52 protein-coding genes and 3 tRNA genes are annotated in these 56,267 nt (G+C 74.7%); 18 read left to right on the forward strand and 37 right to left on the reverse strand.

Annotated elements, in window-relative coordinates; genetic code table 11:
* Positions 1 to 30: 30 nt before the first annotated feature.
* The 11 genes from DMH08_RS10805 to DMH08_RS10855 form a co-directional block, all read right to left on the reverse strand.
* Complete coding sequence (locus tag DMH08_RS10805) at positions 31 to 1,038, reverse strand: LacI family DNA-binding transcriptional regulator (protein WP_026400614.1); 1,008 nt, start codon at positions 1,036 to 1,038, stop codon at positions 31 to 33.
* Positions 1,039 to 1,049: 11 nt separating this feature from the next.
* The gene (locus tag DMH08_RS10810) at positions 1,050 to 2,441 is read right to left on the reverse strand and encodes a GH1 family beta-glucosidase (RefSeq protein ID WP_125613390.1); all 1,392 of its coding nucleotides are present in this window, start codon (positions 2,439 to 2,441) and stop codon (positions 1,050 to 1,052) included.
* Positions 2,441 to 4,777, reverse strand: coding sequence for an alpha-xylosidase (yicI, locus tag DMH08_RS10815; RefSeq protein ID WP_125613392.1), 2,337 nt, complete (start codon positions 4,775 to 4,777; stop codon positions 2,441 to 2,443). The genes DMH08_RS10810 and yicI overlap by 1 nt, the downstream gene beginning before the upstream one ends.
* 2 nt (positions 4,778 to 4,779) lie before the next feature.
* The gene (locus tag DMH08_RS10820) at positions 4,780 to 5,676 is read right to left on the reverse strand and encodes a carbohydrate ABC transporter permease (RefSeq protein WP_233617521.1); all 897 of its coding nucleotides are present in this window, start codon (positions 5,674 to 5,676) and stop codon (positions 4,780 to 4,782) included.
* On the reverse strand, positions 5,673 to 6,599 hold the full coding sequence (locus DMH08_RS10825) for a carbohydrate ABC transporter permease (RefSeq protein ID WP_026400618.1): 927 nt from the start codon (positions 6,597 to 6,599) through the stop codon (positions 5,673 to 5,675). The genes DMH08_RS10820 and DMH08_RS10825 overlap by 4 nt, the downstream gene beginning before the upstream one ends.
* A complete protein-coding gene (locus DMH08_RS10830) occupies positions 6,596 to 7,876 on the reverse strand; it encodes an ABC transporter substrate-binding protein (RefSeq protein WP_199747733.1) in 1,281 nt (426 codons plus the stop codon). The genes DMH08_RS10825 and DMH08_RS10830 overlap by 4 nt, the downstream gene beginning before the upstream one ends.
* Positions 7,877 to 8,116: 240 nt before the next feature.
* Positions 8,117 to 9,484: a protein kinase domain-containing protein gene (locus DMH08_RS10835; RefSeq protein ID WP_125613394.1), complete on the reverse strand. Its 1,368-nt coding sequence runs from the start codon at positions 9,482 to 9,484 to the stop codon at positions 8,117 to 8,119.
* Between the two features lie 57 nt (positions 9,485 to 9,541).
* Positions 9,542 to 10,339, reverse strand: coding sequence for a putative hydro-lyase (locus tag DMH08_RS10840; RefSeq protein ID WP_125613396.1), 798 nt, complete (start codon positions 10,337 to 10,339; stop codon positions 9,542 to 9,544).
* Positions 10,336 to 11,226, reverse strand: a complete 891-nt coding sequence (locus DMH08_RS10845) for a biotin-dependent carboxyltransferase family protein (protein ID WP_125613398.1) — start codon at positions 11,224 to 11,226, stop codon at positions 10,336 to 10,338. Before DMH08_RS10845 ends, DMH08_RS10840 begins: the two co-directional genes overlap by 4 nt.
* A complete protein-coding gene (locus DMH08_RS10850; protein ID WP_026400622.1) occupies positions 11,223 to 11,849 on the reverse strand; it encodes a 5-oxoprolinase subunit B family protein in 627 nt (208 codons plus the stop codon). The genes DMH08_RS10845 and DMH08_RS10850 overlap by 4 nt, the downstream gene beginning before the upstream one ends.
* A gap of 7 nt (positions 11,850 to 11,856) precedes the next feature.
* Positions 11,857 to 13,086: an NRAMP family divalent metal transporter gene (locus tag DMH08_RS10855; protein WP_026400623.1), complete on the reverse strand. Its 1,230-nt coding sequence runs from the start codon at positions 13,084 to 13,086 to the stop codon at positions 11,857 to 11,859.
* A gap of 95 nt (positions 13,087 to 13,181) precedes the next feature.
* On the opposite strand from DMH08_RS10855, the gene DMH08_RS10860 reads away from it, so the two are divergent.
* Complete coding sequence (locus tag DMH08_RS10860; RefSeq protein WP_026400624.1) at positions 13,182 to 13,865, forward strand: GntR family transcriptional regulator; 684 nt, start codon at positions 13,182 to 13,184, stop codon at positions 13,863 to 13,865.
* Between the two features lie 28 nt (positions 13,866 to 13,893).
* On the opposite strand, the gene DMH08_RS10865 is transcribed toward DMH08_RS10860, so the two are convergent.
* Positions 13,894 to 14,526 (reverse strand): GntR family transcriptional regulator, encoded by a 633-nt coding sequence (locus DMH08_RS10865; RefSeq protein ID WP_026400625.1) that lies wholly within the window; start codon positions 14,524 to 14,526, stop codon positions 13,894 to 13,896.
* Positions 14,527 to 14,696: 170 nt separating this feature from the next.
* Between DMH08_RS10865 and pdhA the strand changes: the two genes are divergently transcribed.
* The 5 genes from pdhA to DMH08_RS10890 all read left to right on the forward strand — a co-directional run bounded on the left by pdhA (position 14,697) and on the right by DMH08_RS10890 (position 20,029).
* Positions 14,697 to 15,851 carry a pyruvate dehydrogenase (acetyl-transferring) E1 component subunit alpha gene (gene pdhA, locus DMH08_RS10870; RefSeq protein WP_026400626.1) on the forward strand — a complete coding sequence of 385 codons (1,155 nt, stop codon included), beginning with the start codon at positions 14,697 to 14,699 and terminating at the stop codon, positions 15,849 to 15,851.
* An 11-nt stretch (positions 15,852 to 15,862) separates the two neighbouring features.
* Positions 15,863 to 16,882 (forward strand): alpha-ketoacid dehydrogenase subunit beta, encoded by a 1,020-nt coding sequence (locus tag DMH08_RS10875; protein WP_026400627.1) that lies wholly within the window; start codon positions 15,863 to 15,865, stop codon positions 16,880 to 16,882.
* Positions 16,879 to 18,174 (forward strand): dihydrolipoamide acetyltransferase family protein, encoded by a 1,296-nt coding sequence (locus DMH08_RS10880; RefSeq protein ID WP_125613400.1) that lies wholly within the window; start codon positions 16,879 to 16,881, stop codon positions 18,172 to 18,174. The genes DMH08_RS10875 and DMH08_RS10880 overlap by 4 nt, the downstream gene beginning before the upstream one ends.
* Positions 18,175 to 18,263: 89 nt before the next feature.
* A complete protein-coding gene (pnuC, locus tag DMH08_RS10885) occupies positions 18,264 to 18,917 on the forward strand; it encodes a nicotinamide riboside transporter PnuC (protein ID WP_026400629.1) in 654 nt (217 codons plus the stop codon).
* Positions 18,914 to 20,029, forward strand: a complete 1,116-nt coding sequence (locus DMH08_RS10890) for an AAA family ATPase (protein ID WP_125613402.1) — start codon at positions 18,914 to 18,916, stop codon at positions 20,027 to 20,029. Before pnuC ends, DMH08_RS10890 begins: the two co-directional genes overlap by 4 nt.
* Here the strand turns inward: DMH08_RS10890 and DMH08_RS40045 are convergent.
* The 3 genes from DMH08_RS40045 to DMH08_RS10900 all read right to left on the reverse strand — a co-directional run bounded on the left by DMH08_RS40045 (position 20,026) and on the right by DMH08_RS10900 (position 21,768).
* Positions 20,026 to 20,328, reverse strand: a complete 303-nt coding sequence (locus DMH08_RS40045) for a hypothetical protein (RefSeq protein ID WP_026400631.1) — start codon at positions 20,326 to 20,328, stop codon at positions 20,026 to 20,028. The two genes, DMH08_RS10890 and DMH08_RS40045, sit on opposite strands and share 4 nt — an antisense overlap.
* Complete coding sequence (locus DMH08_RS40050; RefSeq protein WP_158642291.1) at positions 20,325 to 20,621, reverse strand: hypothetical protein; 297 nt, start codon at positions 20,619 to 20,621, stop codon at positions 20,325 to 20,327. Before DMH08_RS40050 ends, DMH08_RS40045 begins: the two co-directional genes overlap by 4 nt.
* Before the next feature lie 88 nt (positions 20,622 to 20,709).
* Entirely contained in the window at positions 20,710 to 21,768 is a 1,059-nt protein-coding gene (locus DMH08_RS10900) for an ROK family transcriptional regulator (RefSeq protein WP_125613406.1), read from the reverse strand.
* Between the two features lie 107 nt (positions 21,769 to 21,875).
* On the opposite strand from DMH08_RS10900, the gene DMH08_RS10905 reads away from it, so the two are divergent.
* Together DMH08_RS10905 and DMH08_RS10910 are read left to right on the forward strand one after the other, a co-directional pair.
* Positions 21,876 to 23,126: a Gfo/Idh/MocA family protein gene (locus tag DMH08_RS10905; RefSeq protein WP_026400634.1), complete on the forward strand. Its 1,251-nt coding sequence runs from the start codon at positions 21,876 to 21,878 to the stop codon at positions 23,124 to 23,126.
* The gene (locus DMH08_RS10910; protein ID WP_125613407.1) at positions 23,123 to 24,403 is read left to right on the forward strand and encodes an ABC transporter substrate-binding protein; all 1,281 of its coding nucleotides are present in this window, start codon (positions 23,123 to 23,125) and stop codon (positions 24,401 to 24,403) included. The genes DMH08_RS10905 and DMH08_RS10910 overlap by 4 nt, the downstream gene beginning before the upstream one ends.
* Here DMH08_RS10910 and DMH08_RS10915 read toward each other — a convergent pair.
* Positions 24,384 to 25,334 (reverse strand): GlxA family transcriptional regulator, encoded by a 951-nt coding sequence (locus DMH08_RS10915; protein ID WP_125613409.1) that lies wholly within the window; start codon positions 25,332 to 25,334, stop codon positions 24,384 to 24,386. The genes DMH08_RS10910 and DMH08_RS10915 overlap by 20 nt on opposite strands.
* Before the next feature lie 122 nt (positions 25,335 to 25,456).
* Here DMH08_RS10915 and DMH08_RS40950 point away from each other — a divergent pair, with 122 nt between their 5' ends.
* Complete coding sequence (locus DMH08_RS40950) at positions 25,457 to 26,371, forward strand: NAD-dependent epimerase/dehydratase family protein (RefSeq protein ID WP_199747734.1); 915 nt, start codon at positions 25,457 to 25,459, stop codon at positions 26,369 to 26,371.
* Here DMH08_RS40950 and DMH08_RS10920 read toward each other — a convergent pair.
* The 4 genes from DMH08_RS10920 to DMH08_RS10930 all read right to left on the reverse strand — a co-directional run bounded on the left by DMH08_RS10920 (position 26,362) and on the right by DMH08_RS10930 (position 28,678).
* Entirely contained in the window at positions 26,362 to 28,320 is a 1,959-nt protein-coding gene (locus DMH08_RS10920) for a glycoside hydrolase family 3 protein (RefSeq protein WP_233617522.1), read from the reverse strand. The genes DMH08_RS40950 and DMH08_RS10920 overlap by 10 nt on opposite strands.
* Positions 28,321 to 28,427: 107 nt before the next feature.
* Positions 28,428 to 28,502: transfer RNA gene (locus tag DMH08_RS10925), tRNA-His, on the reverse strand.
* Positions 28,503 to 28,521: 19 nt separating this feature from the next.
* Positions 28,522 to 28,594 (reverse strand) — tRNA-Met (locus DMH08_RS40055).
* Position 28,595: 1 nt separating this feature from the next.
* A tRNA-Ser gene (locus DMH08_RS10930) sits at positions 28,596 to 28,678 on the reverse strand.
* Between the two features lie 349 nt (positions 28,679 to 29,027).
* Here DMH08_RS10930 and DMH08_RS10935 point away from each other — a divergent pair.
* On the forward strand, positions 29,028 to 29,345 hold the full coding sequence (locus DMH08_RS10935; RefSeq protein ID WP_125613411.1) for a hypothetical protein: 318 nt from the start codon (positions 29,028 to 29,030) through the stop codon (positions 29,343 to 29,345).
* A gap of 117 nt (positions 29,346 to 29,462) precedes the next feature.
* On the opposite strand, the gene DMH08_RS10940 is transcribed toward DMH08_RS10935, so the two are convergent.
* Entirely contained in the window at positions 29,463 to 30,290 is an 828-nt protein-coding gene (locus tag DMH08_RS10940) for an MBL fold metallo-hydrolase (RefSeq protein WP_125613413.1), read from the reverse strand.
* Positions 30,291 to 30,384: 94 nt separating this feature from the next.
* Between DMH08_RS10940 and DMH08_RS10945 the strand changes: the two genes are divergently transcribed.
* The 4 genes from DMH08_RS10945 (at position 30,385) to DMH08_RS10960 (ending at position 33,597) form a co-directional block, all read left to right on the forward strand.
* Positions 30,385 to 30,912 (forward strand): DinB family protein, encoded by a 528-nt coding sequence (locus tag DMH08_RS10945; protein ID WP_026400641.1) that lies wholly within the window; start codon positions 30,385 to 30,387, stop codon positions 30,910 to 30,912.
* A gap of 29 nt (positions 30,913 to 30,941) precedes the next feature.
* Entirely contained in the window at positions 30,942 to 32,291 is a 1,350-nt protein-coding gene (locus DMH08_RS10950) for an MFS transporter (protein WP_267898536.1), read from the forward strand.
* An 8-nt stretch (positions 32,292 to 32,299) separates the two neighbouring features.
* Positions 32,300 to 33,241, forward strand: a complete 942-nt coding sequence (locus tag DMH08_RS10955; RefSeq protein WP_125613415.1) for a phosphotransferase family protein — start codon at positions 32,300 to 32,302, stop codon at positions 33,239 to 33,241.
* Positions 33,242 to 33,309: 68 nt separating this feature from the next.
* On the forward strand, positions 33,310 to 33,597 hold the full coding sequence (locus tag DMH08_RS10960) for a TFIIB-type zinc ribbon-containing protein (protein WP_034516159.1): 288 nt from the start codon (positions 33,310 to 33,312) through the stop codon (positions 33,595 to 33,597).
* A gap of 143 nt (positions 33,598 to 33,740) precedes the next feature.
* On the opposite strand, the gene DMH08_RS10965 is transcribed toward DMH08_RS10960, so the two are convergent.
* The 3 genes from DMH08_RS10965 to DMH08_RS10975 are packed head-to-tail and all read right to left on the reverse strand — an operon-like array spanning position 33,741 to position 38,979.
* Positions 33,741 to 36,314 (reverse strand): polynucleotide kinase-phosphatase, encoded by a 2,574-nt coding sequence (locus tag DMH08_RS10965; RefSeq protein ID WP_125613417.1) that lies wholly within the window; start codon positions 36,312 to 36,314, stop codon positions 33,741 to 33,743.
* Positions 36,311 to 37,801, reverse strand: a complete 1,491-nt coding sequence (locus tag DMH08_RS10970) for a 3' terminal RNA ribose 2'-O-methyltransferase Hen1 (RefSeq protein ID WP_125613419.1) — start codon at positions 37,799 to 37,801, stop codon at positions 36,311 to 36,313. The genes DMH08_RS10965 and DMH08_RS10970 overlap by 4 nt, the downstream gene beginning before the upstream one ends.
* Positions 37,802 to 37,851: 50 nt before the next feature.
* Complete coding sequence (locus DMH08_RS10975) at positions 37,852 to 38,979, reverse strand: DUF3152 domain-containing protein (RefSeq protein ID WP_125613421.1); 1,128 nt, start codon at positions 38,977 to 38,979, stop codon at positions 37,852 to 37,854.
* A 174-nt stretch (positions 38,980 to 39,153) separates the two neighbouring features.
* On the opposite strand from DMH08_RS10975, the gene DMH08_RS10980 reads away from it, so the two are divergent.
* A complete protein-coding gene (locus DMH08_RS10980) occupies positions 39,154 to 39,984 on the forward strand; it encodes a TIGR02452 family protein (protein WP_125613423.1) in 831 nt (276 codons plus the stop codon).
* A 59-nt stretch (positions 39,985 to 40,043) separates the two neighbouring features.
* On the opposite strand, the gene DMH08_RS10985 is transcribed toward DMH08_RS10980, so the two are convergent.
* The 9 genes from DMH08_RS10985 to DMH08_RS11025 form a co-directional block, all read right to left on the reverse strand.
* Positions 40,044 to 40,970: an LLM class F420-dependent oxidoreductase gene (locus DMH08_RS10985; RefSeq protein WP_026400646.1), complete on the reverse strand. Its 927-nt coding sequence runs from the start codon at positions 40,968 to 40,970 to the stop codon at positions 40,044 to 40,046.
* Positions 40,971 to 41,012: 42 nt separating this feature from the next.
* Complete coding sequence (locus DMH08_RS10990; RefSeq protein ID WP_199747735.1) at positions 41,013 to 42,320, reverse strand: sensor histidine kinase; 1,308 nt, start codon at positions 42,318 to 42,320, stop codon at positions 41,013 to 41,015.
* A complete protein-coding gene (locus tag DMH08_RS10995; protein ID WP_125613425.1) occupies positions 42,320 to 43,024 on the reverse strand; it encodes a response regulator transcription factor in 705 nt (234 codons plus the stop codon). The genes DMH08_RS10990 and DMH08_RS10995 overlap by 1 nt, the downstream gene beginning before the upstream one ends.
* A 41-nt stretch (positions 43,025 to 43,065) precedes the next feature.
* Entirely contained in the window at positions 43,066 to 44,148 is a 1,083-nt protein-coding gene (locus DMH08_RS11000; protein WP_125613427.1) for a S1C family serine protease, read from the reverse strand.
* 18 nt (positions 44,149 to 44,166) lie between these two features.
* A complete protein-coding gene (locus DMH08_RS11005; RefSeq protein ID WP_026400649.1) occupies positions 44,167 to 45,114 on the reverse strand; it encodes a VWA domain-containing protein in 948 nt (315 codons plus the stop codon).
* On the reverse strand, positions 45,111 to 46,058 hold the full coding sequence (locus tag DMH08_RS11010; RefSeq protein ID WP_125613429.1) for a DUF58 domain-containing protein: 948 nt from the start codon (positions 46,056 to 46,058) through the stop codon (positions 45,111 to 45,113). Before DMH08_RS11010 ends, DMH08_RS11005 begins: the two co-directional genes overlap by 4 nt.
* Positions 46,055 to 47,170, reverse strand: coding sequence for an AAA family ATPase (locus tag DMH08_RS11015; protein ID WP_442778634.1), 1,116 nt, complete (start codon positions 47,168 to 47,170; stop codon positions 46,055 to 46,057). The genes DMH08_RS11010 and DMH08_RS11015 overlap by 4 nt, the downstream gene beginning before the upstream one ends.
* Positions 47,167 to 47,421, reverse strand: coding sequence for a hypothetical protein (locus DMH08_RS11020; protein WP_026400652.1), 255 nt, complete (start codon positions 47,419 to 47,421; stop codon positions 47,167 to 47,169). Before DMH08_RS11020 ends, DMH08_RS11015 begins: the two co-directional genes overlap by 4 nt.
* 75 nt (positions 47,422 to 47,496) lie before the next feature.
* The gene (locus DMH08_RS11025; protein ID WP_158642292.1) at positions 47,497 to 47,976 is read right to left on the reverse strand and encodes a DUF11 domain-containing protein; all 480 of its coding nucleotides are present in this window, start codon (positions 47,974 to 47,976) and stop codon (positions 47,497 to 47,499) included.
* A 252-nt stretch (positions 47,977 to 48,228) separates the two neighbouring features.
* Between DMH08_RS11025 and DMH08_RS11030 the strand changes: the two genes are divergently transcribed.
* Positions 48,229 to 49,230 (forward strand): glycoside hydrolase domain-containing protein, encoded by a 1,002-nt coding sequence (locus DMH08_RS11030; protein ID WP_125613433.1) that lies wholly within the window; start codon positions 48,229 to 48,231, stop codon positions 49,228 to 49,230.
* Positions 49,231 to 49,300: 70 nt separating this feature from the next.
* On the opposite strand, the gene DMH08_RS11035 is transcribed toward DMH08_RS11030, so the two are convergent.
* Genes DMH08_RS11035 through DMH08_RS11045 form a run of 3 tightly spaced genes read right to left on the reverse strand, consistent with a single transcriptional unit; the run spans position 49,301 to position 53,946 of the window.
* The gene (locus DMH08_RS11035) at positions 49,301 to 50,491 is read right to left on the reverse strand and encodes a GNAT family N-acetyltransferase (RefSeq protein ID WP_199747736.1); all 1,191 of its coding nucleotides are present in this window, start codon (positions 50,489 to 50,491) and stop codon (positions 49,301 to 49,303) included.
* A 43-nt stretch (positions 50,492 to 50,534) separates the two neighbouring features.
* Complete coding sequence (locus DMH08_RS11040; RefSeq protein WP_125613435.1) at positions 50,535 to 51,896, reverse strand: class I SAM-dependent RNA methyltransferase; 1,362 nt, start codon at positions 51,894 to 51,896, stop codon at positions 50,535 to 50,537.
* Entirely contained in the window at positions 51,889 to 53,946 is a 2,058-nt protein-coding gene (locus DMH08_RS11045; RefSeq protein ID WP_125613437.1) for an APC family permease, read from the reverse strand. Before DMH08_RS11045 ends, DMH08_RS11040 begins: the two co-directional genes overlap by 8 nt.
* Positions 53,947 to 54,212: 266 nt before the next feature.
* Here DMH08_RS11045 and DMH08_RS11050 point away from each other — a divergent pair, with 266 nt between their 5' ends.
* Both DMH08_RS11050 and DMH08_RS11055 read left to right on the forward strand, forming a co-directional pair.
* Entirely contained in the window at positions 54,213 to 54,878 is a 666-nt protein-coding gene (locus tag DMH08_RS11050) for a potassium channel family protein (protein WP_026400657.1), read from the forward strand.
* Complete coding sequence (locus tag DMH08_RS11055) at positions 54,878 to 55,537, forward strand: potassium channel family protein (RefSeq protein WP_026400658.1); 660 nt, start codon at positions 54,878 to 54,880, stop codon at positions 55,535 to 55,537. Before DMH08_RS11050 ends, DMH08_RS11055 begins: the two co-directional genes overlap by 1 nt.
* 2 nt (positions 55,538 to 55,539) lie before the next feature.
* On the opposite strand, the gene DMH08_RS11060 is transcribed toward DMH08_RS11055, so the two are convergent.
* Positions 55,540 to 56,259, reverse strand: coding sequence for a DUF3159 domain-containing protein (locus DMH08_RS11060; RefSeq protein ID WP_125613439.1), 720 nt, complete (start codon positions 56,257 to 56,259; stop codon positions 55,540 to 55,542).
* Positions 56,260 to 56,267: the final 8 nt, after the last annotated feature.

The raw sequence follows: 56,267 nt of genomic DNA on the forward strand, positions 1-56,267 counted from the left end.
GTGCGGGACGGGCGGTGCGGGACGGGCGGGTCAGCGGGCGGCGGTGCCGCTGCTGGCGCGCGGCGTCAGCGTCGGCGGCAGCAGCGTCGCCGCCGGGACCGGCTCGCCCTCCAGCTTGGCCATGAGCAGCTCGACGGCCCGGCCGCCCACCTCCTCGGCCGGAATCGCGACCGACGACAGCGGCGTCTCGGCGTGCTCGGCCACCTCGTCCGGGCAGATCGCGACGACCGACACGTCCTCGGGCACGCGGCGGCCCTCGGCGCGCAGCGCCCGGACGACCGTGTCGACGACCGGCTCGTTGTGCACGAGGATCCCGGTGAGGTCCGGGCGCTCCCGCAGCAGCCGTCCGACCAGGTCCTTCGCCGCGTCCGCGCTCGCCTCGCACGGGTGGACGCCGCCGGCCATGCCGTGCTCGCGGACCGCCTCGGCGAACCCGTCGGTGACCCGCCGCGCGAAGCCGGTCTCCCGCGCGTACACCTCCGGCGGGGAGCCGATCATCGCGACCTCGCGGTGCCCGAGCGCCGCCAGGTGCCGGGCGCAGGCCGCGCCCGCCGCGTGGAAGTCGAGGTCGATGCAGGTCAGGTCGTCGGCGTCGGCGGGGAACCCGATGAGCACGCTCGGCCGGTCGAGGGACCGCAGCAGCGGCACCCGCGGGTCGCGCATCTGCACGTCCATGACGATGAGCGCGTCGACGAGCGCGCTGTCGGCGACGCGGCGCAGCCCGTCCTCGCCCTCCTCCTGGGTGAGCAGCAGGACGTCGTGGTCGTGCCGGCGCGCGGCCGTGACGACCGACGTCGCGAACCGCATCACGACGGGCACCGCGACGCCGCTGCGCAGCGGCAGCATCAGCGCGACGACGTTGGAGCGGCTGCTGGCGAGGGCGCGGGCCCCGGCGTGCGGGCGGTAGCCGAGCTCCCGGATGCTGGCGCGGACGCGCCGCCGGGTCTCCTCCGAGATCGAGCGCTTGCCGCTCAGCACGTAGGAGACGGTGCTCGGCGACACGCCCGCGTGCCGCGCCACATCGGTGATCTTGACCACGGACCGTCCCGTCACTCCGCCGACCGGGAAGCGTCGATCGTAGCCCCGTGCGCCGCGATCGCGTCGCGGTACCAGAACGCGCTGTCCTTCCACGTGCGCTCGCCCGTCGGGTAGTCGACGCGGATGAGGCCGAAGCGCTTCGAGTAGCCGTAGGCCCATTCGAAGTTGTCGAGCAGCGACCAGGCGAAGTAGCCGCGGACGTCGGCGCCGCCGTCGATCGCGCGCCCGACGGCGGCGATGTGGTCCCGCAGGTAGGCGACGCGGCGCCCGTCCCGGACGCCGCCGTCCGCGGCGGCCTCGTCGTCGAACGCGGCGCCGTTCTCGGTCACCATCAGCGGCGTGCCCGGGTACTCGCGGTGCAGCCGCAGGAGGAGCTCCTCCATGCCGGTCGCGTCGATCGGCCAGCCCATCGCCGTGTACGGGCCGGGCTGCTCGGCGAACTCGACGTCCTCGCAGCCGACGAACGGCGTCGCCGCCCCCTGCCGGTGCCCGTCGGCGTGCTCGCGCGGCGACGTCCCGTCCCAGGTCCGGACGAGCGTCGGCGAGTAGTAGTTCACGCCGAGGACGTCCAGCGGCGCGGCGACGGCGTCCTCGTCGCCGTCGCGCACGAACGACCAGTCGGTCAGCCCGGCGGTGTCGTCCCGCAGGTCGGCGGGGTAGCCGCGGCCGAGCATCGGGTCGAGGAACACCCGGTTCGACACGGCGTCGACCCGCCGGACGGCCTCGTCCTCGCCGCGCAGGTGGTGCAGGTTCAGCGTGACGGAGTGCTGCGCGGACGGCGACACCGTCCCGCGCAGCGCCCGGTTCGCCAGCCCGTGCCCCAGGTTGAGGTGGTGCGCGGCTTTCAGCGCGTCCACGGGGTCGGTGCGGCCGGGGGCGTGCACGCCGGACGCGTAGCCGAGGAACGCCGAGCACCACGGCTCGTTCAGCGTCGTCCAGGTGTGGACGCGGTCGCCGAGGGCCCGCCCCATGTGCTCGGCGTAGTCGGCGAACCGGTGCGCGGTGTCGCGCGCGGGCCAGCCGCCGGCGTCCTCGAGCTCCTGCGGGAGGTCCCAGTGGTAGAGGGTCGCGACGGGCGCGATGCCGTGGTCGAGCAGCTCGTCCACCAGGCGCGAGTAGAAGTCGATGCCCTTCGGGTTCGGCGCTCCGCCGGGCAGCACGCGCGACCAGGAGATCGAGAACCGGTACGCGCCGACGCCGAGCCGGGCCATCGCCGCGACGTCCTCGCGCCACCGGTGGTAGTGGTCGGTGGCGACGTCGCCCGTGTCCCCGTTCAGGACCTTGCCCGGGGTGCGGCTGAACACGTCCCAGACGGACGGCGCGCGGCCGTCCTCGGCCGCCGCCCCCTCGATCTGGTAGGACGCCGTCGCCGTGCCCCAGAGGAAGCCTTCGGGAAATCCCATCAGTCCTGCCCTTCTTCCAGCGTGATGACGACTTCGTCCGCGGCCGCCTCGACGCGCACGCCCTGCGGGTGCGCGGCGGCCGTGCCGCCCTCGACGGCGGCGGCGCGGGCGTTGACGAGCAGGACGCTCCACGCGCCCGCGCCCGACGCGGCCACCCGGACGGCCGAGCCGTCGCGTTCGGTGGTGAACACCGCGTCCCCGACCCGCGTGACGACCCGCGCGCCGTCCCCGAGGCCTTCGCGGGGCTCGTACACCCGCAGCGTGACGCCGTCCGCGTGGTCGTAGTCCGGACGGTCGCCGACCGCGCCCTCGGGGACCACCGCGCCCGGACGCACCAGCAGCGGGAGGCTGTCGAACCCGTGCGTCTCCCGCACCCAGCGGCCGCCCGCGACCCGCTCGCCCGTCGCGAAGTGCGTCCACACGCCGTCCGGCACGTAGTACGCGACCGTCCCGTCCTGCGCGAACACGGGGGCGACGAGGAGGTCGTCGCCGAGCATGTACTGCCGTTCGAGGTGCGTGCAGGCGGGGTCGTCCGGGAACTCCAGGACCATCGCGCGCATCATCGGCAGGCCCTCCTCGTACGCCTGCCGCGCGGCCCCCGCCAGGTACGGCATCAGCCGCATCTTCAACTCCGTGAAGGCGCGCAGGACGTCGACGGACTCCTCGTCGAACAGCCACGGCACCCGGTAGGAGTGGCTGCCGTGCAGGCGGCTGTGCGACGACAGCATCCCGAACGCGATCCACCGCTTGAACAGCGCGGGGTCGGGCGTGCCCTCGAACCCGCCGATGTCATGGCTCCAGTACCCGAACCCGGTCATGCCGAGCGACAGGCCGCCGCGCAGGCTCTCCCCCATCGCCTCGAACGTCGACTCGCAGTCGCCGCCCCAGTGCACCGGGAACCGCTGCCCGCCCACGGTGGCCGACCGGGCGAACACCACCGCGTCGTCCTCGCCGCGCCTCTTCTGCAGCAGCTCGAACACGGTCTTGTTGTAGAGGTACGTGTAGTAGTTGTGCGCGCGCTCCGGGTCGGACCCGTCGTGGTACACGACGTCCGTGGGGATCCGCTCGCCGAAGTCGGTCTTGAAGCAGTCGACGCCCATCTCCAGCAGCGCGTCCAGCTTCGCCGCGTACCACTCGCGGGCCTCGGGGTTGGTGAAGTCGACGACCGCGAGGCCCGGCTGCCACTTGTCCCACTGCCACACGTCCCCGTCCGGGCGCGTCAGCAGGTAGCCGTTCGCGCGCCCCTCCTCGAACAGCGGCGACCGCTGCCCGATGTACGGGTTGATCCACACGCAGATCCGCAGGCCGCGCTCCTTCAGCCGCCGCAGCATCCCCGGCGGGTCAGGGAACACGCGCGGGTCCCACTCGAAGTCGCACCACCGGTACTCGCGCATCCAGAAGCAGTCGAAGTGGAACACGCTGAGCGGCAGGCCCCGCTCGGCCATCCCGTCGATGAACGACGTGACGGTCGCCTCGTCGTAGGACGTCGTGAACGACGTCGACAGCCACAGCCCGAACGACCAGTCGGGCAGCTTCGCCGGGCGGCCGGTCAGCGCCGTGTACTTGCGCAGGATGTCGCGCGGCGTCGGGCCGTAGATGACGAAGTACCGCATCGACTGGCCCTCGACGCTGAACGACGTCCGCGTCACGACCTCCGACGCCACCTCGAACGACACGCGTCCCGGATGGTCGACGAACACCCCGTAGCCCGCGTTCGTCAGGTAGAACGGCGCGTTCTTGTACGCCTGCTCGCTGGCCGTGCCGCCGTCGGCGTTCCACACGTCCACCGACTGCCCGTTGCGCGCCAGCGGGCCGAACCGCTCGCCGAGCCCGTACACGACGTGGTCGACGCCGAGGTCGAGCTGCTCGCGGACGTAGTGCCGGCGGCCCTCGGGCCAGCGGTCGTCGGTCTCGATGACGGCCGCGGCCTTCGGGGCGCTGCCGGTGAGCCGCCGCCCGTCCGCGAGGAAGTCGACGCCCCACGTCCCGTCCCGCCGGACCCGCACGGTGAGCGCGCCGGACGTCAGCGTCGCCGCGTCCCCGCCCTCCGGGGCCTCGACGACCACGTCGGGCGACGCGTCCGCCAGCGCGAACGCCGGCCCGCGGGCCCGCTCCCCCGCGAAGTGCGTGAGCGTCACGCCGATGACGTCCGGCATCGGCGACGTCGCCGTCACCGTCACCACCGGGCCCTTGAGCAGGTCGCCGCGGTGCCGGATCCGCTGGACGGGCGCGTGCACGGTGAGCGAGTCCGGCCCGGCGTCGACGTCGAGGACCTCCACCGGATGACTCGCGTGCACACCTTCGCGCATCATCCAGTAGCCGTCGCTGAACTTCATTGCTACTTCACTGCTCCTGCCGTGAGACCGCGCGACAGCGTGCGCTGGAAGACGAGGAAGAAGAGGACGGTCGGGAGCAGGCCGAGCAGCGAGGCTGCGCTGGACATCGTGGCGTCCATCATCCGCTGGCCCTGCAGGACGCCGAGCGCGACCGAGACCGTCTGGTTGTCATTGGAGATGAGGAAGACCATGGGGATCAGGAACTCGTTCCAGGTCCACACGAAGAAGAAGACCATCAGCACCATCAGCGTCGGCCGGACCACCGGGACCACGACCCGCCACAGGATCTGGAACCGTCCGGCGCCGTCGATGCGGGCCGCCTCCAGCAGCGGGCGCGGGAACGCCGACAGCACCGACGACAGCAGGTAGGTGCCGAACGCGCTCTGGATCACCGTGAACACGATGATCACCGCGATGCGGGTGTCGTAGAGGCCGAACTCCTTGGACAGGTAGTACAGCGGGTAGACCAGCGCCTCCTGCGGCAGCGTGTTCGCCAGCAGCAGCAGGACGAGCACCCACATGCGCCCCTTGATGCGGCCGATCCCGAGCGCGTACGCGTTCAGGACGGACAGCAGCACCGCGAGGACCGCGACCGAGCCGCTGATCACGGCGCTGTTGACCAGCACCTGCCCGAAGTCGGTCCGCTCCCAGAACGCGCGGACGCCGTCCAGGTCGACGCCCTCCGGCAGCGCGAGCGGGCCGTTGGCCGAGTACTCCTGCGGGGTCTTCAGCGCGTTGGCCAGCACGACCGCGAACGGGATCAGCATGATCCCCGCCATCGCGACCAGCGCGACCAGCACCGCGTAGGCGCCCGGGCCGCGGCGGCGGCGCCGGCGCCCGGACGCGTCCGGGCGGGCCCCGGCCGGCGTGCCGGCCCGCTTGGTGAGCGTCGCGGTCACCGGTCCTCCCCTTCCAGCTCGCGTCCCTGCGCGCGCAGGAAGACGACGGTCAGCGCGATGATCACGAGGGTCAGCACGGTCGCGATCGCCGAGCCGTAGCCCACGTCCTGCTTCTCGAAGAAGTTGACGTAGGAGTAGTAGGACGGCACGTTCGTCGACCCGCCCGGACCGCCCTTGGTGAGGACGAAGATCTGCGGGAACGCCTTCAGCGCGGCGATCGTCGTCCACAGCAGCACCACGAAGATCTCCGGGCGGATCTGCGGGACGGTGACGTGCCAGAAGCGGCGCGCCCACGACGCCCCGTCGATCTCCGCCGCCTCGTACAGCGACGGGTCGACCCGCTGCAGGCCCGACATGAAGATCACCAGCGGGAACCCGATCTGCGTCCACACCATGACGGCCAGGACGGACCAGAGCGCGGTGTCCGGGTCGCCGAGCCAGTTCTGCGCGAGGGAGCCGAGCCCGACCGCCTCCAGCAGCGCGTTGACCGCGCCGTCGTCGGGGGCGAGCAGCCAGCTCCACACCACGCCCGCGATGACGACCGGCAGCACCTGCGGCAGGTAGATGCAGGCGCGCAGGACGGCCGCGGTGCGGGACCCGAAGTGCCGGTCGATCAGGTCGGTCAGCGCGCCGGCGAGGACCAGCCCGATCACCGTCGGGACGATCGCCATCCCGAGGATCACGAGGACGTTGTTGCGGAACGAGGACCAGAACCGCTCGTCCCCCATCAGCTTCTCGTAGTTCTCCAGGCCCACCCACTCGGGGCTGCCGACGCCCGACCAGTCGGTGAAGCTCGTCCCGATGTTCATCAGGAACGGGACGCCGATGACGCCGGTGAACAGCAGCAGCCCGGGCAGCAGGTAGGGGAGGTAGGCGAGCCGGCCGCCGAGGCCGCCGGCCCGCCCGGACGTCCGCCCGCTCATTCCGGCAGGCCGTCCTCATAGGCGGTCTGCAGGGTGGAGAGGGCCTCCTTCGGGTCCTCGCCGTTCATGATCTGCTGCGTCTGCGCGACCAGGGCGTCGTAGAAGCCCGCCACCGGCCAGTCCGGGTAGTAGGCGAGCTTGCCGCCCTCGGCCAGCTCGTTGAAGTCCGCGATGAGCCGCTTCGACTTCTCGTCGGTGATCGCGCCCGGGTCGGCCGCGATCGGGATGCCGCCCGCGTTGCCGAGCTGGTTCTGGATGTGCTTCTGCAGCGTGATGTTGATGAAGTCGTAGGCGAGCTCCTTGTTCTCGGAGCTCTCCGGGACGACCCACAGGTTGCCGCTGGAGCCGAGCGTGAACTTCGCCTCGGGCCACACGAACGTGCCCCAGTCGAACTTCGACTCGGCGTTGACGCGGCCGAACCACCAGCTCCCGGAGAACATCATCGGGTACTCGCCCTTCATGAAGGCGACCCCGGCCTCCTCGGCCTTCTGCCCGACGGTGTTCTTGTCGACGTAGCCCTTGCCGACCCACTCCTTGAACGTGGTCGCGCCGTGCGTCCACGCCGGGTCGGTGAAGTCGACCGGGCCGGTATAGCGCTGCAGGCTGTCGATCCAGGTGCGGTCGGCCCGCGCCAGGGCGTGCTGGTAGACGAACTGGTGCGCCATGTACTCGGCGCCCGCGTTGGTCAGCGGCGTGACGCCCTTGGCGACGAACGCGTCGAGCGCCTCGGTGAACTCGGCCATCGTGGTCGGGACCTCGACGCCGTGCTCCTCGAACAGCTCCTTGTTGTAGTACACCATGACGTACTCGGCGTAGTTCGGGACGCCGAACCACTTCTCGCCGCCCATGACGCCCTTGTCGTCGTACTTGGCGGTGACGGCGACGTTCGGGTCGATCAGCTTGTCCCAGCCGCGCTCGGCCACCTCGGCCGTCATGTCGGTGAGGAGGCCCTGCTTGGACAGCGCCCCGGCCGTGGCGTTGCCCTTGTTGTACTCCATGATGTCGGGGGCGTCGTCGGAGTTCAGGACCATCGAGGCGGTCTTCTGGATCTGCTCGAAGCCCTTCTCCTCGAACTCGACCTTGACGCCCGGGTGGGTCTTCTCGAACTCCTTGATCGCCGCGTTCCACGCGACGCCCATGGCGCTGTCGGGGGACTCGTAGTGCCAGAGCCTGAGGACGTTCGGGTCGGACTCGGCGTCGCCGCCGCCGCAGCCCGCGAGCGCGAGGGCGCTCGCGGCCACCGCCGCGAGCAGGGCCGCGCCCCTGCCTGCCTTCATCATGGGGGTTCCTCCGGGGGTGGGACGGAGCCGGTGTCCGAGTGAGCGGACGTCCGGGGGTGGGGTGTGGGGGTGTACGCGTTCCAATCGAAGCGCTTCGACTCGGGCGTCGAAGCGCTTCGATTGCCGGGGATGCTAGCCCGAGGGCGCGCGCCGCACAATAGGTTGCCCCCACCCGATTTCCTGATCGCCTCCGTGACCTGCACAAACGATTTGGGAGCGCTCCCAACTCGGGCCGGCTCAGCGGCAGCGCGAGCCGTTCAGCACGAACCCCTCGGGCGTCCCGCCTCCCCCGGCGCCGCTCCCGAGGAAGCCGAACTCGACCGTGCCGCCCGCCGGGATCGACCGGTTCCAGTCCGCGGGCGTGACCGTCACCGCGGGGCCGTCCTGCACCGGCGTCCCGTTCCACAGCTGCGCGACGGACTGCCCGTCGGGCAGCTCGAAACCGAGCCGCCAGCCGTCGATCGGGCCGTCGCCGAGGTTGGTGATCCGCACCGTCGCCTGGAACCCCTCCGGCCACGTCCCGTCGACCCGGTACGCGACCTCGCACGCCGCGCCCTGCGCGACGGCCGGCGGCCCGCCGTCCGTCCCGGCCGGGGGCGCGCCGCCCGCCGGCGGGTCGTCCGGCGACAGCGCCGCCAGCAGCACCGCCACCAGCGCCACCGCACCCGCCACCGCGCCCGCGATGGCGAACGGCCGGCGGGCCGACGCGGGCCCGTCGGCAAGGCCGTCCGTGAGCCCGTCCGCGGGGGTGGCCGGGTCGGGGCCCGGGAGCGGGTCGTCGAGGACGCGGGTCCGGTCGTGCCGCCCCGGCCCGGGCGTCGGGGCCGGGGCCTCGGGCGGCACGCGGACGAGCCGGACGCCCGCGACCGCGGCGAGCGCGCGGGCCGCCTCCGCCGCGCCCGGCCGGGCGCCGGGGCGCGGATCGGCGCAGCGGCGGCACAGCGCGGCGAGGTCCGCGGGCACGTCGGCGGGCAGGTCCGCCGCCTCGGGCGGCCCGCCGGTGAGCGCCTGCCGGAGCACGACGCCGAGCGAGAACACGTCCGCGGCCGGGGACGGCGGCGCGCCCGCCGGCAGCTCGGGAGCGGTGTAGGCCGGGGTGCCGAGGACCGGCCCGCCCGCACCGTCCGGCCCGGTGAAGGCGATGCCGAAGTCGAGCACCTTCACCGCGACCGGCGTGAGGAAGACGTTCGCGGGCTTGATGTCGCGGTGCACGACCCCGGCCGCGTGGGCGGCGGCGAGGGCGTCCGCGATGACCGCGCACACCTCGGCCGCCTCCCGCCACGGCAGCGGTCCGCGCGCCAGCCGGTCGGCGAGGGTCTCCCCGTCGAGCAGCTCCATCACGACGTACGGGACGCCGCGGTGCTCGCCGTAGTCGTGCACGCCGGTGATGTTCGGGTGCACGAGCCCGGCGGCGGCCCGCGCCTCCCGCCGCAGCCGCCGGGTGAACTCGTCCGGCCACCCGTCGCGGGGCACCTTGACGGCGACCGGGCGGTCGAGGACCAGGTCGTGGGCGCGCCACACGGTGGCCATGCCGCCGCTGCCGAGGAGCCCCTCGATGCGGTAGCGCTCCCCCGGCAGGTCGCCCGGCCCCACGGTCTCCGGCATGCCCGCAGCCTATGCCAGCAGGGATCCCGCCTCGCGGAGGCGGGATCGCGGGGCGGGTCAGGGGACCAGGTAGTCGGTGTCGCGCGCGTCGGTGATCGCCATGTGCCCGGGGGCGTGGCCGATCGCGAACTTGGGCCGGGACGCCGTCACGGCGGCCTGCGGGGTGACGCCGCACGCCCAGAACACCGGGATCTCGTCCGCCCGCACCTCGACGGGGTCGCCGTAGTCGGGGCGGCCGAGGTCGGTGATGCCGAGCTCGGCGGGGTCGCCCACGTGCACGGGGGCGCCGTGGACGGACGGGTAGCGGGCGGTGACGCGGACGGCGTCGGCGACCCGCGCGGCGGGCACCGGGCGCATCGACACGACGAGCGGGCCGCCGAACTCGCCCGCGCGCCTGCACGTCCGGTCCGTCCGGTACATCGGGACGTTCACGCCCTGCTCGACGTGCCGGATCGGGACGCCCGCGTCGCCGAGCGCCGCCTCGAACGTGAAGCTGCAGCCGATCAGGAAGGACACGAGGTCGTCGCGCCAGTACTCGGTGGCGTCGGTGACCTCGGCGACCGGCTCGCCGTCCTCGTACACGAGGTAGCCGGGCAGGTCGGTGCGCAGGTCGCCGGGGAAGATCGGCGCGGAGACCGCGCCGGGGTCGGTGACCTCGAGCAGCGGGCACGGCTTCGGGTTGCGCTGCGCGAACAGCAGCAGGTCGTACGCCTGGTCGCGGGGGACGGCGATGAGGTTCGCCTGCGTCCGTCCCGCGCACCAGCCGGCGGTGGGGACGCGCAGCCCGGCGCGGAACAGCGCGCGGGCCTGGCCGGGGGTCAGGGCCTTCGGGTCGAGGGGGGCGGTCCGGGTCATGGCGACTCCTGCCTGAGGTCCGGTGCGGGGACGGGACGGAACCGGAGCCGCTGCCCGGGGCGGGCCTGGGCGGCGCGCCCCACGTCGGCGGCGGCGACGACGGCGATGACCGGGTAGCCGCCGGTCAGCGGGTGGTCGGCGAGGAACAGCACGGGACGCCCGGACGGCGGGACCTGCAGCGCCCCGGTCACCGTCCCCTCGCTGGGTAGCTCGCCGCGATCCGCGTGCTTCAAACGCGGTCCGTCCAGCCGCATCCCGACGCGGTCGGTCTCGCTGGTGACCTCGAACGCGCCGCCGAACAGCGCGTCGAGGGCGCCGGGGGCGAACCAGTCGTCCCGCGGCCCCGGGACGGCGCGCAGCTCGACGGTCCCCGCGGGCGGCGGCGGAACGGGCAGGACGTCCAGCAGCGGCGGGGCGTCCGGGGGCGGGCCGACGGGCAGGACGGCGCCGGGTGCGAGCGGCGCCGGGCCGAGGCCCGACAGCGTGTCGGTGGCGCGGGAGCCGAGGACGGGCGGGACGGCGACGCCGCCGCGGACCGCGAGGTAGCTGCGCAGCCCGGTCGGCGGCACGCCGAGCCGCAGCTCCGCGCCGTCCGGGACGTGCAGGACGGCGTTCGGCGGGGCGGGGCGGCCGTCCAGGACGAGCGGGGCGGGGGCGCCGGTGACGGCCGCGAACACGCCGCCGCGGCTGCGGACCCGCAGGCCGCCGAGGGTGACCTCGATCGCCGCGGCGCCCTCGGGGTTGCCGAGCGCGCGGTTCGCGAGCCGCAGGGACGCGGGGTCGGCGGCCCCGGACGTCCCGACGCCGAGCGCCGCGTGGCCGCGGCGGCCGAGGTCCTGCACGGTGGCGAGCGGGCCGGTCGCGAGGACGTCCAGGAGCCGCTTCACCGCGCCGCCCCGCTCTCCGGGGCCGCCTCGACGAACCGCACCCGCACGCCCGGCCGCAGCAGGGCGGGCGGGTCGCGGTCGAGGTCCCACAGCGGCACCCGGGTGGACCCGATGAGCTGCCAGCCGCCGGGCGACTCGGCGGGGTAGACGCCGCTGAACCGCCCGGCGAGGCCGACCGCGCCCGCCGGGACGCGCACCCGCGGGACCGCCCGGCGCGGGACGTCCAGCCGGGGGTCGCCGCCGTCGAGGTAGCCGAAGCCGGGCGCGAACCCGGTGAAGGCGACCCGCCAGGGCGCGGCGGCGTGCGCGGCCGCGACCTCGCGGGGCGTCAGCCCGGTCAGCCGGGCGACCTCGGGCAGGTCGGGGCCGTCGTAGGTCACGGGGATCTCCACGGTGCCGGCGGTCCCGGCCGCCGCGCCGGGCCGCGCGGTGCGCACGGCGCCGGCGACGGCGGCCGGGTCCGCGCCGCGGTCGAGCAGGAGGGTGAGGGTGCGGGCCGCCGGGACGATGTCGGCGACGCCGGGCGGCGGGGCCGCGGCCAGGGCCGCGTACAGGCCCAGCATCTCCGGCAGGCCGGGGAGTTCGACCAGGAGGGCGGCGTCGCCGCTCGGCAGGATCCGCACCCGCGCCTCACGCCCAGAGTTCGTCGAGGCCGGACAGCGAGTTCCAGCCGAGGTACAGGGACAGCAGCCAGGCGGCGATGCCCAGCGCGAGCAGCCACTTCGGGAACCGGTACCCGCCGAGCAGGTCGCGGCGGCGCGCCGCCACCCACAGCAGGACGGCGAGCCCGAACGGCAGGATCAGCCCGTTGAGGGCGCCCGCGAGCACCAGCAGCTTGGCGGGGGCCGTCCCGATCGCCAGGTAGATCACCGTGGAGACCGCGATGAACCCGACGACGAACCAGTTGCGGTACTTCTCGACGACGGACCAGAACGACACCAGGAACGACACCGACGTGTACGACGCGCCGATCACCGAGGTGATCGCGGCGGACCACATGATCAGGCCGAACACGCGCAGCCCCGCCTCCCCGGCGGCGTGCTCGAACGCCGACGGCGCCGGGTTGGCCTCCGCGAGCTTCGCGCCGCCCGCGACGACGCCGAGCACCGCGAGGAACAGCAGGACCCGCATCAGGCCGGTGACCAGGATGCCGGTGACCGCGCTGCGGTTGATGCGGGAGACGTGCTCCGGCCCGGTGATCCCGGACTCGATCATCCGGTGCGCGCCCGCGTAGGTGATGTATCCGCCGACGGTCCCGCCGATCAGCGTGGTGATGATGAGGAAGTCGACCTCCTCGGGGGCGGCGGCCTGCACGAGGGCGTCCCCGAGGGGCGGGTCGGACACGATCGCGACGTACAGCGTCATGAGGATCATCACGCCGCCGAGCACCACGACGATCCGGTCCATCGCGATCCCCGCGCGCTTGCTCAGGAAGATCGCGACGGCGACGAGCGCCGAGAGCGCCCCGCCGATCTTGACGTCCAGGCCGAACAGCGCGTTCAGGCCGAGCGCCGTCCCGGCGACGTTGCCGATGTTGAACACGAGGCCGCCGAAGACGTCCAGTGCCGCCAGGGCGTAGCCGCCGCCGGGCACGACGCGGTTGCCGAGGTCCTGGGCGCGCCTGCCCGAGACCCCGACGACGCGCCACACGTTGAGCTGGATCGCGATGTCCACCAGCACGGACACGAGGATGGCGAAGGCCATCGCGGCGCCGAGCTGGGCGGTGAACACCGTGGTCTGGGTGATGAATCCGGGGCCGATGGCGCTGGTGGCCATCAGGAACATGGCGCCGATGAGTGCGCCGCGCCGGGATCGGTCCGGCGGGGCGGGGGTGGCGTCCACGCTGGTGGAGTCGGTCATGATCGGGCCCTTCGGGGGTACGGCTTTCCGCAAGCGTAAGGATTGTTCAACAATCCAGCAATCCCCTTGTGGACCCATTCCGCTAAGCTGATCCCGTGACGTGGCTCGATGACATCGCGGCGGCCCGCCACGGGCTGGACCGCTCGAGCACCGCCGCACGGGTCGCCGACCTGCTCCGCGACCAGATCACCGACGGCGCGCTCGTCCCCGGCGCCCGCCTCCCCGAAGAGGACCTGTGCCGCGCCGTGAAGGTCTCGCGCAACACGATGCGCGAGGCGTTCCGGCTGCTCGTCCAGGAGCGCCTGCTGGTGCACGAGTTCAACCGCGGCGTGTTCGTCCGCCGCGTCGGCGCCGACGGGCTGTCCGACCTGTACCGGGTGCGGCGGATCCTGGAGTGCGAGGGCGTCCGGTGCGCCCCCGCGGCCGGGCGGGAGGCGGTCGACCGCGTGCGGGAGGCCGTCGAGGACGGCGAGGCCGCCGCCGCCGCGGGCCGCTGGCCGGACGTCGGCACCGCCGACATCCGCTTCCACCGGGCCGTCGCGGCGCTCGTCGGGAGCCCGCGGGTCGACGAGATGATCCGCCACCTGATGGCGGAGATGCGCCTGGTGTTCCACGAGATGGGGTCGCCGCGCGAGTTCCACGAGCCGTACCTTGCCCGCAACCGGCGGATGTACGACCTGCTGGCGGCCGGCGAGCACGAGGCGGCCGAGCGGGAACTGCGGTCCTACCTGGACGACGCGGAGGCCCAGCTCATCCGGGCCTACCGCGAGAAGGAGTGACCGGCCCCCACGGTGCGCCGCCGCCCGTTCACGGCGCGTAGTTCATGACGTGGTCGTGCAGCATGCGCGGAGCCTCGGGGTCGCGCCGCCGGAACGCCTCGATCAGCTCGGCGTGCTCGGCCGACTTGGAGTAGATCTCCGTCTGGTGCAGGCGCAGCGACAGCGTCGTCCACAGCTCGATGCCGAGGCCCTCCCACACCGACACCAGCAGCCGGTTGCCGGCCGTCTCGACGATCTCCCGGTGGAACGCGATGCTCAGCCGCATCTGCGCGTGCAGGTCGCCGTCCCGCGCGGCCTCCGCGAGCCGCCGGTTGTGCTCCTCGAGGGCGTCCAGCCGCTCGCCGATGTGCGGGAGCGCCAGCTCGACGGCCGTCCGCTCGAGGCCGGCCCGCACCGGGAAGATCTCGGCGAGGTCGCGTTCGGTGAAGTCGCGGACGCGCGCGCCCCGGTTCGGCAGCGACTCGATCAGCCGCTGCGCCTCGAGCTGCCGGAGCGCCTCGCGCACCGGCCCCTGGCTCACGCCCAGCTCGGACGCGATGCGCCGTTCGACGATGCGCTCCCCCGGCTCCCAGCGGCCGGCGCTGATGCCCTCCACGATGAACTCGCGGATCTGATCGGCGAGACCGGTGCGGAGCAGCTGGGCGGGAGTGGGCGCGTTCACGGTACTGCATCGTAGTCCTACGCCCGGTAAGTAAAGCTTGACCGGGGGGCCGTCCGGCGGCGGGGTAAGCGGGTCTTGACGAGGTAGAATATGATCGATCATAGATCAATGATGATCGGTGAGCGTCGTGGCGATCCTACGGCGTTACCCCCGAGTTAGGAAGGTCGCCGATGGCTGAGACGACCAGGTCGGCCGGCACCGCCGCCCCGGCCCGCACCCGCAGGACGCGCGGCGCCAAGGCGTCCGGGCGCCAGACCGCCCCCGAGACGGCGGCCGCGCCGGACGCGGACGCGCCGACCGGCACCGTCGGCCCGGACACCGACGCGGAGACGCTCATCGGCTACTACCGGCAGATGCTGCTGATCCGCCGGTTCGAGGAGCGGGCCGCGCGCGCGTACACCGAGGCGAAGATCGGGGGCTACTGCCACCTGAACCTCGGTGAGGAGGCCACGGTCGTCGGGCTGATGGCCGCGCTGCGGCCCACCGACTACCTGTTCACGAACTACCGCGAGCACGGCTACGCGATCGCCAAGGGCATCGGCCCCGACCGCGTCATGGCCGAGCTGTACGGCCGCTCCACCGGCGTGTCCAAGGGCTGGGGCGGGTCCATGCACATGTTCGACACCGAGGCGCGGCTGCTCGGCGGCTACGGCATCGTCGGCGGGCAGCTCCCGCTCGCCGCGGGCGCCGCGCTCGCCGTCAGCTACCGGGGCGGCGACGACGTCGTCATGTGCCAGATGGGCGACGGGACGACCGCGATCGGCGCGTTCCACGAGGCGCTCAACATCGCGGGCCTGTGGGACCTCCCCGCCGTGTTCGTCGTGATCAACAACGGGCTGGGCATGGGGACCACGGTGGAGAACTCCTCGGCCGAGCCGGAGCTGTACAAGCGCGGCGCCGCCTACCGGATGGAGTCCGCCCGCGTCGACGGGACGGACGTCGTCGCCGTGCGGGACGCCGCGGTGCTCGCGGTCGAGAAGGCCCGCGCGGAGAGCCGCCCCTACCTGCTGGAGACGATCAGCCCCCGGCTGAAGGGCCACTCGGTCGTCGACCCGGCCCGGTACCGGTCGAAGGAGGAGAGGGAGTCCCTCAAGGCCGCCGACCCGCTGGCCCGCATGGCGCTGGACCTCGCCGACCGGGGCATCCTGTCCCACGACGCGCGGGACGCGCTGGACGCCGAGGTCACCGCCGAGGTCGACGCCGCCGCGGCGTTCGCCGACGAGAGCCCCGCGCCGGACGTCTCCACCCTGTTCGACTACACCTACGCCACCCCGGTCCCGGGCGAGCTGCGCCGCCTGCCCGCGGACCCCGTATTCAGTTCCTGAGGAGCCGTCCGATGGCAACCGTCACCTACCGCCAGGCCCTCCGGGACACGCTCCGCGCCGAGATGATCAGGGACGAGAACGTCTTCCTGATGGGCGAGGAGATCGGGCTGTTCGAGGGCTCGTACAAGATCACCGAGGGGCTGCTGAAGGAGTTCGGGCCGCGCCGGGTGCGCGACACCCCGATCGCCGAGGAGGGGTTCGTCGGCGCCGCGATCGGCGCCGCCATGCTGGGCCTGCGCCCGGTCGTGGAGGTCATGACGATCAACTTCTCGCTGCTGGCGCTCGACCAGATCGTCAACCACGCGGCGAAGATCTACGGGATGTTCGGCGGGCAGGCCAGCGTCCCGATGGTCATCCGCACCCCGGGCGGCGGCGGGCAGCAGCTCGGCGCCACCCACTCGCAGAACGTCGAGCTGTTCTACTCGTTCATCCCGGGCCTGAAGGTCGTCGCGCCGAGCACGCCCGCCGAGGCGTCCGCCATGCTCAAGGCCGCGATCCGCGACGACGACCCGGTGCTGTTCCTGGAGAACCTCGCCCTCTACAACACCAAGGGCGAGCTGCCCGCCGCGGTCGAGGACGTCGCGCCCGGGCAGATCGGCCGCGCGGCCGTCACCCGCCCCGGCACCGACATCACGCTGATCGGCTACTCCCGGATGGCGCGCGTCGCCGCCGAGGTCGCCGAGACCCTCGCCGGCGAGGGGATCTCCGCCGAGGTCGTCGACCTGCGCAGCCTGCGCCCGCTGGACCGCGCGACGATCGTGGAGTCCGTCCGCAAGACGGGCTGCGCCGTCGTCGCCGAGGACGACTGGCTGACCTACGGCATCGGCGCCGAGATCGCCGCCACCATCCAGGAGGGCGCCTTCGACTGGCTGGACGCGCCGGTGCGGCGCGTCGCGATGGCCGAGGTGCCGCTCCCCTACGCCAAGTCCCTGGAGTCGGCGGCGCTGCCGTCCGCCGGGTCCCTGCTCACCGCCGCCCGCGACACCCTCCGCGCGACCGGCCGGCTCGCCGCCCTGGAGACCGCTTCATGACCGAGATCCTCATGCCCCGCCTCTCCGACACGATGGAGGAGGGCGTCATCAGTTCCTGGCAGAAGCAGCCGGGCGACGAGATCGCGGTCGGCGACGTCCTGGTGGACATCGAGACCGACAAGGCGGTCATGGAGTACGAAGCCTACGAGGCCGGCGTGCTCGAGAAGATCCTCGTCGGGGAGGGCGAGACGGCGGCGATCGGCGCGCCGATCGCGGTCGTGGTGCCGAAGGGCGCGGCGTCCGGCGCCGCCCCGGCGGCCGAGCCGGCGCCCGAGGCGAAGGCCGAACCGAAGGCCGAACCGGAGGCGGAGCCGGAGCCCGCGCCGAAGACCGAGGCCGCGCCCGCTCCGGCGGCGAAGCCGGAGGCGCCCGCCCCGGCGCCGCGGCGGACGGGCGCGTCCCGCCCGCCCGCGTCGCCGCTCGCGCGGCGGCTGGCCCGCGACCACGGCATCGACCTGGCCGCGCTGTCCGGTTCGGGCCCCGGCGGACGGATCGTCCGCGCCGACATCGAGGCCGCGGTCCGCTCCGGCGGCGCCGCGCCGCAGCAGGCGCCCGCCGCCGCGCCGTCCGCGCCCGCCGCGCCCGCGGCCGCGTCCCGGGCCGACGACCCGGACGTCGAGGCCGTGCCGCTGAACCGGTTCCGCAAGGTCGCGGCCCGGCGGCTCACCGAGAGCAAGCAGAACGCGCCGCACTTCTACCTCAACCGCGAGGTGGACGCCGAGGCCCTCGTCGCGTTCCGCCGGACGGTCAACGAGGCGCTCGCCCCGGCCAAGGTCAGCGTGAACGACCTGGTCGTCAAGGCGTGCGCGACGGCGCTGCGCGAGCACCCGGCCGTCAACGTCTCCTACACGGAGGAGAGCCTCCTCTTCCACAAGCGCGTGCACGTCGGCGTGGCCGTCGCGGTCGAGGACGGCCTGGTCGTCCCGGTCGTCCGGGACGCCGACCGCAAGAGCGTGTCGGAGATCGGCCGCGAGACCCGGGAGCTGGCCGGGCGGGCGCGCGACGGCAAGCTGTCGGCGAACGACATGAGCGGCGGGACGTTCAGCGTCAGCAACCTCGGCATGTTCGGCGTCGACTCGTTCTCCGCGGTGATCAACCCGCCGGAGGCGGCGATCCTCGCCGTGGGCGCCGTCCGGGACGAGCCGGTGGTGCGGGACGGCCAGGTCGTCCCGGGCAAGCGGATGGCGGTGACGCTGTCGGTGGACCACCGGGCGTGCGACGGCGCGACGGCCGCCGCGTTCCTGGCGCGGCTGGCGGAGCTGCTGGAGAACCCGCTGCTCATCGTGGCCTGACGGGCGGCCCGCCGCTCGGCCGGCGGTCCGGTCCCGCCCGGGTTCCCCGGACGGGACCGGACCGCCGGTGATATGCGAAGATCGCGGTCATGGCGGTGAACGTTCCCCTGGGGCCGCTGCTCGACCCGGCCTTCCACCTCGGCTCGGTCCCGACCACGTGGGCGGAGCTGCTCGGTTTCGCGACGGGCGCGGTCAATGTGTGGCTGGTCGTCCGGCAGAACATCATGAACTGGCCGATCGGCATCGCCAACGTCGTCCTGCTCGGCCTGGTCTTCCTCGACGGCGGGCTGTACGCCGACGCGGGGCTGCAGATCGTCTACATCGGGCTGCAGGCGTACGGCTGGTGGGTGTGGCTGTACGGCGGCGAGGGCCGCGACGCCCTGCCCGTCCGGCGCACGACCCGCGCCGAGTGGGCGGCGCTGCTCGCGGCCGGCGCGGCCGGGACCGCCGCGATCACCTGGCTGCTGACGGCGTTCACCGACTCGACCGTCCCGTTCTGGGACGCGCTGACGACGGCCCTGTCGCTGATGGCGATCTACGGGCAGTCGCGCAAACTGCTCGAGTCGTGGTGGATCTGGATCATCGCCGACCTCGTGTACATCCCGCTGTACTTCCACAAGGACCTGAAGCTGACGAGCGCCCTCTACATCGTCTTCCTGTCGCTGTGCGTGGCCGGCCTCACCGCCTGGTACCGGGACTGGCGGGGCACCGGACGCGCGGAGCCCGCCCCGGCGGCCGCATGACGTACGAGCACGGCCTCGTCATCGGCAAGTTCTACCCGCCGCACGCGGGGCACCACCATCTGATCGACACCGCCGCCGCGGCGTGCGCCCGGGTGAGCGTGGTCGTCGCGGCGTCCAGCGTCGAGAGCGTCCCCCTCGCGCTGCGGACGGCGTGGCTGCGGGAGGCGCACCGGCAGCCGAACGTCGAGGTCGTCCCGGTCGTGGACGACGCCGAGATCGACTACGAGTCCGACGCGGCGTGGTCGGCGCACGTCGCCGCGTTCCGCGCGGGGCTCGCGCTCCGCTCGGGGCTCGGCGTCAACGTCCCGCCGGTCGACGCGGTGTTCAGCTCCGAGCCCTACGGGCCCGAGCTCGCCGCGCGGTTCTCCGCCGCGCACGTCCCGGTGGACCCGCCGCGGGAGCGGTTCCCCGTCAGCGGGACGGCCGTCCGCGCCGACCCGGCCGGGAACTGGCAGTGGCTCTCCCCGCCCGTCCGCGCGTACCTGGCCCGCCGGGTGGTGGTGGTCGGCGCGGAATCGAGCGGCACCACCACGCTGGCGCGCGCGCTGGCCGCGCACTACGCCGAACGCGGCGGCGTGTGGGCGGCGACCCGGTGGGTGCCCGAGTACGGCCGCACCTACACCGAGGAGAAGCTCGCCGCCGCGCGCCGGGACGCCGGCGACGCGTCGCTGTGGCTGGACGACCTGGTGTGGGAGTCCGCCGAGTTCACGCGGATCGCCGAGCGGCACGCCGCGCTGGAGGACGCCGCCGCCCGGTCGGGCTCGCCGCTGCTCGTCTGCGACACCGACGCGTTCGCGACGGCCGTGTGGCACGAGCGCTACGTCGGCGGCCCGGCGCCCGACGTCGAGGCCGTCCACGAGCGCGTCCCGCACCACCTGTGGATCCTCACCGATCCGGCGGGCGTCCCGTTCGTGCAGGACGGCTGGCGCGACGGCGAGTCGGTCCGGACGTGGATGGCGGACCGGTTCCGGGAGGAGCTGAAGCGGCGCGGCCTCCCCCACGTCGCGGTCACCGGCCCCCACGAGGAGCGCCTGGCCGCCGCGGTCGCCGCGGCCGACGGCCTCCTCGCCGAGCCCTGGCCGTTCGCGGCTCCCCTGACCGCCCGGCGCTAACCGGCCCAGACGAGGTCGGCGACGTAGAACTCCTTGATGTCGGCGAGGACGAGGTACTCGATGCAGGCCGCGGTGCCGGGCGCGCTGTGGGTGTAGTGGACGCCGACGCCGTCGAGGGGGCGGCCCGGCGGCGGCAGGCCCGCGTCGACGGCGGTGCCGCCGTGCCGGGCGAGGTCGCAGAGGAAGTCGACCAGATCGTCCCGGATGGGCGGCGGCACGGACTCGAGCACGTCGGCCGCGACCTCCGAGCAGTAGACGGTCCAGCCGCTCTTCTCCCGTCGCGGCGCTCCGGCGGTCACCCGCGGGGACGGGGACCGCGGCGCGCGGCGATGTCGTCGAGGGCGACGGCGCCCCGCCGGTCGAGGGCGCGGGCGCGGCGCCGCTCCCGGTCGGGCAGCTGGTCGAGCATCGCCTCGGCGTACCAGCCGGACAGGACGTCGTCGAGTTCGCGGCCCTGCTCGGCGCCGCGGACCTCGGCGATGAACGCGGCGCGCTTCTCGCGGGACAGGTGCGCGCCGATGCCGTCGATGGTGCGCGGGATGCGGTGCACCCGCCCGTGGTGGCGCGGGGGTTCGGTCGGCATGGCGCTCATCGGACTCCCCTCCGTCGGTCCCGGAGACGCTACCGCGCGCCGCCGACATCGCCTCCCATGATGGCCGGGGCGGGGCGCGGGCGTCCGATCAACGCGCCGGGTCGAGGGAGAACAGGTCCTCGTCGACGCGGTCGAGGGCGAGCCGGACGGCGCCGAGGCTCACCGACTCGTCCCCGAGCGGGGACGCCTCGACGCGGACGGGCCGCAGGCAGAGCGGGCCGACGTGCGCGGCGAGTTCGGCGACGAGGGGCCCGCCGGGACGCACGAGGGGCCCGCCGACGACGATCGTCTCGGGGTCGAGGGCGAGGGCCATCGCGGCGACGCCGCGCGCCATCCGGGCGGCCACCCGCCCGACGGGTTCGGCGGCGAGGGCGGCCGCGGTGTCGCGGAGGCCCAGTTCGGGCAGCATGCCGATCTCCCCGGCCGCGCCGCGGCCGCGGTGCAGGCGGCCGCCGATGAGGACGCCGACGCCGGTGTGCAGGCCCGCGTGGACGCACACGACGTCGTCCGCGTCGCGCGCGGCGCCGCGCCACCGCTCGGCGAGCGCGGCGAGGTTGGCGTCGTTCTCGACCAGGACGGGGCAGGCGAAGGAGCGGGCCAGCTCGCGGCCGAGGGGCACCCCCGCCCAGCCGGGGACGACCGTGCAGGACGCGACGGTGCCGGACGGGTCGACGACGCCGGGGGTCCCGGCGGCGACCGCGCGCAGCGAGCGGCGCGCGACCCGGGCGGCGGCCAGGCACGTCTTGACGGCGGCGCGCACCGCCGCGATCCGCTCCGCGGGCGGGGCGTCCGGCGGCAGGTCGGCGCGGTGGCCGCCGGCGACGTCCCCGGCGAGGTCGGCGACCAGCAGCCGCACCCGGTGCGCGTCGATCTCGAAACCGAGGACGTGGCCGGCCTCGGCGCGGAAGCGGTAGCGGCGGGCGGGGCGGCCGAGCCCCGCCCCGTGCCGGGGCGCGACCTCGGCGACGAGCCCGCGGGCGGCGAGGTCGCCGAGCACGCCCTCGGCGGTGGGGCGCGACACCCCGATCCGCTCGGCGAGCCCGGACAGCGTGAACTCGCCGCCGGCGCGGAGCACGCGGAGCGTCGCGGCGGAGTTGAGGCGGCGCAGCACCGAGGGGTCTGCCCCGTGCGAAGGCGGTCGGGTCACGTCGCCCCTTGACAGCGGTCGGTGGACGGTCGACTTTGTGAAAGAAGATTGCGTAACGCCGGTCGGATGGCGGCGGGTCGAATATACCCAGCTCGGAGGGCGTGGCGATGGACGACGGGGGCCCTGCGGTCGCGGTGGCCGGAGCCGGTCTGCGGGGCGCCGGGTACGCGGCGCGGATCCGGCGCGGCGGACGGGCGCGGATCGTCGCCGTGGCCGAGCCCGATCCCGTCCGGCGGGAGCGGTTCGCGGCCGAGCACGGGATCCCGCCGGAGCGCCGGTATCCCGGCTGGCGGGAGATGGCGGACGCGGGCCGCGTCGCCGACGGCGTGATCGTCGCGACGCAGGACGCCGAGCACGCCGGGCCCGCGGTCGCGTTCGCCGGGCTGGGCTGCCACGTCCTGCTGGAGAAGCCGATGGCGCCGTCGGAGGCGGAGGCCCGGCGCGTCGCGGACGCGGTCGAGCGGGCGGGCGTGATGCTCGCCGTGTGCCACGTCCTGCGCTACACCCCCTACACCCGGGCGGTGCGGGGGCTGATCGCGGCGGGACGGATCGGGACGCCGCTCAGCGTGCAGCATCTCGAACCGGTCGGGTGGTGGCACCACGCGCACTCGTACGTGCGCGGCAACTGGCGGCGGGAGGACGAGTCGGGGCCGATGCTGCTGACGAAGTCGTGCCACGACCTCGACTGGCTCGTCCACGTGATGGGCGAGGCCCCGGCGCGGGTGTCGTCGTTCGGGCGGCTGTCGCACTTCCGCCCGGAGAACCGGCCCGAGGGGGCCGCCGACCGCTGCCTCGACTGCGCGGCCGAGCCGCGCTGCGCGTACTCGGCGCCGCGCCTGTACCTGGGCGGGCTGCGGCGGGGCGAGGAGTGGCCGCTCGGCGCGGTCACCGGCGAGCGCACCGAGGAGGGCGTCCTGCGGGCGCTGCGGGACGGCCCGTACGGGCGGTGCGTGTACGCGTGCGACAACGACGTCGTCGACCACCAGGTGGTGAACATGGAGTTCCCGTCCGGGGCGACGGGAGTGTTCACGATGACGGCGTTCACCCCGGCCGCGCAGCGGCGGACGCGCGTGTTCGGGACGTCCGGGTCGATCGAGGGCGACGGCGCGAGCATCGCGGTGCACGACTTCGTCACCGGCGGGACGGAGGTGCTGCGGCCGGGCGGGGACGCCGGCGGGCACGGCGGCGGCGACGACGCGCTCGCGGACGCGTTCGCCGAGGCGCTGGCCACCGGGGACCCGTCCCGGCTGGGCACCGGCGCCGCCGAGAGCCTCGCCTCCCACCGGGTCGTGTGGGCCGCCGAGCGGGCGCGCCGCGACGGCACGGTCGTCGACCTCGGCGCGGGCGGTGCGCCGTGAAGGCCGGGCGGGCGGGCGCCGCGGTCGCGCTCGTCCCGGCGCTCCTCCTCGTGCTGGGGGCCTGTTCCGGGGGGTCGGGCGGGTCCGGGACGAACGACGGGCGCGGGCCCATCACGTTCGCGACCGGCAAGGACCTCACGCGGACGGTCCAGCGGCTCGCCGACGGCTGGAACCGGGCCCGCCCGGACGAGCGGGTCCGGATCGTGGAGCTTCCCGAGGACGGCGACCGGGCGCGGCAGCAGCTCGTCCAGAACATGCGGATCGAGTCGGACGCCTACGACGTGGTGCGGCTCGACGCCGTGTGGACGGCCGAGTTCGCCGCGCACCGCTGGATCGTGCCGCTGTCGGACGGGCTCGTCGACACCGGCACGTTCGTCCCGGCGTCCCTGGAGACCGGGAAGTACCGGGGCAGGCTGTACGCGGCGCCGTGGCTGACCGGCACGGGCGTCCTGTACTACCGGACGGACCTGCTGGAGAAGGCCGGGTTCGACGGGCCCCCGGCGACGTGGGCGCGGATGCGCGAGCAGTGCGCCGCGGTGCGGAGGCTGCCCGAAGGCGGGGACGTCGGCTGCTACGCGGGCCAGCACGGCAAGTACGAGGGGCTGACGGTCAACTACGCGGAGGCGGTGCAGTCGGCGGGCGGCGCGGTGTTCGACGCGTCCGGGAGGCCCGCGGTGGACACGCCCGCGGCCAAGGCCGGTCTGCGGTTCCTCGTCGAGTCGTTCGAGGACGGGACGATCCCGGCGAAGGCCGCCACGTTCATGGAGGAGGACGGCCGCCGCGCCTTCCAGGAGGGCGACCTCGTCTTCCACCGCAACTGGGCGTACGTGTACGCGCTCGCGGCGGCCGGCGACGGGTCGTCCGCGGTGGAGGGGAGGTTCGACGTCGCGCCGATCCCCGGGCTGGACGGGCCGGGCTCGGGCACCCTCGGCGGCAACAACCTCGCGGTGTCGGCGTTCTCCCGCCACCAGGCGACCGCCCGCGACTTCGTCGCGCACATCGTCGGGCCGGAGGTCCAGCGCGAGTACGGGCGCGCGCAGTCGTTCCCGCTGTCGCTCGCGGCGCTCTACGACGACCCCGGGATGGTCGAGCGGTACCCGTACCTGCCGGTGCTGGAGGAGGGCCTGCGGACCGCGCGGCCGCGGCCCGCCGTCGTCCGCTACAACGAGGTGTCGGCCGCGATCCAGGACCACGTCGCCGCCGCCGTCGCCGGCGACACGACCGTCGACCGGGCCGCCGCCGACCTCCAGGCGGCCCTCACCGCACTGACGGGCTGACCCGGTTCCGGTACTCCGACGGCGGCACGCCCGTCCGGCGGACGACGTGCGCGCGGAGCGAGTCGGCGCTGCCCAGGCCCGTGAGGCGCGCCAGCCGGTCCATCGGCAGCCGCGTCGTCTCCAGCAGCTCGCAGGCCCGGTCGACCCGCCGGTGCAGCAGCCACCGCAGCGGGCTGAGGCCGGTCTCCGCGCGGAAGCGGCGGGACAGCGTGCGGGTGCTGACCCGGGCGTGCCGGGCCAGGTCGGCGAGCGACAGCGGCTCGGCGAGCCGCTCCAGCGCCCACGCGCGGGTCGCGGCCAGCGACGCGTCCGGTTCGGCGGGCACCGGGTCGTCCACCACCTGCACCTGGTCGCCGGGGCGCGGCGGCGCCGCCACGGTCAGCCGCGCGATCTCGGCGGCCGCCGCGGCGCCCCGGTCCGTCCGCACGATGTGCAGGCACAGCTCGATCCCGGCGGCCGCGCCGGCCGAGGTCAGCACAGGGCCGTCCGCCTCGTACAGGACGTCCGGCAGCACGGTCGCCGCGGGGAACCGCTCGGCGAGCGCGGCGGTCAGGCCCCAGTGCGTGGTGGCGCGGCGGCCGTCCAGCAGGCCCGCCTCGCCGAGCACGAACACGCCCGTGCAGATCGCCGCGACGCGCGCCCCGGCGGACGCCGCGCCGCGCACCGCCCGCAGGACCCGCGCGTCCACGTCGGCGCGCCCTCCCCCGCCCACGACGAGGACCGTCCCGGCGCCCGCCGCGGCGTCCAGCCCGTGCGGCGCGACGACGTCGAGACCGCCCACCGTCTCCAGCGGGACGCCCGGCTCGGCCGCGCACACGCGCAGCTCGTAGCCCGGCCCGGCGCCGAACACCATGTGCGGGATGGTGACGTCGAACGCCATCACCGGCGGCACCACGACGACCGCGACCGTGTGCGCCTCCACTGCGCGCATTGGCGAGAACCTCCGGAGGGTTGGCGAGCGGACCCCTGACGCCGCGCCCGCGGCGGCCCGCACCATGGTCAAGCCGCGGCCGGAGCGCCCTGTTCCCGGCCGCCGTGACCCCAGGGAGAACCATGCCTTTCCACCTCATCGTCGGCCGGGGCGCCACCGCCTCGGCCACCGCGCGCCTCCTCGCCGACGGCGGCGACCGCGTCCGGATGGTGTCGCGCAGCGGCGCCGGGCCCGACCACCCCGGCGTCGAGCGGATCGCGCTGGACGCGACCGACGCCGACGCCCTGTCCCGCGCCGCCGAGGGCGCCGCCACCGTCGTCAACACCGCCGCCCCCGCCTACACCACCTGGCCGGAGGCGCTGCCGCCGCTGTTCGACGCGGTGCTCACGGCCGCCGAGCGGTCCGGCGGCGACTACGTCATGCTCGGCAACCTGTACGGGTACGGCCCGGTCGACGGGACGCTCACCGAGGAGCACCCGCTCGCGGCGGCCGGCCCCAAGGGACGGGTCCGCGCGCGGATGTGGCTCCGCGCGAAGGAGGCCCACGACGCCGGCCGCGTCCGCGCCGCCGAGGTCCGCGCCGGGCAGTTCCTCGGCGCCGGCGCGTACTCGATCTTCTCGCTGCTCGTGCTGCCCAAGGTGCTCGCCGGACGCCTCGCCCTCGTGCCCGCCGCACCGGACGTCCCGCACCCCTTCACGGCCGTCGGCGACGCCGCCCGCGCCCTCGTCGCCGTCGCCCGCTCCGCGGACGGCTGGGGGCGCGCCTGGCACGCCCCGGTGATCACGGCGTCCGTGCGGGAGGCCGCCGGACGGCTGGCCGCGCTGGCCGGCGCGCCCGAGCCGCGCCTCGCGTCCATGACCGACCGCGAACTCACCCTCCTCGGCCTCGGCGACCCCTTCTGGGAGGAGCTCTGGGAGACCGGCCACATGGCGCGCCGCCCGCTCTCCGTCGACGCCTCCGCCCTCGCCGAGCGGTTCGGCGTCGAGGCGTCGCCGCTGGACGGCGTCCTCGAGGAGATGCTTCCGGCCTACTCGTAGCCGAGGCCGTAGCCGAACGGGAACAGCGGCTTCTTGCCGTCGCCCCGGTTGATCGGCTGCTGGCCCGAGTCGGACGGCCACGTGACCGGGAGCCGGCCGGTGGGCGCGGTCTCGCCGAACAGGACGTCCGCGACGCCCGCGCCCTCGGTGCCCGGCAGCCACGACGCGACCAGGGCGTCCCAGCCGGACAGCCGCCCCGCGACGTCGAGCGGGCGGCCCGACACCAGGACGACGATGACCGGGACGTCGGCGGCCCGCAGGCGCTCGATGGTCTTCACGTCGGCCTCGTCCAGTCCCAGGTCGCCGGTGCGGTCGCCGTGGTACTCGGCGTACGGGTCCTCGCCGACCACGGCGATCGCCGCGTCGTAGGAGTCGTCGACGCCGCTGCCGTCGGCGCTGTAGACGACCTCCGTGTCGGAGTCGGCGACCCGGCGGACGCCCTCCAGGATCGTCGTGCCGGGGGTGGTGTCGCCCGGTTCGCCCTGCCAGGTGACCGTCCAGCCGCCGGACTGGCGGCCGATGTCGTCCGCGCTGCGGCCCGCGACGAGGATCTTGTCGTCGGTGGCGCCGAGCGGCAGGACGTCCCCGGAGTTCTTCAGCAGCACCTGCGACTTCGCCACCGCCCGGCGGGCGAGGGCGCGGTGGGCGGCGCCGCCCACCGCGCCCAGCAGGCGGCGGTCCGCCATCGGCCGCTCGAACAGGCCCAGCTCGAACTTCTTCGTCAGGATCCGCCGGTTCGCGTCGTCGATCCGCGCCAGGGGCACGTCGCCCTCCCGCACCTCGGCGCGCAGGTAGCGGATGAACTTCTTCCACTCCTCCGGCACCATCACGACGTCGATGCCCGCGTTGATCGCCTTGGCGACCTCGTCGCGGGTGAAGCCCGGCTCGCCGTCGATCTGGTCGACGCCGTTGTAGTCGGAGACGACGAACCCGCCGAACCCCAGCTCGCCCTTCAGCACCTCGGTGATCAGGTACCGGTGCTCGTGCAGCTTCACGCCGTTCCACGAGCTGTACGACACCATGACCGAGCCGACGCCGCGCCGGACGGCCTCGCGGAACGGCGGCAGGTGGATCTCGCGGAGCCGCTCCTCGGAGACCCGCGCGTCGCCGCGGTCGTCGCCGCCCTGCGTCGCGCCGTCCCCGAGGTAGTGCTTCGCGGTCGCCAGGACGGACGCCGGCCCGGCGCCGAGCCGCTCGCCCTGCAAGCCGTCGATCATCGTGGTCATCGCCGAGGGCAGGCCCGGCACCTCGCCGAACGACTCGTACGTCCGTCCCCAGCGGTCGTTGCGGACCACGCAGACGCACGGCGCGAAGTTCCAGTCGACGCCGGTGGCCGCCATCTCCCGCGCGGTCGCGGCCCCGATCTCCCGGACGAGCCCGGGGTCGCGGGCCGCGCCGAGCCCGATGTTGTGCGGGAAGATCGTCGCGCCGACGACGTTGTTGTGGCCGTGGACGGCGTCCACGCCGTACATCAGCGGGACGCGCAGGGGCGCGGCGAGCGCGGCCTTCTGCAGCCCGTCGTACATGTCCGCCCAGCTCTCGGGGGTGTTCGGCGCGGGCGCCGAACCGCCGCTCGACAGCACCGAGCCGATCCGGTGCTCGGTGATCTCGGCGGGCCGGATGTACCGGCGCTCGGGCTGGGTCATCTGCCCGAGCTTGTCGTCGAGGCTCATCCGCGCCAGCAGGTCGTCCACGCGCCGCGCGACCGGCAGCTTCGGGTCGAGGTACGGGAGGGGGTCCGCGTCCCCGGCCGCGGTGAGCACCGCCGCGTCCCGGCCGTCCGCGCCCGTCCCGTCCGTCCGGTCCGTGCCGCCGGCGGCGCGCGCGTCGATGCGCGCGGAGCCGCCGCCGGTGCCGATCGCGAGCGCGGCGAGCATGCCGAGGGCCAGGACGCGGTGCCGGGCGCGGACGGTCCGCCGCCGCGTCGCCTTCCCCGAGGAGCAGTACATGCGGCGAAGCGTTTCCGCGGACGATCAATCTCAACGCAACCGAATGCCACCACCTGGGCAATATCTGACGGCGCCGACCGGATGAATGCCAACAATCCGGACGTTCAGGGCGACCGCCCGGTACCGAACCGAGGACCTCCGGGACCACAACCCGGCGTGCAGACCACCACACCACGGACGCCACGCCCCCTACCGGGGCAATGCCGGATGCAGGAATCGAACCTACCTATAGCGACTTATGAGATCGCCGAATGCACCAGCATTCCTATCCGGCGCGGAGGGTGCGGGATTCGAACTCGCGCAGGTGACCCTGACCACGGCTTAGCAAGCCGGTGCCTTACCGCTCGGCCAACCCTCCGAGAAAACAAAAGACCGCCCGTGGTCTGCGGGCGGTCGACGGACGAACGTGCTCGTCACGTCCCTCCGAGGCTCCCGAGACCGGGGTGGCTGCGGCTGTGCATTCGGTGTCGGTGCATCGCTTTCTCCCCTCCCGCTCTCGTTCGCTTGCACACCCATGATGCCCCCGCGCTATTGCTGACGCAAGCCTTTTTCTGGGACGCCCCCGGAACTGCGAAGCCGCCTTTTTCCCGGCGCGCGCCGCCCCGCCCGGCGGCGCGGAATGTGTCACCGGTCACCGTGACCGGGGCGGCGGCGCGGAAGCGTGGCGGCGGGCGCGCCTTAGGATGTGCACGGAAGGCGGTGGACGTTTGGACGAGCGCGGCAGGGGAACGTGCGGCGACCCGATCGACTACCCGCCCGTCGGCTGCCTCTACGAGGTGCGCTACACGCTCGGCCCGCACGGCGCGGGCACCGTGCAGTTCCCCGACGAGTTCGCGCTGGGCCGCTGGTTCACCGCGATGGCCGCCGAGGGCCTGTTCGCCCCGGAGGACTTCACCGTCCCGGACGAGGACGGCCGCAACGGCTACCGGATCTTCTGCGTCACCGGCGGCGGCCGCACGGAGATCAGCTACTTCCATCCGCGGCTCGTCCGGGGCCGGATCGAGGGCCGCCGGCGCCGCCGCTGAGCCCGTCCCCCGCCGCGCCGGTGCCGCGTCTGGAGGGGGTCCTGGAGCGGCTCGGCAAGCACGGCGAAACCGACTCCCGCATCGTGCTGTCCACCGCGTACGGGGGCGGCGGGCGGGTCAGCCGGGCGCGCGGGCGCTGATCCGGCTCCGCGGGACGATCGGGACCGTGCCGCCGCGCTCGACGCGGCGGAGGCGGGCGTCCATGCCGCGCCGGTGGAGTTCGCCCTCGAAGTCCGACAGCGGCGACTTGAACACGGTGTAGTCGTCGTAGTGGACGGGCACGACGGTGGCGCAGCCGGACGTGCTGAGCCAGCGGGCGCCCTGCCGTCCGTCCATCGTGACGGTGAGCAGGCCGAGCAGCTTCGTTCCGCCCAGGTGGACGACGCCCGCGTCGATCCGCGGGTACCTGCGGGCGATCTCGGCGACGGCGTCGTGCATGAGCGTGTCGCCGCTGATGTACATGCGGAGTTCGGGGTCGCCGGCGCGCGGGCCGAACTCCAGCAGGGCGCCCATGACGGGCGGCAGGGCGTGCCGCAGCGGGCCGGGCGCGTGCCGTCCGGGCATCGCGGTGACGGTGACGCGGTGGTCGCCCTTGACGAGCGGCTGGCCCTCCCAGGTCCGCAGGCCGACGGCCTCCCGGAAGCCGCGGCCGTTCAGCGTCCGGGCGGCGGCGCCGGTGGTGAGGACGGGCAGGCCGCGGTCGAGGTGCCGTTCGGCGACGGGGTCCCAGTGGTCGTCGTGCAGGTGGGACAGGACGACGGCGTCGACGGCGGGCAGGTCGTCCACGGTGATCGCGGGGTCGCGGAGGCGTTCGCTGGAGAGGCCGTAGCCGAGGTACGCGCGGTCGCCGCGGCGCAGGAAGTTCGGATCGGTGAGCAGTGTGAACGGCCCGTACCGGATGATGGTCGTGGCGTTCCCGATGAAGGTCAGTGTCGCGTCGGGCATGGTTCCCCCTGCGATGGCGAGCCCGTTCCGGCAGGCGCACCCCCTACCCGGATATGTGTCTGCATACCGGGATCTACTCCGACATAGTGGAACCATGACGTGGACCGCTCCCACCGTGACCCGCTCCCATCCCTGGGCCGACCACCTGACCGGCGACGAGCGCTCGCTCGCCGACGCCTGGCTCGACCACCACCGCGAGACGCTGCTGTGGAAGTGCGCAGGGCTGACGGCGGAGCAGCTCAAGCTGCGCTGCGTCGAGCCGTCCGAGCTGTCGCTGCTGGGGCTCGTCCGGCACATGGCGGAGGTCGAGCGCGACTGGTTCCGGACGCGGTTCGCCGGGGAGAAGGTCGAGTACCTGTACGTGTCGGACGACGACCTCGTGGCGGAGTTCCGGGTCGAGGACGCCGACGCGGAGGCCGACCTGGCCGTGTACACCGCGGAGATCGAGGCGTGCCGGCGGGCGACGGCGGGCCGGTCCCTCGACGAGACCTACCTCGACCCGCGGCGCGGCGAGGAGATGAGCCTGCGCTGGGTGTACTGGTCGATGGTGGAGGAGTACGCGCGCCACAACGGCCACGCGGACCTGCTGCGCGAGCGCATCGACGGGAGCACGGGGCACTGAGGGGCAACGCGATCGTCCTGGGCGTCGTCCTGCTCTCGTCGTTCACGTTCCCGCTGACGATCACGGGGGCGTCGGTGGCGCTGCCGGACATCCGGGACGACCTCGGCGCCGGGCTGACCGCGTCGCAGTGGGTGATCACCGGGTACAACGCGTGCTTCGCGAGCTTCCTGGTCGCGATGGGCTCGCTCGCGGACGTCGCGGGCCGGCGGCGCATCTTCATCGGCGGCGTGGCCCTGTTCTGCGCGACGGGCCTCGCCGCGGCGGCGTCCCGGGACGTGCTGACGCTCAACGCGGTGCGGGCGCTCGGCGGCGTGGGCGCCGCGGCGGCCGCGACGGGCGGGTCGGCGATCCTGGCGGCGACGTTCCACGGGGCGGCGCGGACGCGGGCGTTCGGGGCGCTCGGGACCGTGCTCGGCACGGGCCTGGCGTTCGGGCCGACGGTCGGCGGGCTGCTGGTGGAGACGCTGGGCTGGCGGGCCGCGTTCGGGGTGCCGGCGGCCGTCGCGGGGCTGGTGCTGGTGCTCGTCCCGGTGCTGCCCGGGGCGCGGGGCGACGCCGGACGGCGCATCGACTGGGCGGGCGCGGGGCTGTTCACGGCCGCGCTGCTGGCGCTGATCACCTCGATCGTGGAGGGCGGCGAGCGCGGGTTCGGCGGCCCGCTCGTGCTGGGCGGCTTCGCGGCGGCGGGGGCGATGGCGGCGGCGTTCGTCGCGGTGGAGCGGCGCGCGGACGACCCGATGTTCGAGCTCGGGCTGCTCGCGAACCCGAAGTTCTCGTCGTACGCGGTGGCGGCGGGGTCGATCGTGTTCGTGCTGGTGCCGCTGCTGGTGTACCTGCCGTCGTACCTGATCGCCGTGGTGGGGCTGGACGCGGGCGAGGCGGGCGTGTGGCTGCTGATGCTGACGGCGCCGACCGTGGTGCTGCCGATGGCCGGGACGGCGCTCGCCAAGCGGCTCCCGGCGGGCGCCGTGGTGGCCGGGTCGGTGGCGGTGACGGGCGTGGGCGCGCTGCTGCTGGTGACGATCGGGCCGGGCAGCACGCCGTGGGCGCTGGCCGTGCCGCTTGCGCTGACCGGGGCCGGGTTCGGGCTGTCCACCGGGCTGCTGGACGGCCTGGCGGTGACGGTCGTCCGGCCGGAGCAGGCCGGGACGGCGGCCGGGATGTTCTCGACGGCGCGGCTGGCCACCGAGACCGTCGGGATCGCGGTGGTGGGCGCGGCGCTCGCGGCGCTCAGCGGGGACCGGCTGACCGGGTCGCACTACACCGACGCGCTGCGGATCGTCTGCGCGGCGCTGGCGCTGTTCGCGGCGGCCGCGACCGCGTGCGTCCTCGGGCTGTCACGCAAACCTGTCGGGCACGGTGCGGCGCCGGGTGGTTGACTGTCCGGGTGCAGACCGAAACCTCCCAGTCCGCTCCGGCCGCCCAGTCCGTTCCGGCCGCCCGGTCCGCGCTGTTCGCCCGGCTCGTCGAGATCGGCGGCGGCCCGCCGGACGCGGCGGCCGCGGCGGTGACGCTCTACGACCGGCACGGCGTGCTGGTGGTGCGGGTCGGCGACGTCGCGGTCAAGGCGCACCAGCCCGACCGGGAGCTCGGACCGGAGTTCGCCGACCGGATCCGGCTGGCGGCGGCGCTGCCGCACATCCTGCTGGGCCCGGCCGGGCCTCCGGTCGACGCGGACGGCCGGACGGTGACCGTCGCGCCCTACGGGGAGCCGGTGGACCCGGCGCGGGACCTGCCGTGGGAGGAGGGCGCGCGGCTGCTCGCCGCGCTGCACCGGGTGCCCGTCCCGGCCGGCGCGCCGTCCTGGGGGCGTCCGGAGCGGGTCGCGCGGCTGGTCGGGCGGCTCGGGGCGGGACCGGCGGAGGACGCGGTGCGGCGCGCGTTCGCCGGGCTGCCCGCGTGGATCCGCGGCGAGGGCGCCGAGCCGCCGCGCGCCCGGGAGTGCGTCGTGCACGGCGACTGGCACCTCGGGCAGATGGTCCGCGCGCGGGACGGCTGGCGCCTCATCGACATCGAGGACCTGGGCCGCGGCGACCCCGCCTGGGACCTCGCGCGCCCCGCGGCGCTGTACTGCGCCGGCGTGCTGGACCCGGCCGAGTGGGAGCGGTTCCTCGGCGCCTACCGGGACGCCGGGGGCCCGGCGGTCCCGCCGGACGGCGACCCGTGGGCGGCCCTGGACATACCCGCGCGAAGTTTGGCGATCCAGATCGCCGCCACGTGCGTCCAATCCGCGAGGAAGGGCGATCGACCGCTGGACGGACCCGAGGAGGCGATGGTCGACGCCTGCAGGAGAATGGCCTGCATCGAAATCGGCGGAGAACCGGCATGACGTGACGGGGAACCTGCCCTAGATTTAGCCTCTACCTGGGGTTCCATAACGGAAGGGATGACAACGCGATGCACTGCCCTAAGTGCCGTGGCGTGATGCGGACCTACACCCGGAGCGGCGTTCACATCGAACAGTGTGACGCGTGCCGGGGCATTTTCCTCGACTACGGCGAGCTGGAGGCCCTCAGCCAGATGGAGGCCCAGTACCGGGCCGCGCCGCCGGCCGCGCCGGCCGCGCCCGCGACCCCGGGGTGGAGCGCGCCGGCGGCGGCGCCGCAGGTGCACCACCACCACCATGGCGCGCACCACCACCGCCCCTACGGCGGCAGCGTGTTCCACATGCTGTTCTCCACCTGACGCCCGCGCACGGCGACGGCCGTGCGGCCCGCTCCCCGGGGGAGCGGCGACCGCACGGCCGCTTTTTCGCGCCCGCCTTCCCGTGCCGCCTTCCGTGCCCGCCTTCCGTGCCCGCCTTCCGTGCCCGCCGGCCGTGCCCGCCGTCAGAGGCGGGGGTCGACCGGCTCCGACTCCAGCGCCAGCACCGCGAAGACGGCCTGGTGCACCCGCCACAGCGGCTCCCGGCCGGTGAGCCGGTCGAGCGCCTCCAGGCCGAGCGCGTGCTCCCGCATCGCGAGGGACCGCTTGCGGCCGAGCGACCGGCCGCGCAGCCGCTCCAGGTTCTCGGGCTCGGTGTAGTCCGGGCCGTAGATGATCCGCAGGTACTCGCGGCCCCGGCACTTGGTCCCCGGCTGGATCTTGACGTCGTCGGGGAACGGGCCGAGCGGCTTGACGACCATGCCCTCGCCGCCCGCCGCGGTCAGCTTCTCCCACCACTCGGCGACGGCGGCGTCCGCGTCCGGCGCGGTCAGGTCGGCGACCAGCGAACCGGTCCGCCGCACGAACCCCGTCGGGTCGGCGTCCGCGAGCCGCCCGGCGACCTCCATGTGCCAGTCGTGGTCGCGGGCGGTCGCCCACGCCCGGTCCTCCCCCGCCAGGACCTGGAACGGCGCGATGCCGAGGCCGCCGAGCCCGTCCGCGTCCACGTCCCAGCAGTAGCGGGCGTACGCGTCGCGGAACCGGGCGGCGTTCGCGGCGCGCCGGTCGACGTGCCCGCGCAGCCCGCCGACGTCGAGGCCGCGGCGCTCGGCGCGGGCCAGCAGGTCCGCCGCCACCGGCAGGGACGCGCGGGCGGCGGCGCCGGTCGCCGCGTACTGGGTGCGGATGAGGTCCATCGCCTTCGCCGACCACGGCAGCAGCTCGCAGTCCAGGACGAGCCAGCCGGTGCCGAGCTCGTCCCACAGCCCGGCGGCGCCGATCGCGGCGCGCAGCCGCGCCAGCGCCGCGTCCGTCCGGGCGGGGTCGCGGAAGAACGCGCGGCCGGTGCGGGTGTACAGGGCGCCGGCCGTCCCGTCGTCCACGCCGAACCGCGCGGCGGCGACGGACGCGTCGCGGCACACCACCGCGACCGCCCGCGAGCCCATGTGCTTCTCCTCGCACACCACCCGCAGGACGCCCTTGTCGCGGTAGGCGGCGAGCGCCTCCGCCGGGTGCTCCAGGTGGCCGGGCAGCGCCGACGTCTCCGCGGGCGCCATCGTCGGCGGCAGGTAGACGAGCCAGCGCGGGTCGACCGCGAACCGGCTCATCACCTCCAGCGCCGCGAGGGCGTTCTCCTCCCGGACGGTGACGCGGCCCATCAGCCGCGTCTGGACGCCCGTGTTGTCCATGACGTCCTTGATCTGCAGGAAGTCGCTCTCGCGCTGCCCGCCGGCTCCGGTCCCGGACGGCGGCGCCGCCAGCGGCCGGACGGGCGCGTACCAGGTGTCGCGCGCCGGGACGGAGAACAGCTCGCGCTCGGGGTAGCGGAGGGCGGTGAGCCGGCCGCCGAACACCGCGCCGGTGTCGAGGCAGATCGTGTTGTTGATCCACTCGGCGTCCGGGACCGGAGTGTGCCCGTACACGACCATGGCCTTGCCGCGGTAGTCGCGCGCCCACGGGTACCGGACGGGCAGCCCGTACTCGTCCGTCTCGCCCGTGGTGTCGCCGTAGAGGGCGAACGACCGGACGCGTCCGGACGCGCGGCCGTGGTAGTCCTCCTTCAGTCCCGCGTGGGCGACGACGAGCCTGCCGCCGTCCAGGACGTAGTGGCTGATGAGTCCGTCCATGAACCGCAGGGCGTCGGCGCGGAACTCCTCGGGCTCGCGGGCGAGCTGCTCCAGCGACTCGGCGAGGCCGTGCGCGACCCGCACCTTCCGGCCGCGCAGCGCCTTGGCGAGCTTCGCCTCGTGGTTCCCGGACACGCACAGCGCCTGCCCGGCCGCCACCATGCCCATCGCGAGCCGCAGGACGCCCGGGGTGTCGGGGCCGCGGTCGACGAGGTCGCCGACGAACACGGCCGTCCGCCCGCCCGGGTGGTTCGCGCCGACCGCGCGGCCTTCGGCGTCGTGCTCGATCTCGTAGCCGAGCCCGGCGAGGAGGTCCTCCAGTTCGGCGCGGCAGCCGTGCACGTCGCCGATGACGTCGAACGGCCCGGTCAGCTCCCGCCGGTCGTTCCACGGCTTCTCGTACGTGACGACGGCGGCGTCGATCTCCTCGACGCCGTTCAGCACGTACGCGCGGCGGAACTCGCGGCCGAGCGACCGCAGGCCGCGGCGCAGCTCGCGCCGCTGCCGCGGCAGGACGTGCGCGGGCAGGTCCGCGCGGTCGGGCCGGGCGGCGTTGCGCGCGGCGGCGACGCCCTCCGGCACGTCCAGCACGATCGCCGCCGCGAGCACGTCGTGCTCCTTCGCCAGCGCGAGGAGCTGCTGCCGCGCCTTGACCTGCACGTTCGTGGCGTCCACGACGGTCAGCAGGCCGCGCCGCAGCCGCTTGCCGACGATGTAGTGCAGCAGGTCGAACGCGTCGCCGGTGGCCGACTGGTCGTTCTCGTCGTCGGAGACGACGCCGCGGCAGAAGTCGGACGACACGATCTGGGTCGGCGTGAAGTGCTTGCGGGCGAAGTGCGACTTCCCGGAGCCGGACACGCCGACCAGCACGACGAGGCCCATCGCGGGAAGCCGGATCTCACGGCCGGTCATCGGGTGAACACTCCCATCTGCGTCGGGGCGCCGACCTCGGGGTCGTCGTCGCCGACCGGTACGTGCCGGACGCGGTAGCCGTGCGCGGCGGCGACCCGGTCGGCCCACACGCGGAACTCGGCGCGCGTCCACTCGAACCGGTGGTCGGGGTGCCGCATCGCGCCGGGCGCCAGCCCCTCGTAGCGGACGTTGTGCTCGGCGTTCGGCGTCGTCACCACGACGACGCGGGGCGCGGCGTGCCCGAACACCACCTTTTCGACGGCGCCGAGGCGCGGCGGGTCGATGTGCTCGACGACCTCCATCAGCACCGCCGCGTCGTACCCGCCGAACCGGTCGTCGGCGTAGGTGAGGGCGCCCTGGAACAGGTCGCCGACCCGCTCGCGGTGGCGGGACGGGCCGGGCCGGTCGAGCCGCAGCCGCCGCCGCGCGTGCTCGACGGCGCGGAACGACACGTCCGCCCCGGCGACCCGCGCGACCGCGCCGTCCTTCAGCAGCCGCGCGAGCAGCTTGCCCGAGCCGCAGCCGAGGTCGATGACGCTGCCCGCGTCCTCCTCGCGCAGCGCGTCCGCCACGGCGCGGATCCGCCGCTCGGCGAGCGGGAGCGGCCGCTCCTCCGCCGCCGCCTCCGCGCCGTCGCCGCTCCCCGCGGTCTCGCCGGTCTCGCCGGTCTCGCCGGTCTCGCCGGTGTCGGCGGTGTCGGTCGCCGGTTCCTCGTCGATCTCGACGGGGTCGAGCGCGTCGTCGGGCGCGCCCTCCGCGTCGGCCAGCCGGCCCAGCGCGGCCCGGACGAGCGCGCGGCGGTTCGCCAGGTAGCGGCGGGTGATCGGACCGCGGTCGGGGTGCGTCGCGAGCCACCCCTCCCCCGCCCGGACCAGCTTGTCCACCTCGTCGGACGCCACCCAGTAGTGCTTGGCGTCGTCCAGGACGGGCAGCAGCACGTACAGCTGGTTCAGCGCGTCGGCGAGCCGGACGGTCCCGGTCAGCGTGAGGGTCACGTACCGGGAGTCGCCCCAGGAGGGGAACTCGGGGTCGAGCGGGACCGGTTCGGCCGACACGTCCCACCCGAGCGGCCGGAAGAACCGCTCGGCCTGCCCCCGGCCGCCGCGGCACGGCAGCGCCGGGAGCGCGATCTCCAGCGGGATCGGCGCCTCCGCCAGGTCCGGGCGGGCGTCGCAGCGCCCGCGCATCGCCGTGCGGAACACCTGCGCCATCGCCGACGCGAGCAGCGACGACGCCGCGTACGGGCGGTCGTTGACGAACTGGCCGAGGGAGAAGTCCGGCGTGCCTCTGCCGCGCGTGCGGACGAGCCGGACCGGGTCGACGTCGAGCAGCAGCGCCGCCGTGCAGCGCCGCTCGTCCGCCTCGGGGTAGAAGACGTGCGCCGTCCCGTACGCCTGGTCGAACGCCTGCACCCGGTCCGGGTGCTTGTGCAGCAGGAAGCCCAGATCGCTCGCCGGGCTCAGGGGCGTGGTGATCGTCAGAAGCACCCGCCAAGTGTGGCCTACCGGGGGCGAGCTCCCGCATCCCCTTTTTCCGGTCAGGGCACGGCCGGGCCCTTGATGTACGCGCCGTTCTCATCGAAGGGCCAGGGGTTCGCCACGCAGCCCTTCAGCCCGTAGATCTGCTGCATCATCACCGGCGCCGGCTCGCCCTTGCCGCCGCACGTCATGTGCCCGAAGCCGAGCCGGTGCCCGACCTCGTGGTTGATGGTCAGCGCGTGGTACTCGTGCGGGCGTCCCTTGTAGTACTTCGTCAGCAGCAGCCAGCGCTTGAGGTTCACGACGACCTGCTTGCCGGCGCGGCAGTTGACCTCGCCTTCGGTGTCCATCCCGTAGGCGGCGCACAGCTTGTCGGTCGTCGCCGGCGAGGACAGCTTCACGACGAACTCGTGCGCTCCGGAGTCGACGCGCTGGAACGCCCACTTGCCCTGGGCCGTCCAGCCGCGCGGATCGCCGAGGATGTCGTCGACCTCCTTGGCGAAGTCGTTCACGTCCTGTTTGAGGCCGCCCTCCACCGCGACCATGTACCGCATGACCTTGGTGCCCTCCCCGGTCACCCCGGCCCCTTCGGCGACGGTGAACTTCCCGGTGCCTTTCCGCGGGATGTACGGCGGCGCGGTGGTCGTCGGGGCGGCGCTGGGCGCCGCGCTCGCCGACGCCTCCGCCCCGCCCTTGCCGCTCGGGTGCGGCGCGGCCGACGCGGAGTCCGTCCCGCCCGGGTACCAGGCGACGAGCGCGGCGATGCCGAGGACGGCCGCCAGGACGAGCGCGACGCCGCCGACGGCCAGGCCGACGGCCCGGTTGCGGCGGGCCCCCGCGAACGCCCGGTCGAGTTCGTCCTCGAACCCCTCGGTCGTCGCCGGGCCGGGCGGGTCGTCGGACGTCGGTCCGGCGGGGTGCGCGCGCCGCCGGGACGTCCGTCCCGGCCTCGGCCCCGGCGGGCCGTCCGGTGCCTGCTCGTACGCGTGCGGGTCGGCGGGCGGGAAGGGCGGCCGCGGCGCCGGATCGTGCTGCGGCGGGTACCCGTGAGCCTGCTCGAACGGGTGCCCCGGGGCTTGGCCCGGCGGGTACGGGGGTTGCGGTCCGGCCTGATGCGGAGGTTGCGTTCCGGCGTCCCCGGAAGGTCGCTGGGGACGGCGGCGGGAGCGAGATCGTGGACGTTGCATAGCGTGCTCAGCATGGCAGATCCCGCCCGACAAAGGTGATCATTTTGTGACAATTCGCAGGTCAAGGGCCTACGTTACGTTTCTCACGGCTTCCCGGTGGTCACGGACGGTAGGCCGTCCGGCGCGAAAAGCGTTTGCGGACCGCCCGCCCGGACCGTGACAATCCGGGGCATCATGAGCAGACACCCACGGCGTTCCGTCGCGCAGGAGACCGTCGCGATCATCGAGCGGGGCGAGTACCGGGCCCCGTCCGGGCGCACCGTCCCGGTCGCCGCGAGCATCGAGCGGGCCAGGCGCGGCACCGTCCTGTACCGGCCCGACGACCTGGACGCCCTCCTGCGGAAGGCCGCGGACGAGCCCGCCGGCGCGGGCACCCGCATCGAGGTCACCGAGGAGACGACGCTCGCCGCCGCCCGGCGGCTCGTCGCCCCGGACGCCGTCCCGCTCGCGCTGAACTTCGCGTCCGCGAAGAACCCCGGCGGCGGCTTCCTCAACGGCGCGCACGCCCAGGAGGAGGGCCTCGCCCGGTCGTCCGGCCTGTACGCGTCGCTGACCTCGGCGCAGCAGTACTACGCCTTCCACCGCGAGCAGCGCGACCTGCTGTACAGCGACCACATGATCTACTCGCCGGGCGTCCCGGTGTTCCGCGACGACCGGGGCGTCCTGCTGGAGGAGCCCTACGAGGTCGCGTTCCTGACGTCCCCGGCCCCGAACCGGGGCGCGATCCGCGACCCGGAGAAGATCGCCGAGGTGCCGCGGGTCCTGGACGTCCGCGCCCGCAAGGTGCTCGCGGCGGCGCTCGCCAACGGGCACCGGCGCATCGTGCTGGGGGCGTGGGGCTGCGGGGTGTTCCGCAACGACCCGGCCGAGGTCGCCGAGACGTTCGCCCGCGCGCTGCGGCCGGGCGGCCCGTTCGCCGACCGGTTCGAGCACGTCGTGTTCGCGGTGTGGGACACCGCCCCGGGCGCCCCGAGGCACGTCGCCTTCCAGCGCGTGTTCGGCTGACCCGGCGGGGAGGAGCGCCCTCCCCGCCGGGCCGCCGGCGCCCCGGTAGAGCTCGCCGGTCAGAGCTTGCCCATCACCTCGGCGGCGATCAGCTCCAGGTGCTCCAGGTCGGACAGGTCGAGCACCTGCAGGTAGAGCCGCTCGGCGCCCAGCTCGCCGAACCGGCCGATCTTGTCGACGAGCTCCTGCGGGGTGCCGGCCAGGCCGTTCTCCCGCAGCTCCTCGGGCTCCCGCCCGATCGCGTCCGCGCGGCGCCGCACCTCGGCCTCGTCCCGCCCGCAGCACACCACCTGCGCGGCCGAGTACACCATCGGCCGGGTCCGGCCCGCGTCCCGGACGGCCGCACGGACGCGCTCGAACGCCGCGCCCGTGTCGTCGAGCCGGTGGAACGGCACGTTGTACTCGTCGGCGTACGTGGCGGCGAGGCGCGGGGTGCGCTTCGCGCCGAACCCGCCGACCAGCACCGGCGGGCCGCCGGCCTGCGCGGGCTTCGGCAGCGCGGGCGAGTCGGTGAGCGTGTAGTGGTCGCCGCTGAACGAGAACGTCTCGCCGGACGGCGTCCCCCACAGCCCCTTGCAGATCTGGAGCTGCTCCTCGAGCTTCTCGAACCGCTCGTTCAGGCTGGGGAACGGGATGCCGTAGTGGGCGTGCTCCTCCTCGAACCAGCCGGTGCCGAGGCCGAAGTCGACGCGGCCGCCGCTCATCTGGTCGACCTGCGCGACGGAGATCGCCAGCGGGCCGGGCAGGCGGAACGTCGCGGCCGTCACCAGCGTGCCCAGGCGGATCCGGCTCGTCTCGCGCGCGAGGGCGCCGAGCGTGACCCACGAGTCGGTCGGGCCCGGCTCGCCCGTCACGTCGCCCATCTTGGTGTAGTGGTCCGAACGGAAGAAGGCGTCGAAACCGAGGTCCTCGGCCGCCTTCGCGACGGTCAGCAGTGTCTCGTAGCTCGCCCCCTGCTGGGGCTCGGTGAAGATCCGTAGACGCATGACTCCATCCTCGTACCCGGGCGGCGGTGCTCGCACCGCGGGTCAGCCGGAGGGCGGCGGACCGGACGGGGAGTCGGGCCCGGAGCCGAGCGGGGAGTCGAGCGGGGAGTCGAGGGGGTTCGTCTCGGGCGGCGCCGCGCTCCGCGGGCCGCTCCCCTCGCTCGGGAACCACAGGACGAACGTGCTCCCCTCGCCCTCCGCGGAGAACAGCCGGACGTGCCCGTGGTGCGTCTCCACGATCTGCCGGACGATCGCGAGCCCCAGGCCCGTGCGGCGGTCGCCCGTCCGGCGGTCGTGGTCGCGCGTCCGGCGGTCCTGCGCGCCCCGGTAGAACCGGTCGAAGACACGGTCCTGCTCGTGCGGCGCCAGCCCGGGGCCGGTGTCGGCGACCGCCGCCCACAGCCAGCCGCCGGACGCCCCGGCCCCGACCGTGATCACCGACCCCTCGGGCGCCAGCCGCACCGCGTTCGACAGCAGGTTCCCGACGGCGCGGCGCAGCGCGTCGTGGTCGCCGATCAGCACGAGGCCGTCCCGGATCCGGTGCTCCAGGGCCAGCCGCCGGACGGACGCGAGCGAGCCGAACTCCTCGGCGGCCTCCCGCGCCACGACCGCGAGGTCGACGTCGGTGTCCTCCAGCGCGGGCGCCGAGCGGCGGGCCGTGGCCAGCAGGTCCTCCACGAGCCGCGTCATGCGGGTGGTCGCGCGGTCGACGACGTCCACGGCGCGGCGCCGGTCGGGCTCGTCGGCGTCCGGCGCGCTGAGCACGGTGTCGAGGTTCGCGCGGATGATCGCAAGCGGGCTGCGCAGCTCGTGCGACGCGTCGTCGATCAGCCGCCGCTGCGACTGGAACGCGCTGTCGAGGCGGTCGAGCATCGAGTCGACGGTGTCGGCGAGCTCGCGCAGCTCGTCGCGCGGCCCGGACAGCCGGATGCGGCGGGACAGGTCGGTGGCCTGGATCTCCTCGGCGGCGCGGGCGATGGCGCGGACCGGTTTCAGCGCCCGGCCCGCCAGCACCCAGCCGATGCCGAGGCTGGCGACCAGCAGCCCGCCGAGCGTCCCGAGCGAGTAGTTGCGCAGGGTGCGGCGCGTCTCGTAGTTGACGGCCTCCTCCACCTGCTGCACCTTGACGACCTCCACGTCGCCGAGCCGCACGCCGCCGACGTACTTCTGCGCCTGGTAGGTCTCGGTGATCGGCTGCGCCTCGGTGCTGCGGACGACCGCGAGGTAGGTCCCGCCGAGGACGAGCGCGGTCACGGCGAACAGCAGCGTCGAGTACAGCACGGTCAGCCGGAACCGGATCGACTGGGCGAACCCGGGCAGCGGCGGGCGCCGCATCCGGAACGCGGGCATCACGCCTCCCCTCGCGTGGCGTCGCGGAGGCGGTAGCCGTGCCGGACGACCGTCTCGATCAGCGCGTCCTCGCCGTCCCCGGCGAGCTTGCGGCGCAGCGTCCCGACCGTCACCCGCACGGTGTTGGTGAACGGGTCGGCGTTCTCGTCCCACACGTGCTCGAGGAGGTCCTCGGGCGACACGACCTGGCCGGGACGGCTCATCAGGTACCGCAGCACCGCGAACTCCTTCGGGGAGAGGTTCAGCCGCCGCCCGGCGCGGGACGCCTCGCGGCGGCCGGTGTCGAGCCGCAGCTCACCGACCGTCCACACCGCCGACCCGCCGCCGCTGTCGCGCCGCAGCAGCGCCCGCACCCGCGCCAGCAGCTCCGGGAACGCGAACGGCTTGACCAGGTAGTCGTCCGCGCCCTCGTCCAGGCCGCGGACCCGGTCGGCGAGCCGGTCCCGCGCGGTCAGCATGAGGATCCGCAGGTCGGGGCCGCTCTCGCCGTCCAGCTCCCCGGCCCGGACGGCCCGGCACAGGTCGAACCCGTCACCGTCCGGCAGGTTCAGGTCCAGGATCATCAGGTCGTAGGACGCCACGTACAGCTTCTGCGACGCCTCGTCCACGTCGTACGCCACGTCCACCGCGTAGTCCGCACGGACCAGGCCGTACCGGAGCGCCTCGACGAGGTCCTCCTCGTCCTCCACCACGAGCACTCGCATGGCGTGACGCTATCCTCCCCCGCTTCCTCGTTCGCCCCGGTTCAGCCGACGATGCGGCGGACGCCGTCCACCGCCCGGTCCGCCGGGATCGCGAACCCGATGCCGATCGACCCGCCGCCGCGCACCGTCGCGATGGCGGTGTTCACCCCGATGACCTCGCCGCGCGCGTTCACCAGCGGCCCGCCCGAGTTGCCCGGGTTGATGGACGCGTCGGTCTGCAGCGCGATCTGCCGTTCGCGGGGGCCGAGCCGCACCTCGCGGCGCGGCGCGCTGACGACCCCGGCGGTGACCGTCCCGGCCAGCCCGAGCGGCGACCCGATCGCCAGCACCGGGTCCCCGACCCGCGCGTCGGCGGACCGGCCGAACGTCAGCGGGGGCGGCGCCTCGGACGCCGGGACGGCCAGCACGGCGAGGTCGTTCGCGGTGTCGGAGCCGACGACGCGCGCGTCCAGCCGCCGCCGGTCCGGGAGCACCACGGTGACGTCGTCGCTCCCGCCCACGACGTGCGCGTTCGTCAGGACGTGCCCGGCCCCGTCGATCACGAAGCCCGACCCGCCGCTCCTCCCGCCGCCCGACGCGGCCTCGATCTGGACGACGCTCGGCAGGACGCGCGCCGCGACCCCGCTGAGGTCGCCCGCGCCGTCCACCGGCCCGGCCGCCGACTGCGTGATGACCGACGCCCCGCCGTCCCGCACGAGCACGGCCCCGGCCGTCCCCGCCAGCGCGCCGGTGACGGCCGCGGCGGCGATCGCCGTCACGACCACCCCGCGCGGGCGCCGTCCCGGCCGGCCCGCCCGCCCGGGCGGCGGCGCGGCCGGCGGGACGGCCTGCGGCCACGCCGCCGCGGGCCGCACGGCCGGCGGCGGCTGCGGCGGCGCGAAGTCCGGCCCGTGCGGTTCGCCCAGCCCGATGCGGCCGTCCCCCGCGCGCCGCCAGCCCACCCCGCCGCCGTGGCCGTCGTCGCCGTACCCGGTTGCGCCGTAGCCTTCGTAGCCGTAGCCGGTCGCGCCGTGCCCCGTGGCGCCGTGCCCCGTGGCGCCGTGGCCGTCGTCGTGGTCGCCGGTGGGGTCGTGCTCGGCGTGGCGGGGGCCGGTGTCGCCGTGTCTCGTGTCGCCGTGTCTCATGTCGACTCCCTCGTGGGATCAGGGGATGCGGGAGAACCAGAGCAGCGACGTCAGCGCCGCGATGCACGCGGCGACCAGGCCCGCCCCGACGAACCAGGCCCAGATCTCGCGCTGCTCGACGCGGTACCCGACCGTGCTGCCGATGTCCGCGTAGACCTGCCGCAGCTCGTCGCCGCTGGCGGCCTCGTAGAACCCGCCGCCGGTCTCCTGCGCGAGCCGCTCCAGCGCGGGCCCGTCCACCGGCACCGGCAGCGGCGTCCCGTTCTGGTAGATGACGCCCTCGGCGGTGCCGTACGCGATCGTCGAGACGGGCACCCCGGACTGCACGGCGCGCCGCGCCGCCTCCTCCGGCGTGCGCCCGGCGGTGTTCGTGCCGTCGGACAGCAGGACCACGTGCGCGGGCGGGGCCTCCTCGCCGAACTGCGCCCCGAAGTCGGAGACCGCCTGCAGCGAGGCGAACACGCCCTCGCCGATCGCGGTGCGCGGGCCGAGCGCCAGCCCGTCGATGCCGGACCGGACGGCGCGCCGGTCGGTCGTCGGCGGCACCGTCACCGACGCCGACCCGGCGAACGCGACGAGCCCGACGTTGAACCGGCCGGGCAGGCCGTCGAGGAACGCGCGGGCGGCGCGCTGCGCCGCCGTCAGCCGGTCCGGCTCGACGTCCTCCGCCTCCATCGAGCTGGACACGTCCACCGCCAGCATGATCGTCGCCTGCTCGCGCGGCACCCGGACGTCCGCCGCCGGGCGCGCGAACCCGGTGACGAGCAGGCCCATCATCAGCAGGAACGCCGCCGCCGGGACGTGCCGCCGCCAGCCGGGCCGCAGCGGCGCGACCTTCTCCAGCAGCGCGAGGTTGGTGAACCGGGCCGCGTACCGGCCGCGCCGCAGCTGCATCACGACGTACGCGGCGGCGAGCCCGGCGAGCGCGACCGCCAGGAGCAGCCGCTCGGGCGACAGGAACGTCACGACGCGCCTCCCGGGACCGGGCCGGGCGCCGCCGCGGCGAGGCGCCGCTGCGCCAGCACGTGCCGGGCGATGTCGCGCACCCAGTCGCCGTCGGTGCGCAGCCGCAGGTGCGCGGCGCCCGCCCGCCGCAGCCCCGCCGCGACCGCGGCGCGCTGCTCCAGGGCCGCCGCCGCGTACCGCTCCCGCAGCCGGCGGCTCGCCGTCGGCACGTCCCGCCGCCGCCCCGACTCCGGGTCGACGACCGTGAGGACCCCGACGTCCGGCAGCGTCAGCTCGCGCGGGTCGACCACCTCGACCGCGAGGACCTGGTGGTGCACCGCCAGCAGCCGCAGCGGACGCTCCCAGCTCTCCGGGGGCTCCAGGAAGTCGGACACGACGACCGCGAGGCCGCGGCGGGTCCCGGCCGTGCGGCGCAGCAGGTCCGCGCCCGCGCCGAGGTACCGGCCGTCCGGGGCGTCCTGCGGGGTGCGGGGCGCGTCCAGCAGCGCCCGCAGCAGCGCGAGCAGGTGCGGGCGGCCGGTCCGGGGCGGGACGAGCCGCGCCCCCGCGCCCCCGACGACCTGCGCGCCGATCCGGTTGCCGGCGCGGTCGGTGAGGAACCCGACGGCCGCGACCGCCGCCACCGCCAGGTCGCGCTTCTCGACCCGCCCGGTGCCGAAGTCCATGCTCGCGGTCGCGTCGACCAGCGCCCACGTCTCCAGCTCCCGGTCGGCGACGCGGTCCCGCACGTGCGGCGCGGCCGTCCGGGCCGTCAGCGACCAGTCCATCGCGCGGACGTCGTCGCCCGGGGCGTACGCGCGCCCCTCCGCCGGCTCGGAGCCGGGGCCCGGCACCAGGCCGAGGTGGTCGCCCTGCAGCAGCCCGTCGAGCCGCCGCACGATGACGATCTCCAGCCGGCGCAGCGCCTGCTCGGGCGCGAGGCCGCGCAGTCGGGGAGCCGTCACGCCGCCCGACCCCCCTCCGCCCCGCCGGGGCCCGGCGCGCCGGTCCCGCCGGTCCCGCCGAGCCCGTCCGTGCCGGGGTCGCCGTCGCGGGGCGCCAGCCGCGGCTGCGGGACGACCGCCGCGATCCGCTCGACGATCGCGCGGGGCGGCACCTCGTCGGCGAGCGCGTCGAACGACGGGACGAGCCGGTGCGCGAGGACGTCCCCGCACAGGTCGCGGACGTCCGCGGGCAGCACGTAGTCGCGGCCGCGCAGCAGCGCGAGCGCCCGCCCGGCGGCGACGAGGCCGAGGGTCCCGCGCGGGCCCGCCCCGTAGGTGAGCAGCCGCGCCAGCTCGGGCGCCCCGTACCGGGCCGGGTCCCGGGTGGCGCCGATCAGCCGCACCGCGTACCGGGCGACCTCGTCGTGCACGAACACCCGGTCGGCCGCGCGCCGCAGCTCCGCGAGCCGCGGCGGGTCCAGCAGGCGGGACGCCGCGGGCGGGTCGACGCTCATCCGGTACAGGATCGCCAGCTCCTCCTCCTCGGAGGGGTAGCCGACGTCGATCTTCAGCAGGAACCGGTCGCGCTGCGCCTCCGGGAGCCGGTACACGCCCTCGGACTCGACGGGGTTCTGCGTCGCCAGGACCAGGAACGGGTCCGGCACCGCGAGCGTCCGGCCGCCGATGCTGACCTGCCGCTCGCCCATCACCTCGAGGAGTGCCGACTGCACCTTCGCGGGCGCCCGGTTGATCTCGTCCGCCAGCACCACGTTCGCCATCACCGGGCCCGGCTCGACGTCGAACGCCTCCTCCGACGGCCGGTAGATGCGCGTCCCGACGATGTCGGACGGCACGAGGTCGGGGGTGAACTGGAGCCGGGCGAACGAGCCGCCGACCACCGTCGCGAGGGTCTGCGCGGCGAGCGTCTTCGCGACGCCCGGCACCCCCTCCAGCAGGCAGTGGCCGCCCGCCAGGACCGCGACGAGCATCCGCTCGACCATGCGGTCCTGCCCGACGATGACCCGCTTGGTCTCGAACAGGAGCCGTTCCGTCAGCGCCGCCGCCTCCGGGCCGCCCGCCGCGGGCGGCCCGCCCGGGCCCCGCGGGGCCCGGGCGGTGTCGCGGAGGCTCACCGGGGGTCCGCGGCCGGCGACGTGCCGCCCTTGTCCGGGCAGTCCTTCCCGCCGGCGGACGCCCCGTCCCCGGGCGCGGCCGCGTACCCGGCCGGCACCGCGCCCGCCGGGTCGGCGTGCTCGACGATGCGCAGCTCCGTGCGCGGCGCGTCGCCCGTCCCCGCGAAGGCCATCCCGCCGGCGGCGAACGCGGCCGCCCCGGCCGCGCCCGCCGCCACCAACGTGATCTTGATGCGCCTGGTGAGCGTCATGCTCGTCCCTCCGTTCGTCCCGGGCCCGTCCGGACCCGACGGGGACGATCACAACAGGGCGCGGCGAAAGCGGGCTTAAAGAACCGCGGCCTCCGCGCGGGACGCCCCGGCGACCCGGACCGCCGGGAAGTCCCGGGCGGCGCGCACCTTCCCCCAGGTCACGACGCCGCGCGGCGCGATCTCGCGCTTCGGCAGGGCCCGCGCCGACACCTTCGCCCGGAAGGACCCCGCCGCCTTCCGGCCCGGCTTCACCTTGCCGAGGTCGCAGACGACCTTGCGCTTCTCCGCCTCGCACCCCTTGCCGGACACGAACTCCAGCGACGCGGGCAGCGTCGTCCGGAACACCGCGCGCGCCGCCTTCCGCCCGCCCCGCGGCGTGACCGTGAACGACCACGTGTACGTGCCGCCGGGCGCGACCTCCGGCGCGGGCGCGTCCGTCCCGAGCGCCACGCTCCGCTTCTTCTGCGGCTTCGGCCCGGCCGCCGCCGGCGCCGGCGCGGCCACCGCCAGCGGCACCGCCGCCAGCACCGCCACCGCACCCCTGATTCTGCTCACGATGTTCCCCCTGACCTGCGAGCCTGCATGATCAGCTCCGTTGTAAGCGATCACCGTCCCGGCGCCTAGCGTCAGGTCGGCGTGTCGCCACCGTCGGCGACGTGGCCGGAGGACGCCCCTTACCTGGGAGCAACCTCCGGATTAGGCTGCGACGAAACGGACGGACCCTGTTGAATCGACCTGTTGAATCGACCTGTTGAACCCGGTGAATCCATCGTTGACCGCGTGCTCCCGCACCCATGGAGGGATCACATGGCCGTCTTCGGCGTCGACTACGGCTGGGGCCGTCCCGGCGTCGCCGTGCTCAAGAGCGCCGGGGCCGACTTCGCCTGCCGCTACGTGTCGCACGACAGGACCGGCAAGAACCTGACCCGGGCCGAGGCCGAGGCGCTGTCCGCCGCCGGGATCCGGCTCGTCGTCGTCTGGGAGACCAGCGCCGCCCGCGCGCTCGACGGCCGCGACGCCGGCGCCGCCGACGCCCGCGCCGCCGCCGCGCGGGCCGCCGACTGCGGGATGCCCGGCGACCGCCCGATCTACTTCGCCGTGGACTTCGACGCGTCCGCCGACCAGCAGCCCGAGATCGACGCGTACTTCGACGGCGTCGCGTCCGTGCTCGGCCGCGGCCGGACCGGGATGTACGGCGGGTACGGGCCGGTCAGCCGCGCCTTCGACGCCGGCAAGATCGCGTACGGGTGGCAGACGCACGCGTGGTCGGACGGCCGGTGGGACGGGCGCGCGCAACTGCGGCAGTACAGCAGCGGGCACACGCTCAGCAACGTGTCGGTCGACTACAACCGCGCGGTCGCCGACGACTACGGGCAGTGGCTCGTCGGGGCGTCGCCCGACGCCCCCGGCTACGTGTCGGTCGGCGCCGCCGCCCAGCCGCTCCCGCCCGCCGCGTGGACGACCGTGAACTGGAACACCGACCACGCCGACCGCCGGGACCGGGACGGGTCGAGCATCCTGCGCGGCCCCGCCCGCTACGCGCTGACCGCGTCCGTGACCGTCACCGGCGTCTCCCCCGGCACGCTCCTGCGGGCCCGGGCGATCGAGGTGCGCGAAGACGACACCGCGAAGTTCGACGCCGGGCCCGTCCACGAGCTCACCGCGTCCCGCGCCGACGTCCACGTCCTGTACGCGCTGCCCGCCGACACCGTCGCCGGCGGACGCCGCGTCCGGTTCCAGGTCGTCCAGCACGGCGCCGCCGAGGCCACCCTCACCGGCGGCAGCGCGAAGCTGCTGTTCTGGCGATGAGCCCCGCGGCCGGGGCTCGCCGCACGCGCCTCGTCCGGGAGCGCCGCCGCGAGCGGTGCGGTCGGCGGGCTCAGAAGTTGTCGCCGGTGTAGGGCGCGAACGGGACCGCGAGCGCGGCGTCGAGGCGCGCCGCCGCGCCGGGCGTCCGCTCGGCGACCGTCCCGACGCGGACCAGCGTCCGCACCGGCGTGCCGCCCAGGTAGACGGCGCCCAGCTCCGCGACGTCCAGCACCAGGTCGGGCGCCGCGTCGGTCCGCGCGCAGTCGGGCGCCGCGCCGGTGGTGAGCCGCCACCGGCCGCGGTTGCCGGGGAGCCGCTCGTCCGCGACGTCCAGGACGAACGCGTCCTCGGCGGCCCACGACCGGGCGCGCAGCGCCGCCGGGACGTCGATCAGCCGGAGCCACAGCGCCGCCGCGTCCCGCGTCACCGTGACCTGGTCGGGGTCGGCGGCCATGTGGAGCAGGAGGTCGTCCACCGGCCGCTCCGGCGCGACGATCGTCCGGGTGAGGTCGATCGACGCGAGGTACCGCCAGAGCGCCGCCTCGACCTGCGGCGTCCCCGCCGCCATGTCGTACAGCCGGACGGTCCGCTCGTGCGTCCGGTAGACGGCGTACCCGTCCGGATGCACGACGATGTGCGGCTCGGTGAACCGCGGGTACGCGTGGTCCACGGGCGCCACCGTCCGCCGCAGCCACCACTGCTCGTCGCGCGCCAGCCCGCCCGGCCGCCGCGCCAGCTCCCGCTCGTACAGCGGGCCGAGGACCTCCGGGGCCCGCTCCCGGTCGAGCAGCCGCAGCGGGCGGTCGTCCGGGACGGTGCGGAGCCCGAGCGGCCGCGACGTGTCGACCTCGAACCCGATCCTGCGGTTCGCGACCCCGAACCCGTACCGTCCGTAGATCGTGCCCTGGGACGCCCACAGCGCCGCCACGGGACGTCCGGCGGCCGCCGCGTCCGCGTGCATGCGGTCGATCATCGAGCTGAGGATGCCGCGCCGCCGGTGCGTCGGCAGCACCCCGACGAACGTGACGGCCGCGCAGTCCAGCGCCCCGCCCGGCACCGAGAGCCGCTGCGGCACGACGCCCAGCTGCCCGGCGAGGACGTCCGGCTCGGCCCCGGTGATGTCGTAGGCCCCGATGCGCTCCATCCCCAGCACCCAGGCGCGCAGGGCGTCGCGGTCGCCGAACCGCAGGTGGAACACGGTCGCGGCGAGGTCGAGCATGCGGTCCGCGTCGTCCTGGGGAACGTTCCTGAGTTCGATCACAGACCCCACGCTATGCACCGCCGCAACCCGTTTTCCGGGCGGGTCAGCCTCGGACGAGGGTGGCGAGGAGTTCCACGTGGCGGGTCATCGGGAAGGCGTCGAAGGCGCGCAGGGTGTCGAGGGTCCAGCCGCGTTCGCCGAAGTAGGCGAGGTCGCGGGCCAGGGTCGCGGGGTCGCACGACACGTAGGCGATCTTGCGTCCGGCGAGCCGGGTGATGTGCTCGACGACGTCGCGGCCCGCGCCGGTGCGGGGCGGGTCGAGGACGACCAGGTCGGCGCGGCGCACGCGGGAGCCGCCCTGGTGGCCGGTGCCGCCGCGCTTGTTCTGCGTGCGGGACGAGGCGTCGGCGCGGCCGAACTCCAGCTCGGCGATGATCTCCTCGACGGGGCCGCGCTCGATCGACACGTTCGGCAGGTCGCGCAGGTTGAACCGGGCGTCGCGGACGGCCTGCCCGTCGGACTCGACGCCGACGACGAGGCCCTCCCGGCCGATCCGGTCGGCGAGGACGCCGGCGAACAGGCCGACGCCGCAGTACAGGTCGAGGGCGATGTCGCCGGGCTTGGGTTCGAGGGCGTCCAGGACGGCGTCGGCGAGCAGCTGCGCGGCGCCCGGGTGCACCTGCCAGAAGCCGCTGCCGCTGACCTGGAACAGCCGTCCGGAGACGGACTCGCGGACGTACGGCAGGGCCGCGCCGGGCTCGGGCTTGCCGCGGACGAGCCGGACGGGCACGTCGAGGCGCGGCACCCGGATCTTGCGGCGGTCGCGGCCCCGCAGGACGACGAGGCGGTCGCCGGTGGCGGCGGACACGACGCCCTCGACGCCGGACGCGCCGGGCCAGCGCTTGCGCTCGATGCCCATCAGCTCGACGCCGGGGTGCGCGATCAGGCACTCGTCGATCGGCTCGATGTCGTGCGAGCGGTGCTTGCGCAGCCCGACGGTGCCGCCGGACACGGCGAACTGGACGCGGGTGCGCCAGCCGAGGCCCGGCGGGGGGACCAGGCCGGCGTCGGTGTCGCCGTCCACCGGGTACGGGACCTCCTCGACGACGACCGTGCGGGTGATCCCCGCGAGGCGGCGCAGCTGCTCCTCGACGACGGACGCCTTGAGCGCGCGCTGGGCCGGGAGGGAGGCGTGCTGCCAGTCGCAGCCGCCGCAGCGGCCGGGGCCCGCGAACGGGCACGGCGGCTCGACCCGGTCCGGGGACGCCTCGATGATGTCGACGGCGTCGGCCCGCAGGTAGTTCTTGGCGCGCTCGGTGACGCGGGCCCGCACCCGCTCGCCCGGCAGGGCGTGCCGGACGAAGACGACGCGGCCCTCGTACCGGGCGACGCAGAATCCGCCGTTGGCGACGTCGCCGACCTGCAGTTCGAGGACGTCGGGGACCTCGGGCTCCGTTTCACTCACGGTCGGACACACTACCGCCGCCCCGGGGTGGTCCGGTCCGCGGCGAGGACTTCGGGGCGGGGCGCGGCGGGCGCCGCGACGCGCCGGGCCCCGGCGGTTCGACGCGTCCCCTGAGCCGGTCGGACGAGCGGAGCTGCCAGGGGACGCTCGTCACCATCACGCCCTGCTGGAACAGCAGCCGGCCCTTGAGCCGCAGCGCGCTCTGGTTGTGCAGGAGGTGCTCCCACCAGTGGCCGACGACGTACTCGGGGATGAAGACGGTGACGACGTCGCGGGGGCTCTTGCGGCGGACGCCCTTCACGTACGACAGCACGGGCCGGGTGATCTCCCGGTACGGCGAGTCGAGGATCTTCAGGGTGACGGGGATGTCGAGGGCGTCCCACTCGGCCTGCAGGCGGCGCGACGCCTCGGCGTCCACCGCGACGGTGACGGCCTCGAGGGTGGACGGGCGCGTCGCGCGGGCGTACGCGAGGGCCCGCAGCGTCGGCTTGTGGATGGTGGACACGAGGACGATCGCGTGGTTGCGGGCGGGCAGCGCGACGTCCTCGCCGGACGGCACGAGCTCCTCGGCGACCCGGTCGTAGTGCTTGCGGATCGCCTTCATCAGCAGGAACAGCAGCGGCATCGCGATGCACACGATGTAGGCGCCGAGGGTGAACTTCGTGGACAGCACGACGATCAGGACGATGCCGGTGAGGGTGGCGCCGAACGCGTTGATGGCGCGGGACGTCTTCATGTGGCGGCGCCGCACCGGGTCCTTCTGCGCGGCGAGCAGCCGGTTCCAGTGCTTGACCATGCCGATCTGGCTGACCGTGAACGAGACGAACACGCCGACGGTGTAGAGCGGGATCAGCTTGCTGACGGACGCGTCGTAGGCGTAGATCAGCAGCCCGGCCATGGTCGCCAGGATGATGATGCCGTTGCTGTAGGCGAGCCGGTCGCCGCGGGTGTGGAGCTGGCGCGGCAGGTACCGGTTCTGCGCGAGCACCGACCCGAGGACGGGGAAGCCGTTGAACGCGGTGTTGGCCGCGAGGAACAGGATCAGCGCGGTCATGGTGGTGACCAGCACGAACCCGGGCGTGAAGTTGCTGAAGACGGTGTCGGCGACCTGCGCGATGACGGGGTCGGGGTGCTCGACCGTCTCGCCGGTGGACGGGTCGACCATGCGGACGCCCTGGTCGCCTTCGGCGAACTTGGCGTCGGTGACGAACGCGAACGCGGTCACGCCGCCGAACAGCGTCGCCCCGATGAGGCCGAGCATGAGCAGCGTCCTGGCGGCGTTGTCGCCCTTCGGTTTGCGGAACGCGGGGACGCCGTTGCTGATCGCCTCGACGCCGGTGAGGGCGGCGCAGCCGGAGGAGAACGCGCGCAGCAGCAGGAAGACGAGCGCGAACCCGGTGACGCCCGCCTCGGAGCCGACGAGTTCGTAGTCGGCGGACTCGGCGCGCAGCTCGGTGCCGGTGATCAGCCGCATGGAGCCCCACAGCAGCATCCCGAACACGGCGAACATGAACAGGTAGGTGGGGACGGCGAACGCGACGCCGGCCTCGCGCAGGCCGCGCAGGTTCCCGATCGTCAGCAGGATGACGATGCCGATCGCGACGGCGACCTCGTGGGGGCGGATGAACTCCAGCAGCGCCCCGAGGTTCTCCACGCCGGACGACACCGACACCGCGACCGTCAGGACGTAGTCGACCAGGAGGGCGCTGGCGACGACGACGCCCCAGTTGCCGCCCAGGTTGGCGGTGGCGACCTCGAAGTCGCCGCCGCCGCTCTGGTAGGCCCGGACGTTCTGCCGGTAGGAGGCCACGACCGTGATCAGGATGACGATGACGCCCGCGGCGATCCACGGGGTGTAGCCGTACATGACCAGGCCGCCCGCCCCGAGGGCCAGAAGGATCTCCTGGGGCGCGTACGCCACCGACGACAGGGCGTCGCTGGCGAAGACGGGGAGCGCGATGCGCTTGCGGAGCAGCTGCTCGTGCTGCTGCCTGCTCTGCAGGGCGCGGCCCAGCAGCAACCGCTTCGCCAGGTCGGGAGCCTTCGACACGCAACGAGACTCTAGCCGTTGCGGGCGGCCCCGTTCCGGTGCGCCCCCGCCCGCTGCGGAACCGGCGGCGAACACGCCGTGACCTGCCGGAAGCCCCGCCCGGCTAGTACTCCACCGGGCGGATGTGTAGGTTTGCCGTCCGGCAGGGATCATTCAGTGAGGAAGCGATCCTCGGGGTGCGGCACGGCGTCGGCGGCGCAGCGGCGACTGCCGCCCACCGCGCGGGGGCGCAGGGGCGCGTCCCCTGGTGAACAGAAGGAACGGCCGTGCATATCGTGATCATGGGGTGCGGGCGGGTCGGCTCGACGCTCGCCCACATCCTGGAGGAGAGGGGCCACTCGGTGGCCATCATCGACCAGAACCCGGAGGCGTTCCGCCGGCTGCGCAGCGGGTTCCGGGGACGCCGGATCACCGGGTTCGGGTTCGACCGCGATGTGATCGCCGAGGCGGGCATCGAGCGGGCGTCCGCGTTCGTGGCCGTCAGCAGCGGCGACAACTCCAACATCATCTCCGCGCGGGTGGCGCGCGAGACGTTCGGTGTCGACAACGTCGTCGCCCGCATCTACGACCCGCGCCGCGCCGAGGTCTACCAGCGGCTCGGCATCCCCACCGTCGCGACCGTCCGGTGGACCGCCGACCAGATCCTGCGCCGCCTGCTGCCCGAGGGCGCCGAACCGCTGTGGCGCGACCCGAGCGGCGGGGTCGTCCTCGCCGAGCTGGAGGCCGGGGAGCTGTGGGTCGGCGAGAAGGTCGCGGCGCTGGAGGAGCACGCCCGCACCCGGGTGGCGTTCCTGTCGCGGATGGGCGAGGCGCTCGTGCCCGCGGGCGACACGGTCGTCCAGGACGGCGACGTCGTGCACGTCATGGCGGCCGCGGACGACCTGGAGCGGATCAACGCCGCGGTGGCGGCGCGGGACGGGGAGGACGCCTGATGCGGGTCGCGATCGCGGGGGCGGGCGCGGTGGGCCGCTCCATCGCGCAGGAGCTGCTGGAGAACGGGCACGAGGTGCTCCTGATCGACAAGAGCCCCAAGGCCATCAAGGTGGAGATGGTGCCGCGCGCCGAGTGGCTGCTGGCGGACGCCTGCGAGATCTCCGCGCTGGACGACGCGGCCCTCGAACGCTGCCAGGTGGTGGTGGCGTCGTCGGGGGACGACAAGGTCAACCTGGTGGTGTCGCTGCTCGCGAAGACCGAGTACGGGGTGCCGCGGGTGGTGGCCCGCATCAACCACCCGAACAACGAGTGGCTGTTCAACGAGTCGTGGGGCGTGGACGTGGCCGTCTCCACGCCGCGGCTGCTGTCGGCGCTCGTCGAGGAGGCCGTCAGCGTCGGCGACCTGGTGCGGCTGATGACGTTCCGGCAGGGCGAGGCGAACCTGGTGGAGCTGACCCTGCCGGAGGACGCGCCGCTCGGCGGCCAGCGGGTCGGGTCGGTGGACTGGCCGCGCGACACCGCGCTGGTGGCGATCCTGCGCGAGGGCCGGGTGCTGGTGCCGTCCGCCGACGACACCCTCGAACCGGGCGACGAGCTGATGTTCGTCGCCAGCCAGGACGTCGAGGACGACCTCGCCGAGCTGCTCGGCGGCCGCTGACGCTACGTCCGGGGGCGCTCGATCGGCGTGCGCCCCCGGGCGAGCAGCCACGCCATCGCGGCGAGCGAGGCGACCTGCAGCGGCCACCCCATGCCGATCTTCGCGGCGCCGAGCAGGCCGCTCTGGTCGCCCGCCGCGATGTAGATCGGGTACTGGACGGCGACGCGCAGCACGCACGGCAGCACCAGCAGCCACGTCAGCCGGGAGCACAGCTTCACGATGCCGGGGTCGGACCGCCAGGCGGTCGGGTCGCCGGTGACCGAGCCGATGATGAACCCGACGGCGGGCCACCGGGCGAGGATCGAGAACGTCAGGCCGACCGCGTAGGCGGCGTTCAGCATGATCCCGGGCAGGAACGCGTCCTCGGCGTCGCCCGACCGCAGCGCGAAGAACGCCGCGATCGCGATGCCGAGGAGGCTGTTGAGGACGAACTGCGGGTTGGACCGCTGCGCGATCCGGACGAGGAGCAGCACCACGGCCGCGCCGATCCCCGCGAACACCGCCGTCCTGACCTCGTCCAGCAGCACGTACGTCAGGGTGAACGCGGTGACCGGGGCGGCGGCCTCCAGCATGCCGCGCACGCCCCCGAGCGCCTTGCTCAGCTGAGCCCGGACGGCCGCCTCGACGGTGTCGTGGGCGTCGCGCGGCTTCGCCTCCGCCTCCGCCTCCGGGGTCTCGGGGGTCTCGGCGGCACCGTCCCGGCCCGCTCGCACTTCGCTCACGTGTCTCC

The sequence above is a fragment of the Actinomadura sp. WAC 06369 genome (genome assembly GCF_003947565.1).
Taxonomy (GTDB): Bacteria; Actinomycetota; Actinomycetes; order Streptosporangiales; family Streptosporangiaceae; genus Spirillospora; species Spirillospora rifamycini.

Bases quoted from the DNA above. Each gene is read 5' to 3' on its own strand.
- DMH08_RS10810 (WP_125613390.1), bottom strand. From the start codon at position 2,441: ATGGGATTTCCCGAAGGCTTCCTCTGGGGCACGGCGACGGCGTCCTAC.
- yicI (WP_125613392.1), bottom strand. From the start codon at position 4,777: ATGAAGTTCAGCGACGGCTACTGGATGATGCGCGAAGGTGTGCACGCG.
- DMH08_RS10825 (WP_026400618.1), bottom strand. From the start codon at position 6,599: ATGAGCGGGCGGACGTCCGGGCGGGCCGGCGGCCTCGGCGGCCGGCTC.
- DMH08_RS10830 (WP_199747733.1), bottom strand. From the start codon at position 7,876: ATGAAGGCAGGCAGGGGCGCGGCCCTGCTCGCGGCGGTGGCCGCGAGC.
- DMH08_RS10835 (WP_125613394.1), bottom strand. From the start codon at position 9,484: ATGCCGGAGACCGTGGGGCCGGGCGACCTGCCGGGGGAGCGCTACCGC.
- DMH08_RS10840 (WP_125613396.1), bottom strand. From the start codon at position 10,339: ATGACCCGGACCGCCCCCCTCGACCCGAAGGCCCTGACCCCCGGCCAG.
- DMH08_RS10855 (WP_026400623.1), bottom strand. From the start codon at position 13,086: ATGACCGACTCCACCAGCGTGGACGCCACCCCCGCCCCGCCGGACCGA.
- pdhA (WP_026400626.1), top strand. From the start codon at position 14,697: ATGGCTGAGACGACCAGGTCGGCCGGCACCGCCGCCCCGGCCCGCACC.
- DMH08_RS10875 (WP_026400627.1), top strand. From the start codon at position 15,863: ATGGCAACCGTCACCTACCGCCAGGCCCTCCGGGACACGCTCCGCGCC.
- DMH08_RS10880 (WP_125613400.1), top strand. From the start codon at position 16,879: ATGACCGAGATCCTCATGCCCCGCCTCTCCGACACGATGGAGGAGGGC.
- pnuC (WP_026400629.1), top strand. From the start codon at position 18,264: ATGGCGGTGAACGTTCCCCTGGGGCCGCTGCTCGACCCGGCCTTCCAC.
- DMH08_RS10890 (WP_125613402.1), top strand. From the start codon at position 18,914: ATGACGTACGAGCACGGCCTCGTCATCGGCAAGTTCTACCCGCCGCAC.
- DMH08_RS40050 (WP_158642291.1), bottom strand. From the start codon at position 20,621: ATGAGCGCCATGCCGACCGAACCCCCGCGCCACCACGGGCGGGTGCAC.
- DMH08_RS10905 (WP_026400634.1), top strand. From the start codon at position 21,876: ATGGACGACGGGGGCCCTGCGGTCGCGGTGGCCGGAGCCGGTCTGCGG.
- DMH08_RS10915 (WP_125613409.1), bottom strand. From the start codon at position 25,334: ATGCGCGCAGTGGAGGCGCACACGGTCGCGGTCGTCGTGGTGCCGCCG.
- DMH08_RS40950 (WP_199747734.1), top strand. From the start codon at position 25,457: ATGCCTTTCCACCTCATCGTCGGCCGGGGCGCCACCGCCTCGGCCACC.
- DMH08_RS10920 (WP_233617522.1), bottom strand. From the start codon at position 28,320: ATGTACTGCTCCTCGGGGAAGGCGACGCGGCGGCGGACCGTCCGCGCC.
- DMH08_RS10940 (WP_125613413.1), bottom strand. From the start codon at position 30,290: ATGCCCGACGCGACACTGACCTTCATCGGGAACGCCACGACCATCATC.
- DMH08_RS10945 (WP_026400641.1), top strand. From the start codon at position 30,385: ATGACGTGGACCGCTCCCACCGTGACCCGCTCCCATCCCTGGGCCGAC.
- DMH08_RS10960 (WP_034516159.1), top strand. From the start codon at position 33,310: ATGCACTGCCCTAAGTGCCGTGGCGTGATGCGGACCTACACCCGGAGC.
- DMH08_RS10965 (WP_125613417.1), bottom strand. From the start codon at position 36,314: ATGACCGGCCGTGAGATCCGGCTTCCCGCGATGGGCCTCGTCGTGCTG.
- DMH08_RS10975 (WP_125613421.1), bottom strand. From the start codon at position 38,979: ATGCAACGTCCACGATCTCGCTCCCGCCGCCGTCCCCAGCGACCTTCC.
- DMH08_RS10980 (WP_125613423.1), top strand. From the start codon at position 39,154: ATGAGCAGACACCCACGGCGTTCCGTCGCGCAGGAGACCGTCGCGATC.
- DMH08_RS10985 (WP_026400646.1), bottom strand. From the start codon at position 40,970: ATGCGTCTACGGATCTTCACCGAGCCCCAGCAGGGGGCGAGCTACGAG.
- DMH08_RS10990 (WP_199747735.1), bottom strand. From the start codon at position 42,320: ATGCCCGCGTTCCGGATGCGGCGCCCGCCGCTGCCCGGGTTCGCCCAG.
- DMH08_RS10995 (WP_125613425.1), bottom strand. From the start codon at position 43,024: ATGCGAGTGCTCGTGGTGGAGGACGAGGAGGACCTCGTCGAGGCGCTC.
- DMH08_RS11000 (WP_125613427.1), bottom strand. From the start codon at position 44,148: ATGAGACACGGCGACACGAGACACGGCGACACCGGCCCCCGCCACGCC.
- DMH08_RS11020 (WP_026400652.1), bottom strand. From the start codon at position 47,421: ATGACGCTCACCAGGCGCATCAAGATCACGTTGGTGGCGGCGGGCGCG.
- DMH08_RS11030 (WP_125613433.1), top strand. From the start codon at position 48,229: ATGGCCGTCTTCGGCGTCGACTACGGCTGGGGCCGTCCCGGCGTCGCC.
- DMH08_RS11055 (WP_026400658.1), top strand. From the start codon at position 54,878: ATGCGGGTCGCGATCGCGGGGGCGGGCGCGGTGGGCCGCTCCATCGCG.